General features: G+C 39.2%; 44 protein-coding genes and 5 pseudogenes (2 of these 49 only partly in view). 30 read left to right on the top strand and 19 right to left on the bottom strand.

Annotated elements, in window-relative coordinates:
• From P6280_RS05040 to xerH, 6 genes and pseudogenes are all read left to right on the top strand, one after another.
• Window positions 1-1,795: pseudogene (locus tag P6280_RS05040) on the top strand (type ISP restriction/modification enzyme); it begins 2,929 nt to the left of the window's first position.
• Window positions 1,792-3,144: pseudogene (locus P6280_RS05035) on the top strand (HEPN domain-containing protein). The pseudogenes P6280_RS05040 and P6280_RS05035 overlap by 4 nt, the downstream one beginning before the upstream one ends.
• Before the next feature lie 121 nt (window positions 3,145-3,265).
• On the top strand, window positions 3,266-4,078 hold the full coding sequence (locus tag P6280_RS05030; RefSeq protein ID WP_000715014.1) for an outer membrane protein: 813 nt from the start codon (window positions 3,266-3,268) through the stop codon (window positions 4,076-4,078).
• A gap of 158 nt (window positions 4,079-4,236) precedes the next feature.
• On the top strand, window positions 4,237-5,409 hold the full coding sequence (locus P6280_RS05025; RefSeq protein WP_096524604.1) for a pyridoxal phosphate-dependent aminotransferase: 1,173 nt from the start codon (window positions 4,237-4,239) through the stop codon (window positions 5,407-5,409).
• Between the two features lie 155 nt (window positions 5,410-5,564).
• Window positions 5,565-6,791 (top strand): annotated as a pseudogene (locus P6280_RS05020) (hypothetical protein); the annotation flags it as partial.
• A 313-nt stretch (window positions 6,792-7,104) separates the two neighbouring features.
• Window positions 7,105-8,172, top strand: a complete 1,068-nt coding sequence (gene xerH, locus P6280_RS05015; RefSeq protein ID WP_283237164.1) for a tyrosine recombinase XerH — start codon at window positions 7,105-7,107, stop codon at window positions 8,170-8,172.
• 60 nt (window positions 8,173-8,232) lie between these two features.
• On the opposite strand, the gene P6280_RS05010 is transcribed toward xerH, so the two are convergent.
• From P6280_RS05010 to glmU, 9 genes are all read right to left on the bottom strand, one after another.
• On the bottom strand, window positions 8,233-8,739 hold the full coding sequence (locus P6280_RS05010) for a methylated-DNA--[protein]-cysteine S-methyltransferase (protein WP_283237163.1): 507 nt from the start codon (window positions 8,737-8,739) through the stop codon (window positions 8,233-8,235).
• 3 nt (window positions 8,740-8,742) lie between these two features.
• Window positions 8,743-9,510, bottom strand: a complete 768-nt coding sequence (locus tag P6280_RS05005) for a sulfite exporter TauE/SafE family protein (RefSeq protein WP_283237162.1) — start codon at window positions 9,508-9,510, stop codon at window positions 8,743-8,745.
• 114 nt (window positions 9,511-9,624) lie between these two features.
• A complete protein-coding gene (locus P6280_RS05000) occupies window positions 9,625-10,572 on the bottom strand; it encodes a Gfo/Idh/MocA family protein (RefSeq protein ID WP_283237161.1) in 948 nt (315 codons plus the stop codon).
• Between the two features lie 61 nt (window positions 10,573-10,633).
• Window positions 10,634-13,000: a ribonucleoside-diphosphate reductase subunit alpha gene (locus P6280_RS04995; protein WP_283237160.1), complete on the bottom strand. Its 2,367-nt coding sequence runs from the start codon at window positions 12,998-13,000 to the stop codon at window positions 10,634-10,636.
• A gap of 165 nt (window positions 13,001-13,165) precedes the next feature.
• Complete coding sequence (locus tag P6280_RS04990) at window positions 13,166-13,672, bottom strand: hypothetical protein (protein ID WP_283237159.1); 507 nt, start codon at window positions 13,670-13,672, stop codon at window positions 13,166-13,168.
• A gap of 39 nt (window positions 13,673-13,711) precedes the next feature.
• Window positions 13,712-14,032 carry a pantothenate kinase gene (locus P6280_RS04985; protein ID WP_283237158.1) on the bottom strand — a complete coding sequence of 107 codons (321 nt, stop codon included), beginning with the start codon at window positions 14,030-14,032 and terminating at the stop codon, window positions 13,712-13,714.
• Between the two features lie 307 nt (window positions 14,033-14,339).
• Complete coding sequence (locus tag P6280_RS04980) at window positions 14,340-14,810, bottom strand: hypothetical protein (RefSeq protein WP_283237157.1); 471 nt, start codon at window positions 14,808-14,810, stop codon at window positions 14,340-14,342.
• A gap of 23 nt (window positions 14,811-14,833) precedes the next feature.
• Window positions 14,834-15,184: a glycine zipper domain-containing protein gene (locus P6280_RS04975; protein WP_154422705.1), complete on the bottom strand. Its 351-nt coding sequence runs from the start codon at window positions 15,182-15,184 to the stop codon at window positions 14,834-14,836.
• Window positions 15,185-15,431: 247 nt separating this feature from the next.
• Entirely contained in the window at window positions 15,432-16,733 is a 1,302-nt protein-coding gene (gene glmU, locus P6280_RS04970) for a bifunctional UDP-N-acetylglucosamine diphosphorylase/glucosamine-1-phosphate N-acetyltransferase GlmU (RefSeq protein ID WP_283237156.1), read from the bottom strand.
• 81 nt (window positions 16,734-16,814) lie between these two features.
• On the opposite strand from glmU, the gene fliP reads away from it, so the two are divergent.
• Entirely contained in the window at window positions 16,815-17,561 is a 747-nt protein-coding gene (gene fliP, locus P6280_RS04965) for a flagellar type III secretion system pore protein FliP (protein WP_001210273.1), read from the top strand.
• A gap of 38 nt (window positions 17,562-17,599) precedes the next feature.
• Here the strand turns inward: fliP and P6280_RS04960 are convergent, their stop codons facing one another.
• Complete coding sequence (locus tag P6280_RS04960; RefSeq protein WP_283237155.1) at window positions 17,600-19,903, bottom strand: TonB-dependent receptor family protein; 2,304 nt, start codon at window positions 19,901-19,903, stop codon at window positions 17,600-17,602.
• 241 nt (window positions 19,904-20,144) lie between these two features.
• A complete protein-coding gene (feoB, locus tag P6280_RS04955) occupies window positions 20,145-22,073 on the bottom strand; it encodes a ferrous iron transport protein B (RefSeq protein ID WP_283237154.1) in 1,929 nt (642 codons plus the stop codon).
• A gap of 143 nt (window positions 22,074-22,216) precedes the next feature.
• On the opposite strand from feoB, the gene P6280_RS04950 reads away from it, so the two are divergent.
• From P6280_RS04950 to flgR, 14 genes and pseudogenes are all read left to right on the top strand, one after another.
• Entirely contained in the window at window positions 22,217-23,029 is an 813-nt protein-coding gene (locus tag P6280_RS04950) for a 3'-5' exonuclease (RefSeq protein ID WP_283237153.1), read from the top strand.
• A gap of 278 nt (window positions 23,030-23,307) precedes the next feature.
• Entirely contained in the window at window positions 23,308-24,483 is a 1,176-nt protein-coding gene (locus P6280_RS04945) for an acetyl-CoA C-acetyltransferase (protein WP_283237152.1), read from the top strand.
• A 10-nt stretch (window positions 24,484-24,493) separates the two neighbouring features.
• A complete protein-coding gene (locus P6280_RS04940; RefSeq protein ID WP_283237151.1) occupies window positions 24,494-25,192 on the top strand; it encodes a CoA transferase subunit A in 699 nt (232 codons plus the stop codon).
• Window positions 25,189-25,812: a 3-oxoacid CoA-transferase subunit B gene (locus P6280_RS04935; RefSeq protein WP_001206236.1), complete on the top strand. Its 624-nt coding sequence runs from the start codon at window positions 25,189-25,191 to the stop codon at window positions 25,810-25,812. The genes P6280_RS04940 and P6280_RS04935 overlap by 4 nt, the downstream gene beginning before the upstream one ends.
• A gap of 18 nt (window positions 25,813-25,830) precedes the next feature.
• Window positions 25,831-27,195 (top strand): TIGR00366 family protein, encoded by a 1,365-nt coding sequence (locus P6280_RS04930; RefSeq protein WP_283237150.1) that lies wholly within the window; start codon window positions 25,831-25,833, stop codon window positions 27,193-27,195.
• 123 nt (window positions 27,196-27,318) lie between these two features.
• Window positions 27,319-28,320 carry a lipid A deacylase LpxR family protein gene (locus P6280_RS04925; RefSeq protein ID WP_283237149.1) on the top strand — a complete coding sequence of 334 codons (1,002 nt, stop codon included), beginning with the start codon at window positions 27,319-27,321 and terminating at the stop codon, window positions 28,318-28,320.
• A gap of 212 nt (window positions 28,321-28,532) precedes the next feature.
• Complete coding sequence (locus P6280_RS04920) at window positions 28,533-30,674, top strand: hydantoinase/oxoprolinase family protein (protein WP_283237148.1); 2,142 nt, start codon at window positions 28,533-28,535, stop codon at window positions 30,672-30,674.
• An 11-nt stretch (window positions 30,675-30,685) separates the two neighbouring features.
• Window positions 30,686-32,983, top strand: a pseudogene (locus tag P6280_RS04915) (hydantoinase B/oxoprolinase family protein).
• Window positions 32,984-32,999: 16 nt separating this feature from the next.
• Window positions 33,000-33,500 (top strand): acetone carboxylase subunit gamma, encoded by a 501-nt coding sequence (locus P6280_RS04910; RefSeq protein ID WP_187938760.1) that lies wholly within the window; start codon window positions 33,000-33,002, stop codon window positions 33,498-33,500.
• Between the two features lie 313 nt (window positions 33,501-33,813).
• On the top strand, window positions 33,814-34,842 hold the full coding sequence (locus P6280_RS04905; RefSeq protein ID WP_283237147.1) for a hypothetical protein: 1,029 nt from the start codon (window positions 33,814-33,816) through the stop codon (window positions 34,840-34,842).
• Window positions 34,835-35,221, top strand: a complete 387-nt coding sequence (locus P6280_RS04900) for a diacylglycerol kinase (RefSeq protein WP_283237146.1) — start codon at window positions 34,835-34,837, stop codon at window positions 35,219-35,221. The genes P6280_RS04905 and P6280_RS04900 overlap by 8 nt, the downstream gene beginning before the upstream one ends.
• 19 nt (window positions 35,222-35,240) lie before the next feature.
• Window positions 35,241-37,727, top strand: a complete 2,487-nt coding sequence (gyrA, locus tag P6280_RS04895) for a DNA topoisomerase (ATP-hydrolyzing) subunit A (RefSeq protein ID WP_283237145.1) — start codon at window positions 35,241-35,243, stop codon at window positions 37,725-37,727.
• Complete coding sequence (locus P6280_RS04890) at window positions 37,727-38,200, top strand: hypothetical protein (RefSeq protein WP_220908933.1); 474 nt, start codon at window positions 37,727-37,729, stop codon at window positions 38,198-38,200. The genes gyrA and P6280_RS04890 overlap by 1 nt, the downstream gene beginning before the upstream one ends.
• Complete coding sequence (gene flgR, locus P6280_RS04885) at window positions 38,197-39,342, top strand: sigma-54-dependent transcriptional regulator (RefSeq protein ID WP_212790470.1); 1,146 nt, start codon at window positions 38,197-38,199, stop codon at window positions 39,340-39,342. The genes P6280_RS04890 and flgR overlap by 4 nt, the downstream gene beginning before the upstream one ends.
• 292 nt (window positions 39,343-39,634) lie before the next feature.
• On the opposite strand, the gene uvrA is transcribed toward flgR, so the two are convergent.
• Entirely contained in the window at window positions 39,635-42,460 is a 2,826-nt protein-coding gene (gene uvrA, locus P6280_RS04880) for an excinuclease ABC subunit UvrA (RefSeq protein WP_283237144.1), read from the bottom strand.
• A gap of 174 nt (window positions 42,461-42,634) precedes the next feature.
• Here uvrA and hopE point away from each other — a divergent pair, with 174 nt between their 5' ends.
• The 6 genes and pseudogenes from hopE (at window position 42,635) to P6280_RS04850 (ending at window position 47,778) form a co-directional block, all read left to right on the top strand.
• Entirely contained in the window at window positions 42,635-43,456 is an 822-nt protein-coding gene (gene hopE / locus P6280_RS04875) for a Hop family outer membrane protein HopE (protein ID WP_153227324.1), read from the top strand.
• A gap of 179 nt (window positions 43,457-43,635) precedes the next feature.
• Entirely contained in the window at window positions 43,636-44,562 is a 927-nt protein-coding gene (gene rsmH, locus P6280_RS04870) for a 16S rRNA (cytosine(1402)-N(4))-methyltransferase RsmH (RefSeq protein ID WP_283237143.1), read from the top strand.
• A 19-nt stretch (window positions 44,563-44,581) separates the two neighbouring features.
• Window positions 44,582-44,926, top strand: coding sequence for a hypothetical protein (locus P6280_RS04865; protein ID WP_283237142.1), 345 nt, complete (start codon window positions 44,582-44,584; stop codon window positions 44,924-44,926).
• A 244-nt stretch (window positions 44,927-45,170) separates the two neighbouring features.
• The gene (locus tag P6280_RS04860; RefSeq protein WP_283237141.1) at window positions 45,171-46,073 is read left to right on the top strand and encodes an SAM hydrolase/SAM-dependent halogenase family protein; all 903 of its coding nucleotides are present in this window, start codon (window positions 45,171-45,173) and stop codon (window positions 46,071-46,073) included.
• Between the two features lie 64 nt (window positions 46,074-46,137).
• A pseudogene (locus tag P6280_RS04855) lies at window positions 46,138-46,368 on the top strand (hypothetical protein); the annotation flags it as partial.
• A gap of 189 nt (window positions 46,369-46,557) precedes the next feature.
• Window positions 46,558-47,778 carry an HD domain-containing protein gene (locus P6280_RS04850; protein WP_089482611.1) on the top strand — a complete coding sequence of 407 codons (1,221 nt, stop codon included), beginning with the start codon at window positions 46,558-46,560 and terminating at the stop codon, window positions 47,776-47,778.
• Between the two features lie 94 nt (window positions 47,779-47,872).
• Here the strand turns inward: P6280_RS04850 and oipA are convergent, their stop codons facing one another.
• On the bottom strand, window positions 47,873-48,793 hold the full coding sequence (gene oipA, locus P6280_RS04845; protein WP_283237140.1) for an outer inflammatory protein OipA: 921 nt from the start codon (window positions 48,791-48,793) through the stop codon (window positions 47,873-47,875).
• A 175-nt stretch (window positions 48,794-48,968) separates the two neighbouring features.
• Between oipA and P6280_RS04840 the strand changes: the two genes are divergently transcribed.
• A complete protein-coding gene (locus tag P6280_RS04840) occupies window positions 48,969-49,421 on the top strand; it encodes a hypothetical protein (RefSeq protein WP_283237139.1) in 453 nt (150 codons plus the stop codon).
• Between the two features lie 91 nt (window positions 49,422-49,512).
• Window positions 49,513-49,959 carry a hypothetical protein gene (locus P6280_RS04835; RefSeq protein ID WP_283237138.1) on the top strand — a complete coding sequence of 149 codons (447 nt, stop codon included), beginning with the start codon at window positions 49,513-49,515 and terminating at the stop codon, window positions 49,957-49,959.
• A 4-nt stretch (window positions 49,960-49,963) separates the two neighbouring features.
• Here the strand turns inward: P6280_RS04835 and hydE are convergent, their stop codons facing one another.
• The 5 genes from hydE to P6280_RS04810 are packed head-to-tail and all read right to left on the bottom strand — an operon-like array spanning window position 49,964 to window position 55,622.
• Window positions 49,964-51,502: a hydrogenase biosynthesis protein HydE gene (gene hydE, locus P6280_RS04830; RefSeq protein ID WP_283237137.1), complete on the bottom strand. Its 1,539-nt coding sequence runs from the start codon at window positions 51,500-51,502 to the stop codon at window positions 49,964-49,966.
• Entirely contained in the window at window positions 51,503-52,039 is a 537-nt protein-coding gene (gene hydD, locus P6280_RS04825; RefSeq protein WP_000078648.1) for a hydrogenase biosynthesis protein HydD, read from the bottom strand. It lies immediately after the preceding gene.
• Entirely contained in the window at window positions 52,036-52,710 is a 675-nt protein-coding gene (gene cybH, locus P6280_RS04820; RefSeq protein WP_283237136.1) for a Ni/Fe-hydrogenase, b-type cytochrome subunit, read from the bottom strand. Before cybH ends, hydD begins: the two co-directional genes overlap by 4 nt.
• A gap of 11 nt (window positions 52,711-52,721) precedes the next feature.
• Window positions 52,722-54,458, bottom strand: a complete 1,737-nt coding sequence (locus P6280_RS04815) for a nickel-dependent hydrogenase large subunit (RefSeq protein ID WP_283237135.1) — start codon at window positions 54,456-54,458, stop codon at window positions 52,722-52,724.
• Between the two features lie 9 nt (window positions 54,459-54,467).
• Window positions 54,468-55,622: a hydrogenase 1 small subunit gene (locus tag P6280_RS04810; protein ID WP_283237134.1), complete on the bottom strand. Its 1,155-nt coding sequence runs from the start codon at window positions 55,620-55,622 to the stop codon at window positions 54,468-54,470.
• 146 nt (window positions 55,623-55,768) lie between these two features.
• Between P6280_RS04810 and mdaB the strand changes: the two genes are divergently transcribed.
• Window positions 55,769-56,353, top strand: coding sequence for an NADPH:quinone oxidoreductase MdaB (mdaB, locus tag P6280_RS04805; RefSeq protein ID WP_283237133.1), 585 nt, complete (start codon window positions 55,769-55,771; stop codon window positions 56,351-56,353).
• 49 nt (window positions 56,354-56,402) lie between these two features.
• Here the strand turns inward: mdaB and P6280_RS04800 are convergent, their stop codons facing one another.
• Window positions 56,403-57,671, bottom strand: partial view of a DUF262 domain-containing protein gene (locus tag P6280_RS04800; RefSeq protein WP_283237132.1) — the 3' portion only. It continues 780 nt past the right edge of the window; 1,269 of the gene's 2,049 nt are visible here — the last part of the coding sequence; its start codon lies off the right edge, out of view — the gene reads right to left on this strand; its stop codon occupies window positions 56,403-56,405.

Here is a 57,671-nt window from a genome sequence, read left to right as displayed (position 1 = left end):
AGAAATCAAATCCACCATAGAAAAACAAAACATTAGAGTCATCATAGGCAACCCGCCTTATTCAGCCAGTCAAAAATCTCAAAACGATAACAACCAAAACCTCTCACACCCTAATCTTGAAAAAAGGGTTTATGAAAAATACGGCAAAAATTCCACCGCCAAAGTGGGGGCAACCACACGAGACACGCTCATTCAAAGCATCTACATGGCAAGCGAACTTCTTAAAGATAGGGGGGTGCTAGGCTTTGTGGTGAACGGGGGTTTTATTGACTCTAAAAGCGGCGATGGGTTCAGAAAATGCGTGGCGCAAGATTTTGCACATCTTTATGTGCTGAATTTGAGGGGGAATGCTAGGACTTCAGGGGAGGTGCAACAAAAAGAAGGCGATGGAATTTTTGATAGCGGATCGAGGGCGACGATAGCGATTATCTTTTTTGTCAAAGACACAAGCGTGAAAAACAGCATAATCCATTACTACGATATTGGGGATTACTTGAAAAGAGAGGACAAACTCAATCGGCTCGCTAACTTCACAAACCTAGACGCCATCCCTTTTGAAACATCACCCCGAATAACAAAGGCGATTGGATCAACCAAAGAGATGACGATTTTGAAAAACTCATCCCTTTAAAAAGAGACAAAAACTCCAAAAGCGTTTTTGACATCAATTCTGGCGGCGTGGCAAGTGGGCGTGATCCTTGGGTGTATAACTTTTCTCCAAAAATTTTAACCCAATCGGTGCAAAAATGCATTGACACTTATAACGCTGATTTGAAGCGCTTTAATACGCATTTTAGGGAAGCTTTCAAACAACGAACTAAAAGCGTCAAATCAGCCGAACTTCACAAACACCTTAATGATAGAGAAATCACCACCGATAAAACGAAAATTTCTTGGACTCGTAGTTTAAAAAAAGAATTTATCAAAAACAAAAATCTGCAAGAAAGCCGTGAGAAGCGCATAAGATTAGCCATGTATCACCCTTTTAACAAACGATGGCTTTATTGGGATAAGGATTGGATACACAGGCAATACCAATTGCCAAAAATTTTCCCGGATAAAGACGCTCAGAATGTGGTGATCAATACTGGTGTGGGTAATGGCAAGAATTTTAGCGCTCTTGTAAGCGATTGTATTTCTGATTATAATTTGATCTCACCCAATCAAGCTTACCCTTTGTATCATTACGATGATTGGGGGAGGCGCCATTATGCGATCAGCGGCTATGCGCTCAACCTCTTTAGGAAGCATTATGAAGATAACTCTATCGCTGAAGAAGAGATTTTTTATTACATTTATGCGATTCTCCACCATAAAGGCTATTTAGAAAAATACAAAAATTCTCTCACCAAAGAAGATCCGCGCATCGCTTTGAGTGAGGATTTTAAAGAACTCTCTATTCTTGGCAAAGAATTAGCGAAGTTGCACCTTAACTATGAGAGCGAGGAATTGCATACAAGCGTTGAATACAACCTACTAGAGAGCGCCGAAATAGAGGGCTATTATGATGTGGAAACAATGACCAAAAAAGGGGATCGCATCCATTATAACAACCATATCGCTATCACTAAAATCCCCAAAAAAGCCTTTGAATATGTGGTGAATGGCAAAAAGCGCGATTGACTGGGTGATTGAGCGCTATAAAAAGACTAGGGATAAAGACAGCTTGATTGAAAACAACCCGAACGATTACAAAGGTGGCAAATATGTTTTTGAGCTCCTTTGTAGGGTCATCAAACTCTCTGAAAAAAGCGTGGATTTGATAGAAAAAATCAGCAAAAAGAGGTTTGAGTGATCGCATCGCTTGGGGGTGTGGAATATTTTGAAGGGCAATGTCTTGCTTTTTTAAAAAATCCACAAACCAATCCACAAAATGAGTAATACATTCCAGGAGTGTTTTCGTATCAAGAAAACAAAATTTCTTTTTCTTTTATGGTTTTAGGAGAAATTAAAGAGATCCACTCTTTGCAATACCAAACGCTCTATATTGTGGATAACAAAAAAAGATACACTCTTTACAAGCCTTATAATCGCATTATTTTAGGTCATGTTTTAGGGCATCCTACACCAATTACATTTTATTATGAATGGCTGTTTGATGATCACATTGATCCAAACAAAATTAAGGGCGAATGTTTTGTTTGCAGGACAAATTATTTAGAAAGCTTTTTTACGACCAAGAAGCATTTGCTACCTGATGCATCATTTAAAGCAGATGAAAGTGGGTGTGAAAGTTATCATGGGGATAATGATAATAATTTTATCTTACAATCATTTTATATTCAAAATGATTTTTTGTCCCAAAAATATGAAAAAGACAAGATAAAAGCAAGATCTAATTCATTTTTTTCTGAAAGACAGAATCGTTTATTAACTTATCAATGTGATTTGTTTTTGGAATGCAATATGATTTTTGAATCCCTTGAAAAATTAGAGCTTATTGCTGAAGCGATTAAAAACTTTTTTATTTTGATTTATGCTCATTCTAATTTTGACATCCAAATCGACTATATTCAATTCAAGCTTTCTAATAAAGACATTACGGCAATAAGAAACACTTACAAAAAAGATAAAAAGTCCATGGAGATAAATCCTTATGGGATTGCTATAGATTTCCAACGGATAGATAATTTTCTGTAATACTTGAAAAATGGATTGATTTTTGTATTAAAAATGATAGAGGTTTCCAACTTGAAAGTATTTTAGACATTATCAATAAAAAAGATCCAATTATTCACTTGTATTCAGACATGTTTGCATTGATTAGCATGATTGAAAGTTTTTTAAAGAAACCACAACAAACAAAACTCCATGAAAAACTCTCTGAATTTTTTAAAATTTCATTATCTAGGACAAAATGCGATCAAACGAAAAATTATTTTAATGATAAATGTCAAGAAGATCTAATCAAACAGATTGTTGATTGCCGTAACTCTCTAGCGCACGGAAGAGGTTTAAAGCTTGATACAAACAAAAGCTACAGACATTAGCCATGCTTTTATAGATTTCAAGCAAATTGTCATTGAATATTTCTTTAGTGAGATAGGATTAAGTGGTTTTATTATAAACAATGATGGTTTTCTTAACAAAGTTAAATTAAGAAACCCCCCAAAAACAGAAAAATCACCCGAGCAAAACCACTAAAACCCCTTAGAAAATTTAAAATTTTAAGTTTTAGGGGTGTTTTTCTTAAGAATTTAGGTTTTTTATAGATTATTATGTTATTATTATACGAAATGTAGACTTTTAGAAGGAAAAATGTTGTATGAAAAAGTTTGTAGTGTTTAAAACGCTCTGTTTATCGGTAGTGTTAGGTAATAGTCTTTTGGCAGCAGAAGGCAGCACAGAAGTGCAAAAACAATTGGAAAAGCCAAAAGAATATAAAGTAGTGAAAGGCGAGAAAAACGCTTGGTATTTGGGGATTAGCTATCAAGTCGGTCAGGCTTCGCAAAGCGTTAAAAACCCCCCCAAAAGCAGTGAATTTAACTATCCTAAGTTCCCTGTGGGTAAAACCGACTATCTAGCCGTTATGCAAGGCTTAGGGCTTACTGTGGGTTATAAGCAGTTTTTCGGGCAAAAGAGATGGTTTGGTGCACGCTATTACGGCTTTATGGATTATGGGCATGCCGTGTTTGGAGCGAACGCTTTGACATCAGATAATGGTGGGGCATGCAAGCTCAATGAACCATGCGCGACCAAAGTAGGGACAATGGGCAATCTGTCTGACATGTTCACTTATGGTGTGGGTATTGACACTTTATACAATGTCATCAATAAAGAGGATGCGAGTTTTGGATTCTTTTTGGGGGTTCAAATTGCGGGTAACTCTTGGGGTAATACGACAGGGGCTTTTTTGGAAACCAAAAGCCCTTATAAGCACACCTCCTATAGCCTTGATCCGGCGATTTTCCAATTCCTTTTTAATTTAGGGATTCGCACCCATATTGGCCAGCATCAAGAATTTGACTTTGGCGTGAAGATTCCTACTATCAATGTTTATTATTTTAACCATGGGAATTTGAGCTTCACTTACCGCCGTCAATACAGCCTTTATGTGGGGTATCGTTACAATTTCTGATTTAAAACGCTTGTTTTTCTCTAATTGAATTTTCAATTAGAGTTTTCTCACACAATCTCTTGCTTTCTTTTGAAACATTTTTGGAAGTTTTTTGAAAATTAGAATTAAAATCTTTTTGATCATGTTATGATAGTTCAAAAAATTAACAAGGATTAAGCATGTTATATTCCTCTAAAATCCAATCCCTTTCAGAATCCGCAACGATCGCTATCAGCACACTCGCTAAAGAATTGAAATCGCAAGGAAAAGACATTTTAAGTTTTTCAGCAGGCGAGCCTGATTTTGACACCCCGCAAGCGATTAAAGATGCGGCCATAAAAGCCCTAAATGATGGCTTTACCAAATACACTCCAGTGGCTGGGATTCCTGAATTATTAAAAGCGATCGCTCATAAATTGAAAAAAGAAAACAACTTGGATTATGAACCGAGTGAAATTCTAGTGAGCAATGGTGCTAAGCAAAGCCTGTTCAATGCGATTCAAGCCTTAATAGGGGAGGGCGATGAAGCGATTATCCCTGTGCCTTTTTGGGTAACTTACCCTGAGCTTGTGAAATACAGCGGTGGGGTGAGCAAATTCATTCAAACCGATGAAAAAAGCCGCTTTAAAATCACCCCCAAGCAGCTTAAAGACGCCTTAACCCCCAAAACAAAAATGCTCATTCTCACCACCCCATCAAACCCTACCGGCATGCTTTATAGTAAGGCGGAATTAGAGGCTTTAAGCGAAGTTTTAAAAGACACTCCAATTTGGGTGCTTAGCGATGAAATTTATGAAAAGCTTGTTTATAAGGGGGAGTTTGTTTCTTGCGCGGCGGTGAGTGAAGAGATGAAAAAACGCACCATTACCATTAATGGCTTGAGCAAGTCAGTAGCGATGACAGGCTGGCGTATGGGCTATGCGGCGAGCAAGGATAAAAAATTAGTCAAATTGATGAATAACTTGCAAAGCCAATGCACTTCCAATATCAATTCTATCACGCAAATGGCTTCAATTGTGGCGCTTGAGGGGTTGGTGGATAAGGAAATTGAAGCGATGCGTCAGGCTTTTGAGAAGCGCTGTCATTTAGCCCACGCAAAAATCAATGCGATTGAGGGGCTGAACGCTTTAAAACCTGATGGGGCGTTTTATCTTTTTATCAACATTGGCGGTCTTTGTGGGGGGGATTCGATGCGATTTTGCCATGAATTATTGGAAAAAGAAGGCGTGGCGTTAGTGTCTGGAAAGGCTTTTGGATTGGAAGGCTATGTCCGTTTGTCTTTTGCATGCTCAGAAGAACAGATTGAAAAGGGGATGGAACGCATCGCTCGCTTTGTCAAATCAAAAGGATAAAAGAATCTCATTTTAAAAGGGGGGGATTTTATATTGTAGTTAGTGGTATAGCGTGGTATAATGGTTAGATTTAAAAGTTTGAAAAGTGCAGTTTTCATAACTAAATGAATTTTAAGGAAAAATATGGCAGCAAGATTAGAGTTAGATGATATAACATGGTAGGACTAGTGAAATTACTGCTTTTATGGTATTTACAAACGAATCAGAATTTAAAAAACTACTTGCTAGTGTTAGCCAAATATCTCAATAATAAATATCTCAATAATAGAGATATTTGGTATTGTGAAAACGCTATTTGCGATAAAAAAGGCACTTATAATATAGAAATAGAATTTGGAGAAGTGTTAGACGCAGTCAAAGATACTTTCGGTAATTTACTGCAACTTCTTACAAATTTAAAGAACAAGGAAATTGAATTTGATTTTCACAAGAAAATTAATTACGGATTGCCTTTTGGGATTATCTTTATTACTAGCAACTCTGACAACCTTATTGATATTGACAATAAAACTAAAAAATTAGAATCATGTTTTCGTGATGCGATTAAGCATCCTTTTTATTGCCCATTTACAATTGGAAACTATTTAATTTTAGATAATCTAAAAAGCTGTTTTATATTCCAAAACGATAGTTCATTCAATTTAAAGCAATACTTGTTAGGATTGAAAGAAAAGTTAGGGTTTGAGCTAACGGGTATTTTCTATTGTGAAAACTCAAACACACACAAAATTGAATTGATTGGTAATGATTCTGATTTCAGAGAGGTATTGCTTGAATTTTCAGAGAATATACCAAAAGCCCCTAATGAAATACCACAATTTCTTACAAACTTTAAAAATTCAAAAATCCCCAATGGAAAAATTTCATTTTCGCCACCAAAAGATTATCCATCATTATATAAAGTATATGGATATTTTAAAAGAGAAGTAAGAGATACCTTTGATCGCTATTTGTGGCATGGTTATTCTAAAATTCCACAGGAGAAAAGGATAGCCAAAATAAAAGAGCAAGTGAATGAAGAAATTAAAATAAATCCTTCTTTTTGTAATTATAGAGTAGACTCTGAACAAAACCTCAAGATCAACGAAATTGTTGAAGGTTTAAAAAGTGGTAAGATCATTGGTAAAAAGATTATCTCTAATGCGTTCGATCTAAGTGTTAGCTATTGTTTTATCACTCTTGATGGCTTAAAGAATTTAAAGGAACGATTATTTATAGATATTATCAATGTTATCAACCAAAAAAAGAGAGTCGCGCTCAATCATGCTCAAATAGATGACATCCAGTATAATGTGCTTGATAGTGCGTTTTATTTTATCTTTGATGTTGGTAATCCTTCTCACTTAGCTATTAAAGCGCCTAGAAAATCTTTAGAAAATGATGAGTTACCTAACACTAAAAAAAACATATTCAATGGATTAATAAAAACTATCTATGGGTGTATTGATGATGAAAATGCATTTTTAGAATTAGAAAACGATAAAACTATCAATGATTTAAATCTTCAGGATTTATTGGGGCAATTAAAAACTCAAGCATTTCCATTATCAGACATTATTACTAACGCTATCAATCAAAAAGAGGGAGTGGCTCTTGATTACGCTCTAATAAACGATATTAAGTATAATTTGCTTGATAAACACATTCCATTTTATCTTTGATATTGATCTGCACTTAATAGATGACTAACCCCCAATGAAGCACCCCTTAGAAGAATTAAAAGACCCTATAGAAAATCTTTTGCTATGGATTGGGCGTTTTTTGCGTTACAAATGCACAAGCCTGTCTAATTCCCAAGTGAAAGACCAAAACAAGGTTTTTGAATGTTTGAACGAACTAAATCAAGTGTGCAGTGCAAGCCACTTGGAAAAAGTTTGTAAAAAAGCCCGTAACGCCGGATTGCTTGGGATCAACACCTACGCACTGCCCCTACTCAAATTCCACGAATACACCAAAAAGATTTCTTTAAAATCGCTCAAAAGCATTGATGAAGTGCTGCTCGCTGAATTTTTGAGCGTTTATACCGGGGGTTTGAGTTTAGCCACTAAGAAAAATTACAGGATCGCCCTGCTCGGGCTTTTTAGATACATAGACAAGCAAAATCAAGATGAAAATGAAAAATCTTATATTTATAATATCACGCTTAAAAATATCAGCGGAGTCAATCAAAGCACGGGCAACAAGCTCCCTACTCACCTAAATAATGAAGAATTAGAAAAATTTTTAGAGGGCATTGATAAAATAGAAATGTCTGCTAAAGTGCGCGCCAGAAACCGCCTGCTCATTAAAATCATCGTTTTTACGGGCATGCGATCTAATGAAGCCTTACAGCTTAAAATAAAGGATTTTACTTTAGAAAATGGCTGTTATACGATTTTGATTAAAGGTAAGGGCGACAAATACAGAGCGGTGATGCTCAAAGCTTTCCACATTGAGAGCCTTTTAAAAGAATGGCTTATAGAAAGGGAATTGTATCCTGTTAAAAATGATTTATTGTTTTGCAATCAAAAAGGCAGCGCTTTAACGCAAGCGTATTTGTATAAGCAAGTGGAACGCATCATCAATTTTGCGGGTCTGAGAAGGGAAAAAAACGGGGCGCACATGTTAAGGCATTCTTTTGCGACCTTGCTCTATCAAAAACGCCATGATTTGATTTTGGTTCAAGAAGCTCTAGGGCATGCGAGCTTGAATACCAGTAGGATTTACACGCATTTTGACAAGCAGCGTTTAGAAGAAGCGGCGAGCATTTGGGAAGAAAATTAAAAACACCCCCTACTCCCTTAAAAAAATGATTTTTACCATAAATAACCAAAGCCCCATTTTTTAAGAAATTAAAGAGTTTTTAGCTTGCTGGTTTAAAATTTTGCTTTCAAATTCTAACAGCCACTTTTTGACTTCTATGCCCCCATTATACCCCCCTAAAGCGCCATTTTTACGCACCACTCTATGACAAGGCACGATCAAAGAAATAGGGTTATTATAATTAGCGTTGCCAATAGCTCTGCAAGATCTAGGGTTATTAATGAGCTTTGCGATTTCATCGTAACTTTTTGTCTTGCCATAGGGGATAGTCATTAATGCAGACCAAACTTGTTTTTGAAAAAAAGTCCCTATCAAATCTAAAGGCGCATTAAATTCAAAAAGTTGCCCCAAGAAATAACGCTCCAAGGCTTGAATACTGAGTTTTAACGGGGTATTCATAGGGGCGTTATGAGAAAAATTGGTCGCATCAAAATCCAATCTTAACAAATGGCTCTCATTAGCGCACAAATGCAAATACTCTAAAGGGAAACTCTTAGGAGTCTTAAAATAGTAGTGGTATAAAACCATCAATTAAAAAAAGAGTTTGTATAAAATGATCAATAGCGACAAACCATACACCCCCAAAATCAAAGCTTTATGCATTTTTTCATTCAAAAGCCCCATGATCCATTTAATCCCAATGCTCACGCCCATAACAGAGCCTAATCCCACAATCGCCCCTGCTAAAAGCACTTCTTTATTGATGATGTGATGATAGATTAAAGAAAAAGCCCCTGAAATAGAAGAAAACAAGATGAAAAATAACCCTAGCGCCACGCATTTTTTAGAATCATACCCTAAAAAATAATGCATCAAAGGCACCATGAGCATCCCCCCACCAATCCCTAAAGTGATAGCAAAAAACCCGGTGAGCGTGCCAATTAAGAATAATTTTAAACCTTGCAAATGGTAGCGTTTAGTATCCGCTATAAAATCTTTTTTTTTGGGTTTTAAAACAAATTGGATCATAGAATACACGACTAAAAGCGCGAAAATAACCATTAAAATCTTACTGGAAACGATTTTTAAAATGAATCCGCTAAAACTCGCCCCTATCAGCCCCCCTGCCCCTATCAACAAGCCTAAAGAAAAATCAAGCGATTTTTTTTTGAAATTCAAAACAGAGCCAACGAACGATGAAAGCGCCATTTGCAAAATGGAAATCCCAATGGATTCTTCAAAAGAATGCCCGGTTGCGAGCATGATAGGGACAATGATCATCCCCCCACCAATGCCAAAAATCCCTGATAGAATGCCAGTAAAAAGCCCTATCGCTATGTATAACGCATAAATACCCATACAGAAACCCTTAAAAAAGTAAAATCCCTCTTAAAAGAAAATTAAAAACAACCCTATTCTAATCAAACACCAATAACCAAAACCCCCTAAACAACGCTTTCAAAAATTATGTTTTTATTGGTTTGTTTTGTTTTTGCAACACAAAGTATGCGAATCTTCATTGGGTTCGCTGACTGGGAGGTTTCTTAATTCATAAGCCAGTTTAATAGACGCCATAGCGTCATCTAAACCAAACCCCCCTTGAGCTAAAATCTGTTTGTAGCTTTCTATATACAGATTATCAAAGCCCTGCGTGAGATTGACTTCTTCGCCCTCTAGGATCATTTTATGATAAACTTTCTCTTTAGCCACTCCCATGTGTTCTGGATTGATGGAAAAAAACCACCTTATTTTGGCATGCTCTAAAAAGAGTATCCCCCCTACGCAATCAGGCTCTTCTTTATTGATAACCTTGTCTTTAACGCTTCCAAACAAATACAATAAAGTGTCAAAAATATTCATTCCCATTTGAGTGGCTAACCCTCCGCTCTTATTCACATCCGCTCGCCATGAAGAAAAATACCATTTCCCTTGGACGCTGATATAAGTGAGCGTGATGTCAAACACCTTGCTAGGGTTTTTGTCTAATTCGCTTTTAATTTTTTCTTTTAAGGCCAGCGTGTCGCAATGCAAGCGCAAGGGCAAAAGACTAAACACCCTTTTTTGGTATTTCACCTCTAAATCTTTCAATTCTTGTATTTCGCCAGGGTCTAAAACTAAGGGTTTTTCACAAATCACATGCATGCCGTTTCTTAACCCGAAACGGATATGATCAAAATGCGTGTGCGTGGGCGTGCAAACACTCAAATAGTTGATTTCTTTACCCATAGCCCTAGATTGCTCTAAATGCTTTTCAAAATCTTCAATATTTGTAAAAAACTCTGATTGCGCGAAATACTCATCTAAAACCCCCACGCTATCATGAATATCAAAAGAGCAATCCAAAAAATGCCCTGTATCTCTAATCGCTTGCAAGTGTTTGGGAGCGATAAACCCCCCTGAACCAATCATAGCAAAAAGCATTCATCTTCCTTAAATAATTTTGAATCTCATTTTAGCAAAGATTAGCTTATTTAAGCTTATATTATTGGCAATTGAAACACTCCACCGATCGATCCAACACGCTTTTTTCATCTATGCTAGGGCTTTCGCTGCGCAAATAGTAAGTGGATTTTAACCCTAATTTCCAAGCGAGCGTGTAGATTTCATGCAAGGTTTTACCGCTGGCGTTTTCTATGCGTAAAAACACATTAATGCTTTGGCCTTGATCGATCCATTTTTGGCGCACGGCCGCTGCTTTAATCAAATCTTTAGCGTCAATATCATAGGCTGATGTGTAAAAATTCCAGGTTTCTGCGCTCAAATTAGGCACTACGACAGGAATAAGCCCGCTCAAATTTTCTTCAAACCATTTTTTCTTATAAATGGGTTCAATCGTTTGGGTTGTGCCCACTAAAATAGAAATGGAGCTTGTGGGAGCGATCGCCATTAAATAGCCATTACGCATGCCATTGGCTTTGACTTTTTCCCTCAAACCTTGCCAATCGCAAGCGTGGTTAAAAAGCCCTTTTTCGGTGAGCTTTAAGGCTTCATTATTGGCTTTATCAATGGGGAAAACCCCCTTACTCCATTCTGAATTTTCAAAATCCTTATAAACCCCTTTTTCTTTCGCTAAATTCGCGCTCGTGTCAATCGCATGGTAGCTGATTTGCTCCATTAAAGCGTCAATTTTTTCCAAATGCTCTTTAGACCCCCAAGCGATTTGATGTTCTGCGAGCATTTGCGCTTCACCCATAACCCCTAACCCTATGGCTCTATTTTGTAAATTGGTGGCTTTGACTTTGCGGTTTGGGTAGAAATTCAAATCAATCACATTGTCTAAAAGCCTAACTATGATCGGCACAACCCTTTTAATGTCTTCTTCAGTGTTGATCTTGCTTAAATTAATGCTCGCCAGATTACACACCGCCGTTTGCCCGTCTTTAGCGACTTTAGTAGCGATATAGATTTGCTTGCCCTTAAGAATATCGGTGCTAGTGAGCTTGTTGGCGCATTTAGTGATATTATTATCTGTCGTTACCAACTGCTTTTCTTCAAAAAACTCTATGGCGCCATCGGTGTATTCTATTTGCATGTAATAGTGGTTAGGCACGGTATTTTGAAAAATCTCCGTGCACAGATTGCTAGATCGAATAATGCCTGCATGAGCGTTTGGATTGCACCGATTGGCGTTATCTTTAAAGGCTAAGAAAGGCAAGCCGGCTTCAAAATAATTCATTAAGATTTTTTTCCATAAATCTTTAGCGTTAATGTATTCTTTAATGATTTTAGGATCTTTTTCATACTCTAAATAGCGTTTTTCAAAATCCTGCCCATAAAGCTCAGTCAAATCCTTACACTCATAAGGGTCAAACAAAGTCCACATCGCATCTTCTAAAACCCTTTTCATAAACAAATCGCACACCCAAAGAGCCGGGAATAAATCATGCGCTCTTCGCCTTTCATCGCCGCTATTTTTCCTTAAATCAATGAACTCCATCACATCAATGTGCCAAATTTCCAAATACACCGCAATCGCACCCTTTCGTGTGCCTAATTGATCCACCGCAATCGCCACATCGTTAGCGATTTTTAAAAAAGGGATCGTGCCAGCGCTCGCATTTTTATGCCCATCAATATAACTCCCAATAGAGCGCACCAAAGAAAAATCCCAACCAATCCCTCCGCCGTATTTAGACAACAGCGCCATTTCCTTATAGCTGTCAAAAATCCCCTCAATATTATCCGGCGTGCTGCCAATATAGCATGAGCTTAGCTGGTGCTTGGTGGTGCGAGCGTTCGCTAGAGTGGGGGTCGCGCACATCGCTTCAAATTTGCTTAAAACTTCATAAAATTCTAAAGCGATTTTATTGGGTTCTTGTTCGTTTTGCGCTAAAAACATCGCAATGCTCATAAACATGTGTTGGGGCAATTCAATAGGGTTGTTGTTAGCGTCTTTTAACAAATAGCGATCATACAAGGTTTTAATCCCTAAATAATTGAACTGGAAATCCCTTTCAGGCTTGATCTGGCTATTCAAAAACTCTAAATCAAATTTTTCCTTAAAGCCCTTAAGGATGCGGCCCTTTTCTTCAGCGTTTTCAAAATACTCTTTCAAATGCCTATACCCTGTAAAACCACTTACTTTATGGTATAAATCATACAAAAAAAGCCTTGAAGCGACAAAGCTCCAATTAGGCGTGTCAATATCTATCTTATCCACAGCGGTTTTAATCAAAGTTTGTTGGATTTCTTCAGTAGTGATCTTGTCCCTGAATTGCAACCTCGCATCCACTTCTAGCTCACTTTGGCTCACGCCCTCTAAATTGTCCGTGGCGTCCTTAGTGTATTTTTGGATTTTTGTAATGTCCAAAGGCTCAATGCGCCCGTTTCGTTTAACCACCGTAATCAAAATTTTTCCTTTGAATTAAATCGTTTGTTTTTTAAATTTGGAATTGTATCAATAAAAAACTTAAGAAAAAGAAAAGTTCAAGTTGGATCTGTTATATTAATGAGAATGAGTTTTAAAGTTTTTTAATTTTTTATTCCCCCTCCATTTTAATGGCACTAGGTTAAATCACCACCCTAATTTAGCGCAAAGCTTAAGAAGATATTGAAGCCCCAAAAAAACCAAACACTCTACAAGAAAGTTGCTAGGATGCCCAAAATACGCTGAAATTTCATGCATAGCGACAACAAAGGGCATTATTGAAAGCATCAAATAAAAGTCTCTTAGTCTTGCCCCTAACACAGCGTCATAAAACGCGCCAAAAAACCTAGCCTTAAAAATGGCTTTAAAAAACTTGGGGAACCCTTGCCAAGTTTCAATCATTAAATAACCTGCCGACCTGCCTTTTGGGTTGAACAAGAGGTTAGACAACAAAGCCGCTATTAGAGCCACTAGACACACATAATAACTATATTTAGGGTTAAAGATCGGATCGCTAGCTGAACCATTTGTTTCATAAAAAATCCTAGTGGCTATGGAGATACATATCGCATAGACCAAACCTATTGCTTTTGAATATTCTGATCCACTCAGACGATCTTTTGAGCCATTCAAGTTCTCTTTTGTAGTATCCATATCATTTCCTTTCCCCCCATCACCTTGGCTCATTTAAGATCACCAAGCATGCCCAAAACTATAGCCGTAATCATAAAAATCACGGATAGGTTCTCTTGGGGCTTGTGGCTCTTTAGTTTGAGGCTCTCTGTCTATGAAATCACGGATAAAATCTTCTACCCTATCGCCTATTTCCCGACCAAGCTGACCCCCAATCGCAGCTCCTAACGGCCCTCTGACAGCTCCCATTGTTGAACCAATATCTCCTCCAATATCTCTACCAAACTGACCCCTTGCCTCTATTCTAGGACCAGCTATAGCCATATTAGCCATTGCACCGCATAAAATCACTACACAACTAAATGTTTTCAATCCACTCATAACAAATCCTTTCATAAAATTGAGATTCAAGGCATTTTTGGCACACCTTGATAAGAATATTTATACCACAATCCTATTAGAATCATTGTTACAGATCATAAAAATATCACAAAAATCTCAATAAGTGTTTTGTTTCTTCACAAATTACAGGATTAAAGTAAATGGTTATAATATTTTAGGATTTTTCATTATTGAAGCAAATTAAGGTTTCTTAAAAAACTTAAAATACCCGTTTTCAATAATAAAAATGGGTTTTAAAGTTTTTTAATTTTTTATACCCCCTCCATTTAATGATATTTGGGTTAAATCACCACCCTAATTTAGCGCAAAGCCTAATACAAAGCCCAAAAACACACACAAAGCTAAGAAGGATCAAACCCTCTACAAGTAAGTTGCTAGGATGCCCGCAATACGCTGAAATTTCATGGATAGCGGCAACAAAGGGCATCGTTAAAAGTGCCATATAAAAATCCCTCAGTCTTGCTCCTAACACAGCGTCATAAAACGCACCAAAAAACCTAGCCTTAAAAATGGCTTTAAAAAACTTGGGGTATCTTACTTGGAAAGATTTATAACAATCCCTACCTCGTGGGTCAAATAAAAGGTTAGACAACAAAGCCGCTATTAAGAGTGTTAGCCATGCATAATAACTATCTTTAGGGCTAAAAAGTGGATCGACAGCGCCTTGGCTACAACGAAATGTGGATATACATCCCGCATAGACTATGGCCACTGCCCATCGATATTCGGAGATGCTCAAACGCTCTTTGATATTCATGCTTACTCCTTCCTCACCCAAAACTACCTATCATACACAAAATGACGATCATAGGTGGGTTCTCTTGGGGTTTGTGGCTCTCTATCAACGCCACGGATAAAATCTTCTACCCTATCGCCTATTTCAGCTCCAGAATATGCCCCTATTCCACCACCAATGCCTGCACCAAACACAGTACTCCACGGACCTACAAGAGACCCAATCATTCCACCCATTGCACCACCCATTCCAGCTCCAACAGCTTCCCCCCAAAATCTGCCTAATTCACCCCTTGCCTCTATTCTAGGACCAGCTATAGCCGTATTAGCCATTGCACCGCATAAAACCACTACACAACTAAATGTTTTCAATCCACTCATAACAAATCCTTTCATAAAATTGAGATTCAAGACATGTTTGGCACACCTTGATAAGAATATTTATACCACAATCCTATTGGAAGCATTGTTATAAATCATAAAAATATCACAAAAATCTCAATAAGTGTTTTGTTTCTTCACAAATTACAGGATTAAGGTAAATAATTAAGAATAAAAAGAGGACTTTTTAATCCATTAAAATACGCTTAATAAAGTTTTAAAACATTGCAATTTTTTCTGTAAAAGCGATTTTTCAAACTCTTTAAGATTTCTTAAAAAACTTAAAATACCCATTTTCAATGTTAGTTTGAGGGGCGCGTGAAAGGCTCAACGAACCGCTAGGAATGTCTTTAGTGATGGTGGTGCCGCTGCCGATTAAGACATTAGAGCCGATATTTATGGGGGCGACTAGCTGGCTATCGCTCCCTATAAAGACATTTTCACCGATGATCGTTTGGTGTTTCTTTTTACCATCGTAATTGCAAGTGATCACGCCAGCCCCCACATTTGTGTTTTTCCCTATCTCACAATCCCCTAAATAGCTCAAATGCCCTGCTTTAGCGCCTTGAAGTTTGGCGTTTTTAGTTTCTACAAAATTCCCCACATGGCTATTACAAATCACGCTTTTAGGGCGCGCATGGGCAAACGGCCCCACGCTACTATTAATGATTTGACTCTCTTCTATCACGCTATAAGCCTTAATGCGCGCGTTTTCTATCAAACAATTCCCACTCAAACGCACCCCTTGCTCTAAAACGCACTCCCCCTTAAAACTCACGCCTTTTTCTAAATAAATGCTATTAGGCAATTGCATCACTACCCCCAAGTCCATGGCGTTTTTCCGCAGTCTTTCTAGCATGATTTCTTCAGCTTTCGCCCTTTCTGTTTGGCTATTCACCCCTAAAAAACACTCTTCTTCTAAGAAAATAGCGTCAATTGTTTCGTTTTCATTGATTCCTAGAGCGATTAAATCCGTGAGATAGTATTCTTTTTGGGCGTTTTGGTCATGGAGCTTGGGCAAGTATTTTTCTAAAAACCCCCTTTCAAACCCATACACGCCAGCATTCACGCTTTGAATGGTTTTTTCTTTGGTATTAGCGTCCTTTTCTTCTACAATCTTTTTAACCTGATAATCTTCTAAAACAACGCGCCCATAACCTTTAGGGTCAGCTAAATGGAGTATGCCTATAGCGTTATTCTGGCTTTCTAATAAGGGGGCGAGAGCGTCTTTAGTGATTAAGGGCATGTCCGCATTCAAAATCAAAACCCGCTCATGTTGAGTGAAAATAGGCGTTTTATCTTCTTGCATGATAGCCCCACCTGTCCCTGAATATTTTTCCACGATTTGAGTGTGGAAGATTACGCCCTTAAAACGCTCCAACACCGCTTCTTTAATGCGTTCTTGTTGGTGGTATAAGACAAGATGCACATCATCGCTGATTGAAAAAGCCGTTTCTAAAATGTAAAACAACATAGGCTCCCCGCAAATCGTGTGTAAAGTTTTAGGCAAGCTAGAATGCATGCGAGTGCCTTTACCAGCGGCCAGTATGATGACAGAAAGCATTAAAATCCTTTTTTTAGGGAATTTTAACATGCCTTATCTTATAATTTGGCTTCGTTTCATCAAAGATTTAAGGCTAGAATTTTGCGTTTTTTCATTTTTTTCATTCTCATTTGCCCTTTAATATGCCCTTTAATGAGCGCTGATAGCGCTTTGCCTAGCGTCAATCTCTCTTTAAACGCTCCTAATGATCCCAAACAGCTTGTAACCACCCTTAATGTCATCGCCCTACTCACGCTTTTAGTTTTAGCCCCGTCATTGATTTTAGTGATGACAAGTTTCACCCGTTTGATCGTGGTGTTTTCTTTTTTAAGGACCGCTTTAGGCACGCAACAAACCCCACCCACTCAAATTTTAGTCTCGCTCTCTTTGATATTGACTTTTTTCATCATGGAACCTAGTTTGAAAAAGGCTTATGACACAGGGATTAAGCCTTATATGGATAAAAAAATTTCTTACACCGAAGCGTTTGAAAAAAGCGCTCTGCCTTTCAAGGAATTCATGCTTAAAAACACACGAGAAAAGGATCTAGCCCTTTTTTTTAGGATCAGAAACCTCCCTAACCCTAAAACCCCTGATGAGGTGAGTTTGAGCGTTTTGATCCCAGCATTTATGATAAGCGAGTTGAAAACAGCGTTTCAAATCGGCTTTTTACTTTACTTGCCTTTTTTGGTGATTGATATGGTGATCAGCTCTATTTTAATGGCGATGGGCATGATGATGCTCCCGCCTGTAATGATTTCTCTGCCTTTTAAAATTTTAGTGTTTATTTTAGTAGATGGGTTTAATTTATTGACCGAAAATTTAGTGGCGAGTTTTAAAATGGTTTGATATTAAAAACATTCAAGCTATAAAAGCTTGAAACCAGTTTAAAACTCATAATTCAAATACGCTGTAATGGATCGCCCTGGCGCGGGTTCTCTCCCTGTAGGGCTTGTGCCAATCCCCCTAAAATAATACTTCATGTTGAAAAGGTTATTGATTTGCAAACTCCCTGTGATTTTATGCCTACCGCTTTGCCATAAAACTGAGCTTACTTGAACATTCAACACAAAATACAAGGGCAATAACCCCACTGAATTACAACCATACTCTAGCCCTCCTGTGTATTTTGGGTTTAAGGGCAGGCACACGGTTTGGCTTTTGGCTTGATTGAGCATGGAACTATAAGCACGACTATAAAAATAGCTACTAATACCAAAAGTCGTGTGCTTATAAGTATACATCATGTCAAATATGAATTGGTTAGGACTCACATAAGGCAAACGTTTCCCTTTAATGTCAAAGGGTTTATTGACAATGCCTGTAAAATAATAAGCAATATCATCAGCGTTAGAAGTGATGCGTGCATCAATGTAAGTGTAAGCCACATGAAATTGCAAACCTCTAATCGGCGCGTAATACAATTCCAATTCCACCCCTTGACTCCTAGCGTTAATAGGCTGCGGACTATAGCCTCCTGCATAGTAACGATTGGCAAAAATCACAAAATAATTGGTATTAAAGCTCAATAGATTTTTATAACTATAGCGTTGCCCTACTTCAATTTCATTAAAAATTTGGTTGTAATTGGTCCTACTAATGCCTAGCATTGTGTGTTGTGGAGGGATAAAACTGCGGCGGTAGTTCGCATACCATATCCAATTTTCCATAGGTTTATAGCCAATGTTAAGGCCGGGACTCCATTCGTTTTGACGCTTTTTGGTAGTATTCCATACAGAAAAATCATGCTTTTCTGGCTCTTTGTTGGTATAGTTCAAAAAAGTGTATCTAATCCCTGGAGTTATCACCAATTTAGAATCAAAAAGCTCTATTTTATCGCTCAACCATACCGCTGTATAGTTGTTAAACAAGTTTTGATTGTTGCTGGGTGTTTTAGAAAGAACAAAAGGAGGCATGCGGCACACCCCATTAAAAATATCGGTTTTTTCGCATGTGCTTTGATCCAATCTAAAATACATATCTATTGTTATAAAACGCATGCCCACATTAAAAGTTTGCTTAACTTTACTGGTATTGACGACTAAGTTCAAATTAGGCTCAAATGCGTTCATTATATAACGCCTTAAATGATCAAAGATAAAAAATCCTGCATAATTTTGATCGGTATAAACAGGGCCTAATTTAGGATTGGTATTGACATTCAAAAAATTAGAATCAAATTGGAAATCCCTTGACATGTCATGCCCATAGTAGCTAAAAGTGAAATCCCCACCTATTTTATCCGTATCCCCAAAAAAGTTTTGATACACAGCTCCCCATCGTTTCGCTCTCCCGCTTTTATTGTTATTAGGGCGGTTGTTTTGAAAACGATTTTGATTATAAGCGGCTATACCTAAAGTTCCGGGGTCTGCCATAAAATAATTATAGTATTGGAAAAAAGCAGTGATCTTATTATTATCATTGATTTGATACAAGGAATCTAGCATGTAGTTTTGAATGTTCGTAGGGCTGTTGTATCTAAACCCTTGCCCTTTAAGCCAGTTGACTTGAGCTTGGATTCCAAAATGCTTATTCATCATGCCCCCTGTTCTTAAGTAAGTGTCAAAAAGCATGTTATTGGCTAAGCTCTTGTCAAGGTTTTTAGAATTTTGATTGAAAAAGCCCCCATTTTCAGATTTGCCCCAAAAAGTGGCCCTCTCGCTCACCTGACTCTCCCACTTGGTAGGAATGCCCTTAGTGATCACATTAATCACACCGCCAAAAACATTAGGGCCATAACGCACGCTCTCCCCGCCCTTGGTTACGCTGATTCTATCTACAGATTGAAAGGTTACAGGAAAAATAGGAATGCTAATATCAACATAGGGCGCAACATAAATAGGGATCCCATTGACTAAAACCATAGCCGTATTGGAATGCCCTGAACTCCCCCCACCAAACCCCCTAACAGAAAAGCTAGGAACAGCTCCAATACCCGTAGCGTTTCTAATATGCACGCCTGGCACATTTTGCAAAGCTTCTTCAATGCTCTGATTGGCGCTTTTAGTGAGTTGCTTGTTAGAAATCACCGTGCGAGAACCCATATAGTTTCTCACTTCCTTACTCCTCCAGCTTAAAGGCGCTTCCTTATCGTTAGCCACCCCTGAAGCTTCTACCCTTTCCAAATTATGAGTTTTCATGCCGTGCGCGCTATGACTCAAAACAACCAAAGAGACTAAAATTCTTTTCATTTACCACCTTTTATGAAAAATGTTCTTTTTTACAACAAGGTGTAATTTATAATAACCATTATTAGTTTTAGCTTAAATTTTGAGACAATTATTATTTAAATTAAATTAATAGCTTTTTTTTATCAAAAATGCCGATTGATGCGAATGTTTATAGAAAAGATTGGGAGAAAAATAAAAATTTTTTAATATTTCTAATGGGGGAATTTTAAACGAATAAAGGGTTTTAAACTATGGCTAGCCCTTAAACCAAAATTTGAGTTGCATAAAAAGCTATCAAGGAAAATGCATACGCTACAACGGTTGTGAAGATGAATAAATACGCTACAAACTTGATCCCCCCAGCTTCCCTACCAAAAGTAATGGTCGCTGCAAAACAAGGGATGTAAAACATCACAAACACGATAAAAGCGATCCCGCTAGGCACGCTGACTTCTTTTCTTAAAATCTCTCTAAAAGCGTCAGATTTTTCATTTTGATCCTCTAAAGAAAACAACACCCCCAAAGTAGAAACCACCACCTCTTTAGCCATAAATCCGGTTACAAGCGAGACGCTCAAACGCCAATCAAAATCCATAGGACTAAAGACTTTTTCCAAATACGCCCCGCCTCTTCCTACAACGCTATTTTTTAAATTCGTTTGATCCAATTTGGCTTTTAATTCTTTTAATTTTTCTTCTTTAGCTTCGCTTGAAAGAGTGGTGTCTTTATCCACTAACAAGCTTTCTTGTTTATAAGCTTTCATAGCCGCATCGCTTTTAGGGTATTGAGACATAAACCAGATTAAAATCGCTCCCACTAAAATATAAGTCCCGGCCTTTTTAAGGTAAGAAAGCGATTTGGTATAGATACTGAAATAAATCATTCTAGAACTTGGCAAGCGGTATTTGGGCATTTCCATGATAAAGGATTCAGTCTGTCCTTTAAACACGCTCAATTTGAGTAATTTGGCCATCACTAACGCCACAACCGCCCCCAAAATATAAATGCAAAACAGCACAAACCCCGCGCTTGAAGAAGGGAAAAACGAGCCTACAAACAGCACATAAATAGGGAGTCTTGCCGAGCAGCTCATAAACCCGATCACAAAAAGCGTGATCAATCGTTCGTTATAGTTTTGTAAGGTTCTTGTCGCCATGTAAGCGGGCACAGAGCAACCAAAACCGGTGATTAAAGGGATAAAACTCTTCCCATGCAAGCCAAATTTATGCAAGATCCCATCTAATAAAAACGCTACCCTACTCATATAGCCTGTCGTTTCTAGTAAAGAAATCCCAAAATACAACACCACAATTAAAGGCAAGAATGAAACCGTCGCTCCCACTCCCCCAATAATGCCATCGCCCACCAAAGACGCTAAATCTTCATTAGCCACATTTTCTTTAACGCTATCGCTCAAAAATTTAAACCCTGCTTCAAGCGCTTTTTGCGCTCCGCCCCCTATTAAAAAGCTCAAGGAAAAAATGATAAACATAAACCCTAAAAAAATGAAAATCCCATAACGCTTGTGCATTAAAATCTTATCAATCTTATAAGTGTGTTCAAAGCTCGCATTTTGTTTGTTTTCACTGATCACTAATTGAGCGATTCTTTGAGCGCTCTGGCTGTATTTTAAAGACTCCTTAAAACTTTGAGACGGGACTTTTATGCTTTCATTGTTTGTGGTGTTTTGAGAATAAAGCCTGACAATTTCATCTAATAAAAGCTCTGTATTCAAGCGATCTTCTTTGGATCTTGCACTTGTAGGCACGCACACAACCCCTAATTCTTTAGAAAGCTTTTCTGTATTGATTTTAATACCTTCTTTTTGCGCCTCATCCCACATGTTGAGCGCAAGAAGCATTTTTTTATTCGTGTCTAATAACTGCACGCTTAAGGCTAAATTACGCTCTAAATTGGTGGAATCCACCACATTAAGAATGAGATCGTATTGCCCTTTTTCTAAAAAATCTTTAGTAACCTTTTCTTCAGTGGTGAAGTCATTGAGTGCGTAAGTGCCAGGTAAATCAATGATAGTGATTTGATGCTCTTTGTGTATCAAACCCACTTCCATTTTATCCACGGTAACCCCGGCAAAATTCCCCACTTTCAAATGGGCGTTGCTCAAAGCGTTGATGAGGGAGGATTTCCCTACATTAGGTTGGCCCACAAGAGCGACAATGATTTCTTTCATTTGGTTTGAATGCTCCACATTAAAGTTTTTTTAATTTTTGGTTATATAGTTTTGATATTAAAATTTAGCACTATAGCGCTATAAGACTAATTGTTATATAATAAAAGCAAAACAAGAAGGTTAAAATGCGAAAGGAGCGTGTAATGTTGTGCGTGTTTGATATAGAAACCATTCCTAGCGTGAGCCTGTGTAAAGAGCATTTTCAATTAGAAGAAAATGATGCACTAAAAATCTGTGAACGGAGTTTTGAAAAGCAAAAAGAAAAAAGCGGGAGCGAGTTTTTGCCTCTTTATTTGCATGAAATTATCTCTATTGCAGCAGTCATTGGAGATGATTACGGGAAGTTTATCAAAGTGGGGAATTTTGGTCAAAAACACGAGAATAAAGAGAATTTTACGAGCGAAAAAGAGCTTTTAGAGGACTTTTTCAAATACTTTAACGAAAAGCAACCGCGCTTGATAAGCTTCAATGGCAGAGGTTTTGACATGCCCCTACTCACGCTCAAAGCCCTTAAATACAATTTAACTTTAGACGCTTTTTACAACCAAGAAAACAAATGGGAAAATTACCGCGCGCGCTATAGCGAGCAGTTTCATTTGGATTTAATGGATAGCTTGAGCCATTATGGATCTGTTAGGGGGTTGAATCTAAATGGCATTTGCTCCATGACGAATATTCCTGGTAAATTTGATGTGAGCGGGGATTTAGTGCATGCGATTTATTTCAACCCACATTTAAGCCAAAAGGAGAAAAAAGGCATTATTGATGGCTATTGCCAAAGCGATGTGCTTAACACTTACTGGCTTTTTTTAAAATACGAAGTGTTAAAAGGGGCTTTAAATAAGGAGCAATACCTTGGACTATTGAGCGATTTTTTAGAAAAATTCCCTAAAGAAAAATCCTATTCAAGCGTTTTTATTAACGCTTTAGAGAAAGAAATCAGGGAGTTTGCTTAAAACCCTATAACCCCCTATTAAACTCCCATTGAAACCTTATTGGATAATCAAAACCAAAATATAGGTATTTATACCAACTTATAAGATAGGCTATAGCTTAAAAGCTAATAATGATAGTTTTAAACCAATTTGTGTTGAATGTAAATAATATTTTTGTGAAAAAAATAAACGGATCGCCCTCAACCTAAAACAAAACCTAAAACAAAATCAAACCTGTTAGGGTGTCAATCACCTAAAAGTGATACTATGGATTGATAAATCAACTTAAAGGTAAAGACATGAATGAAGTGGTTGTAGTGGCGGCAAAACGAAGTGCTGTGGGGAGTTTTTTAGGCTCTCTAAAGAGCGTGGGCGCTAGAGAAATGGGTGTTAGCGTGCTTAAAGACGCTCTGAAAGCGAGCACTCTTAAGCCTAGCGATGTGGATTCTGTCATTTTAGGCAATGTTTTATCCGCTGGTTTGGGTCAAAATATCGCCAGGCAGATCCAATTAGACGCTGGCATCCCGAATGACAGGAACGCTTTTAGCGTCAATATGGTTTGTGGATCGTCTATGAAAGCCATTCAATTAGCGCATGATGCCATCATGCTTGGGCGCGATGAGGTGGTGGTGTGCGGTGGCGTGGAAAACATGAGCAAAGCACCCTATTTGTCGTTTGACATGCGAGACGGGAAGAGAATGGGGAATGCGAACATGATAGACTCCATGATCCATGACGGATTATGGGATGCGTTCAATGATTACCACATGGGGATCACCGCTGATAATGTCGCTCAAGCATACCACATCAGCCGAGAAGAGCAAGATGCTTTCGCGCTCCAATCGCAACTCAAAGCAAGAGCCGCCATTAATGCAGGGAAATTCCAAGAAGAAATCACGCCTATTGAAATAGCGAATAAAAAAGGCGTGGTTGTTTTTAAAGAAGACGAATACCCTAGAGACACAACTCTAGAATCCCTTGCAAAGCTCAAACCCGCTTTCAAAAAAGACGGATCGGTAACGGCAGGAAATTCATCAGGGATCAATGATGGCACGAGTATTATCATTTTATGCAGCGCTCAAAAAGCACAAAAATTGGGGTTAAAAACAATGGCGGTTATTAAGGGGTTTGGTTTGGGTGGTTGCAGTCCGGATATAATGGGGATATGCCCTAGCATCGCTATTAAAAACAATCTTAAAAATGTCAAAATGAATCTCAATGACATCAATCTTTTTGAACTCAATGAAGCCTTTGCTGCGCAAAGCATAGCCGTGTTAAAAGAGCTTGAATTAAACCCTAATATTGTGAATGTGAATGGAGGCGCAATAGCCATTGGCCACCCTATTGGCGCAAGCGGCGCTAGAATTTTGGTAACTTTATTGCATGAAATGAAAAGAAGCGCTCATAGCGTGGGTTGCGCATCATTGTGTGTGGGTGGCGGACAAGGGCTATCAGTAATAGTGGAACAAAAATAAGGAGAATGAGATGAACAAGGTTATAACTGATTTAGACAAAGCATTGAGTGGGTTAAAAGACGGGGATACTATTTTAGTGGGTGGTTTTGGGCTGTGCGGGATACCCGAATACGCCATTGATTACATTTATAAAAAAGGCATCAAGGATTTGATTGTTGTGAGCAATAATTGCGGCGTTGATGACTTTGGGCTTGGCATTCTGTTAGAAAAAAAGCAGATTAAAAAGATTATCGCTTCCTATGTGGGGGAGAATAAGATTTTTGAATCGCAAATGCTGAACGGAGAAATTGAAGTCGTTTTGACACCGCAAGGCACGCTGGCTGAAAACTTGCGCGCTGGTGGGGCTGGGATACCCGCTTACTACACCCCAACCGGTGTTGGGACTTTAATCGCTCAAGGCAAGGAATCAAGGGAATTTAACGGCAAGGAGTATATTTTAGAAAGAGCGATCACAGGCGATTACGGGTTTATCAAAGCCTATAAAAGCGACACTCTTGGGAATTTGGTGTTTAGAAAAACGGCTAGAAACTTCAATCCCTTGTGCGCGATGGCGGCAAAAATATGCGTCACTGAAGTGGAAGAAATTGTCCCGGCTGGGGAATTGGACCCAGATGAAATACACTTGCCAGGAATCTATGTGCAACACATCTATAAGGGCGAGAAATTTGAAAAACGGATAGAAAAAATCACGACAAGGAGCGCAAAATGAGAGAGGCTATCATTAAAAGAGCGGCAAAGGAATTAAAAGAGGGCATGTATGTGAATCTAGGGATAGGCTTGCCCACGCTTGTGGCTAATGAAGTGAGCGGGATGAATATCGTTTTCCAAAGCGAGAACGGGCTATTAGGGATTGGCGCTTACCCTTTAGAGGGGGGCGTTGATGCGGATCTCATTAATGCAGGCAAGGAAACCATAACCGTGGTGCCGGGCGCTTCGTTTTTCAACAGCGCGGATTCGTTTGCGATGATTCGTGGGGGGCATATTGATTTAGCGATTTTAGGAGGGATGGAAGTCTCACAAAATGGGGATTTGGCTAATTGGATGATTCCTAAAAAGCTCATAAAAGGCATGGGAGGGGCTATGGATCTGGTGCATGGCGCTAAAAAAGTGATTGTCATCATGGAGCATTGCAACAAATACGGGGAGTCTAAAGTGAAAAAAGAATGCTCATTGCCCTTAACAGGAAAAGGCGTGGTGCATCAATTGATAACGGATTTAGCGGTGTTTGAGTTTTCCAATAACGCCATGAAATTAGTGGAATTGCAAGAGGGTGTCAGCCTTGATCAAGTGAAAGAAAAAACAGAAGCTGAATTTGAAGTGCGCTTATAGCTTATAAAAGGGGTGTTGATGTTTTTATTAAGGCATTTGACTTCAGCGTGCGTGTTTTTGGCGTCTAAATGTTTGCCGGACTCCTTTGTTTTGGTCGCTCTTTTATCGTTTATCGTGTTTGTTCTTGTTTATGGTTTGACAGGGCAAGACGCTTCTTCTGTCATTTCTAGTTGGGGGAATGGCGCTTGGACGCTTTTAGGTTTTTCTATGCAAATGGCTCTTATTTTGGTGTTGGGTCAGGCTCTAGCTAGCGCTAAATTAGTCCAAAAACTTTTAAAATATCTAGCGTCTTTACCTAAAGGGTATTATACGGCTTTATGGTTGGTTACTTTTCTGTCATTAATCGCTAATTGGATCAACTGGGGTTTTGGCTTAGTGATTAGTGCGATTTTTGCAAAAGAGATCGCCAAAAATGTTAAAGGGGTGGATTACAGGCTGCTTATTGCGAGCGCTTATTCGGGTTTTGTCATCTGGCATGGGGGTTTATCAGGCTCTATCCCTTTAAGCGTTGCCACCCAAAATGAAGATCTATCCAAAATAAGCGCTGGGGTGATTGAAAAAGCTATTCCTATCAGTCAGACGATTTTTTCTGCCTATAATTTAATCATTATAGGGATCATTCTTGTAGGGTTACCCTTTTTAATGGCAGTAATCCACCCTAAAAAAGAAGAAATCATTGAGATTGACGCCAAGCTTTTAAAAGACGAATACAAGGAAACAGAACTCATTGATCACCAACAAGACAAAACGATCGTGCATTTTTTAGAAAACAGCACTCTGCTTTCTTATCTTTTGGTTTTTTTGGGTTTTGGGTATCTTGGCATTTATTTTTTTAAAGGAGGAGGGCTTGGTTTAAACATTGTCAATACGATTTTCCTTTTTTTAGGGATTTTGCTCCATAGAACCCCTTTAGCTTATGTGAAAGCGATCAATCATTCCGCTAGGAGCGTGGCTGGGATTTTATTGCAATTCCCTTTTTATGCCGGGATTATGGGGATGATGGCAAGCCATAGCGTGGGGGGTCATTCTTTAGCGCAAATGCTTTCTTTAGCCTTCACGCACATCGCTAATGAAAAAACTTTCGCGCTCATGACTTTTTTGAGCGCAGGGATTGTCAATATTTTCATCCCCTCTGGCGGAGGGCAATGGGCGATTCAGGCTCCTATCATGCTCCCTGCAGGGCAAAGCTTGGGGGTGGATCCGGGCGTGGTTTCTATGGCTATCGCTTGGGGAGATGCTTGGACGAATATGATACAGCCTTTTTGGGCTTTGCCCGCTTTAGCCATTGCGGGTTTGGGCGCTAAAGATATTATGGGCTATTGCGTTTTAACTTTAATTTTTGTAGGCTTAGTCGTGTGTGGGGTGTTTTATTTTTTAGTGTGAGTTTTATGCCTAAAACCACGCTCTTTTCAATGGGGTAGAATTTTCTCTTTTACCCCTTAAACGCTCTTGCAATTAAGCCTTATTTCGTTACAATAACCCCATAATAACCTAAGAGGAAGTGTTTTGTTTTTCAAATTCATTTTATGTTTATTATTAGGAATGTTTGCATGGGCAAAAGAGGATATTCTTACCCCATTAACGCCCTCTAAACGCTATTCTATCAATTTGATGACTGAAAATGATGGTTATATCAACCCTTACATTGATGAGTATTATACCGCAGGCAACCAAATAGGCTTTTCTACTAAAGAGTTTGATTTTTCTAAAAATAAAGCGATGAAATGGACTTCGTATTTAGGGTTTTTCAATAAAAGCCCTAGGGTTACTCGTTTTGGCATTTCTCTCGCCCAAGACATGTATACCCCTTCACTTGAAAACAGAAAACTGGTGCATTTGCATGACAACCACCCTTATGGGGGGTATTTGAGGGTGAATTTGAATGTGTATAACCGCCATCAAACTTTCATGGAGTTATTCACGATTTCTTTAGGAACGACAGGGCAAGATTCTTTGGCCGCTCAAACGCAGCGTCTCATTCATAAATGGGGCCATGACCCCCAATTTTATGGCTGGAACACGCAGCTCAAAAACGAATTTATCTTTGAATTGCACTACCAATTGCTCAAAAAAGTCCCTCTTTTAAAGACTCGTTTTTTTTCTATGGAGTTAATGCCTGGGTTTAATGTGGAATTGGGTAATGCGAGGGATTATTTCCAACTCGGCTCGCTCTTTAGGGCTGGGTATAACTTGGACGCTGATTATGGGATCAATAAGGTCAATACCGCTTTTGATGGAGGCATGCCTTATAGCGATAAATTTTCCATCTATTTTTTTGTAGGGGCTTTTGGGCGCTTCCAACCCCTTAACATCTTCATTCAAGGCAATAGCCCTGAAACTAGGGGCATCGCTAATTTGGAATACTTTGTTTATGCCAGTGAAATAGGAGCGGCTATGATGTGGCGCAGCTTTAGGGTGGCTTTTACGATCACTGATATTAGTAAAACCTTTCAATCCCAGCCTAAACACCACCAAATCGGCACTTTAGAATTGAATTTCGCCTTTTGATTTATATATAGGTTTAATATTTTTTATCCCTATATGATATTTTTTTGAATGAACTTATTACTATTATTCACTTCACACACTAAATTTTCACTGATTGGCTTTAAAAAAAAAAAAAAAAAAACGATTTCCATTTTAAAATCTGTCCTATAATTCAAACAGGTTACCTTGATAGGTTACCTTGAGCAACACTTTAATACTAAGGAGTCTAAAAAATGAAAGACGCAAGAGTTCAGGTGATGGGTATTGATGCCGGCGGCACCATGACGGACACATTTTTTGTGAAAGAAAATGGCAGTTTCGTAGTTGGTAAAGCCCAAAGCAACCCAGAAGATGAGAGCTTAGCTATTTACAATAGCTCACAAGATGCTTTATCGCACTGGAAATCAGATGTGAATAAGGTTTATCCAGAGTTGGTCACTTGCGTGTACTCAGGCACGGCGATGCTCAATCGGGTCGTCCAAAGGCGTGGGATGGAAGTGGGCCTGATTTGCAATAAGGGTTTTGAGCAAATGCATTCTATGGGCAGGGCGTTGCAATCCTACTTGGGGTATGCGCTAGAAGAAAGATTGCACATCAACACGCACAAGTATGATGATCCGCTGATTCCTTTAAAAAGGATTAGAGGCGTTACAGAAAGAACCGATGTCAAGGGGCAAGTGGTTATCCCGGTGCGTCAAGAAGAGGTTAAAGTTGCTGTTAAGGAGCTTTTAGAAGCAGGTGCAAAGGCCATTGTGATTTGCTTGTTGCAATCTCATAAAAACGCTGAAAGCGAACGGATCGTTAGAGATATAGCACTAGAAGAGATTGAAAAATTGGGTAAAAATGTTCCTGTATTCGCTTCGGTGGATTACTACCCTCAGAGAAAAGAAAGCCACAGAATGAACACCACTATCTTAGAAGCTTATGCGGCTGAGCCAAGCAGGCAAACTCTCTCTAAAGTCAGCAACCGCTTCAAAGAGCATGGTGCTAAATTTGATCTTCGTGTGATGGCAACGCATGGAGGCACTATCAGTTGGAAAGCTAAAGAGCTTGCCAGAACGATCGTGAGCGGTCCTATTGGAGGCGTGATTGGGTCTAAATTGCTAGGCGAAACGCTTGGTTATGACAATATTGCGTGCAGCGATATTGGTGGCACGAGCTTTGATATGGCGCTTATCGTTAAGAGCAATTTCAACATCGCTTCTGACCCTGATATGGCACGCCTTGTTTTATCTCTACCGCTTGTGGCTATGGATTCCGTTGGTGCAGGTGCGGGGAGTTTTGTGCGCATTGATCCGCACAGCCGATCTGTCAAACTAGGGCCTGACAGCGCGGGGTATAGAGTTGGCACTTGTTGGAAAGACAGCGGATTAGACACGGTTTCAGTAACCGATTGCCATATTGTTTTAGGCTATTTGAATCCGGATAATTTCTTAGGCGGTTTGATTAAATTAGATGTGGATAGGGCTAAAAAACACATTAAAGAACAAATCGCTGATCCGCTAGGCATTAGCATAGAAGATGCGGCTGCGGGCGTGATTGAGCTACTTGATTTGGAGCTTAAAGAATACTTGCGATCCAACATTAGCGCCAAAGGGTATAGTCCGTCTGATTTTGTGTGCTTTTCGTATGGTGGCGCGGGGCCTGTGCATACCTATGGCTATACAGAAGGCTTAGGGTTTAAGGATGTGGTAGTGCCTGCGTGGGCGGCTGGATTTAGCGCTTTTGGTTGCGCTTGTGCTGATTTTGAATACAGATACGATAAGAGCGTGGATATTGCCATTCCGCAGTATTCTTCAGACAAGTCAAAAGTAGAAGCATGCAAGATTATTCAAGACGCATGGGATGAATTGACTCTCAAAGTGATTGAAGAGTTCAAGATCAACGGATTTTCTCAAAAAGATGTGATCTTAAGACCTGGATACAGGATGCAGTATATGGGGCAATTGAATGATTTAGAGATCACTTCTCCTGTGTCAAAAGCTACAAGCGTGGCTGATTGGGAAGAGATTGTCAAAGAATATGAAAAAACCTACGCTCGTGTTTATTCTGAATCAGCGTGTTCTCCAGAGCTTGGTTTTAGCGTGACCGGCGTGATCATGCGTGGTGTTGTGGCTACGCAAAAACCTGTGATTCCGGTTGAAAAAGAGCATGGCGCTACGCCCCCAAAAGAAGCCAAAATAGGCGTTAGAAAATTCTATCGGCATAAAAAATGGGTGGATGCAGATGTGTGGCAAATGGAAAAATTATTGCCTGGAAATGAAGTCATAGGGCCTGCGATCGTAGAATCAGATGCGACCACTTTCGTGATACCCAAAGGCTTTGCGACAAAACTAGACAAACACCGATTGTTCCACTTGAAAGAAATTAAATAAAGGAGTTCAAAATGGCAAATTTATTGAAAAACGGCAAAACTTTAAAACAAGCTAGAGATGAAATCCTAGCTAGGACAGAAAAAACAGGGCATTATAATGGTCTCAAAAAACTAGAGTTTAAAGAAAGAGATCCGATCGGTTATGAGAAGATGTTCTCTAAACTAAGGGGCGGTATCGTGCATGCCAGAGAAACAGCTAAAAGGATTGCGGCTAGCCCTATTGTTGAGCAAGAGGGTGAATTGTGCTTCACGCTTTATAACGCTGTGGGCGATAGCGTGCTGACTTCTACGGGCATCATTATCCATGTAGGCACTATGGGATCAGCTATCAAATACATGGTAGAGAATAATTGGGAAGATAACCCAGGCATCAATGACAAGGATATTTTCACCAATAACGACTGCGCGATTGGGAATGTGCACCCATGCGATATTATGACTCTTGTGCCTATTTTTCACGATGAAAAATTGATTGGGTGGGTAGGCGGCGTTACGCATGTGATTGATACCGGTTCGGTTACTCCAGGATCAATGAGCACTGGACAGGTTCAAAGATTTGGGGATGGATACATGATCACTTGCCGTAAGACAGGAGCGAACGATGAAAGCTTTAAAGATTGGTTGCATGAATCTCAAAGATCGGTTCGCACGCCTAAATATTGGATTCTAGATGAAAGGACTAGGATTGCAGGATGCCACATGATTAGGGATTTAGTGATGGAAGTCATTAAGGAAGATGGCATTGATTCTTACATGCGATTTATTGATGAGGTGATTGAAGAAGGCAGAAGAGGTCTTATCTCTAGGATCAAATCCATGACCATACCGGGCAAATATAGAAAGGTAGCGTTTGTGGATGTGCCTTATGCGCATAAAGATATTGGCGTGTGCTCTGAATTTGCTAAACTAGACACGATCATGCACTCTCCTGTGGAAATCACTATCAATAAAGACGCTACATGGAAATTAGATTTTGAAGGCGCGTAAAGGTGGGGATGGCACTCTTTTAATTGCAACCAAGTGTCTTTCACTAGCGGTATTTGGGTGATGATGACTCAAACGCTGATACCCACTTCTCGCATCAATGATGGCGCTTATTTCGCTACGCAGTTCAAGCTCAAAAAAGGGACTTGGATGAATCCAGATGACAGGCGCACCGGGCATGCTTATGCGTGGCATTTCTTGGTATCAGGCTGGAGCGCTTTGTGGAGAGGCTTGTCTCAAGCGTATTACAGCCGAGGGTATTTAGAAGAGGTCAATTCCGGGAACGCTAACACTTCCAATTGGCTGCAAGGTGGTGGTATCAACCAGGATGGAGAAATCCATGCGGTGAATAGCTTTGAGACGAGTTCTTGTGGGACTGGAGCTTGTGCGATAAAAGACGGCTTGAATCACGCAGCGGCTATTTGGAATCCAGAAGGCGATATGGGCGATGTTGAAATTTGGGAAATGGCAGAGCCTCTTCTTTATCTAGGCAGGAATGTCAAAGCCAATACCGGTGGGTATGGGAAATATCGAGGCGGTAACGGGTTTGAAACCTTAAGAATGGTGTGGGGCGCGCATGATTGGACCATGTTCTTTATGGGTAATGGCTATATGAACAGCGATTGGGGCATGATGGGGGGCTATCCAGCGGCCAGTGGTTATAGGTTTGAAGCGCACAACACCGATTTAAAAAACAGGATTAAAAATAACGCCAGCTTGCCTTTGGGGGGCGATTTTAACCCGACTGATCGAGATTATGAAAAGCACATTTCTCATGCGTCTCAAGTTAAAAGGGATAAGCAATGCATCACCACCGAGAACTGCTTTGACAATTACGACTTGTATTTGAATTACATCAAAGGCGGTCCTGGATTTGGCGATCCGATTGAAAGGGATTTGAATGCGATTTTAGAAGATCTCAACAGCAAACAGCTATTGCCAGAATACGCTTACAAGGTTTATGGTGCGGTGGTGAGTCAAAATAAAGACGGCATTTGGGTAGGAGATGAAGCCAAAACGAAGGCTAGAAGAAAAGAAATTCTTGAAAACAGAAAGGCTAGATCCATACCGGTAAAACAATGGATGGAGCAAGAAAGAAACGCTATCCTTGAAAAAGAGGCTTCCAAACAGGTTAAGCACATGTATGCGACTAGCTTTGATCTCTCGCCTAAGTTTTTAAGCGATTTTAAAACATTCTGGAACTTGCCAAAAAACTGGACCATGAAAGAAGATGAGCTTGGCGTATTCACCTATGGTTCTAAATACAGGATGGATTTGAGCAAATTGCCTGATGTGCGCACGGTTGTGTTGGTTGATGAGAAATAAAGAAAGGAGAATGGTTATGTCAAAATACACACAAGAACAAATTAAAAACTTGGTAGAGGGGAACTTGGATTGGAACACTGTCTTAAAAATGCTTAGCATGCCTAAAGATCATGAAAGGTTCCAAATGTATTTGAAGGTGTTGCAAGATAAGGTAGGTTTTGATGACAAAATCGTTTTACCCTTGGGGCCGCATTTGTTTGTGGTGCAAGATGCTCAAAAGAAGTGGGTGATCAAGTGTTCATGCGGTCATGCGTTTTGCGCTCCAGAGGAGAACTGGAAATTGCATGCAAACATCTATGTGCGCGATACAGCAGAAAAAATGGAAGAGGTGTATCCTAAACTCTTGGCCAGTGATACTAACTGGCAAGTGTATCGGGAGTATATTTGCCCGGATTGCGGCATCCTTTTAGATGTTGAAGCCCCAACTCCTTGGTATCCTGTGATCCATGATTTTGAACCTGATATAGAGGCGTTTTATAAAGATTGGCTAGGCATACAGCCCCCAGAAAGACGCTAAGATCGCTCAATCCTTTTTATGAAGAGGCTTTATGTCTCTTGGCACTACAAGCTTGGGTTAATTTAACTCAAGCAAATTTTCTTCAATCCTAACAAATTTAGCTACAAATTAAAAAATTTAAGCTTTTTTCTTTTTTTTTGATTTAATACTCGGTATAATTTTAATCCACCTAAAAGGAAAAGCTATGAAAGTAACACAAGGCATCACTAACGATTTTTTTGCCCTAACAAACACGATATTTTCTATTCTAAAAATAAGAAAATGTATTTTATGAGTTCTATCATTATGCTTTCAATAAAATAAAGGGTTTTTTTTGACTAAAAAATTCATGTCTTGGGTGGTGATTATCGGGGCTTTAATTTGCGCGCTTTTAGGGGTTTTTATCTTCTTTACTAGCATGTCGGTTAAAAAATCTTTAAGCGCTTATCTTAACGCTTATTTAGATCAACGCCCCCAGATTAAGGGCGTGGGGATTGTAGGTGCTCCTTTTGAATGCGAAGGGTTTTTTAAAATTGCATGCACTTCTAAAGAGCTCAGTTTTTTAGATTCTCAAAACTCCCCTATTGTGGATTTTAAAGATTTGAGTATTAAGCTCAATTCTTTAGATAAGAGTTCTCTTGTCCTTTCTGTCCATTCTCAAATCAAATCCCCTATTTTAGAGCAATCCATTCAGCAAAAAATCCATCAAATCCCCCTAAAAGACTTGAATGCCTTATTGGAAAAAATTAAACCCACGCGCTTGAATTGCTCTTTAAAATTCAACGCTTTAGATGAAAAAACCTTAAACGACCATTTAAAATGCGATTTGACTAATGCAGAGAACATCCTTGCTTACACTTTTTTTCAAGAGGGTTTAATGGAGGCGCAAGAAAATCTCTCCCTTAAAAATATTTTTAAAACCTTGAGTTCCAAAGACGCTAAAGCCATAGAAGAGTTGCAAGACAAACTGCGTTTTTTAGCACCAAAGTTGGGCGTTTCTATCCAAGCACGCCATCTTAAAAACCTTTTAGAAGCCTTTTATTACCAAAATAAAGAGAGTTTGGGCTTTTTTTCCCCTTATTTTAGCTTGCGTTCTCAAACCCCTAGCGTCTCTTATGAAAGCGCGTTAGCTTCTTTAGAAAACTATTTTATGGCCTTGTTCCAATCCCATTTTAAAGACGATGCAAAGCTCCAACAAAATTTTAAAGGATTGTTGCAAGCCTTTGTTTCTATGGCTAAAGACAAACGATCCCAAATCGCTCTTAACGCCCAAGCTAAAGACAACACCAAGCTTACTTTTAACGCCTTGTTAGAAAGCCTTAGCGTGAATTTCTTTCAATCTTACAAAATAAGCCATGAGTGATTTGAAAGTCCCCCCCAAAGCTAAAGGGTTTAAACGCCTTTTTAAAGCCCTTTTTTATTCTAAAGATGGGCTTAAATGCGCATGGGTTGAAGAGAGCGCGTTCAGGCAAATTATCATCTTGGCTCTTTTTTGTATCGTTCTAGCGAGCTATCTGACCAAAGATTTTTTAGAATGGGGGCTATTGATCTTGCCTTGTTTTTTATCGGTGGTCATTGAATTAATCAACAGCTCTATTGAAAAGGCTGTGGATTTTACCAGCAAAGAGTTCCACCCTTTAGCCAAAAAGGCTAAAGACATGGCCAGTTCAGCCCAACTGATAGGGCTTATTTTTTGGGCTTTTATTTGGGGGCGTTATCTTTTAGCGCTTTATTTGAAGTAATTAAATTTTAGGGAGACACATGCAAGATAATTTAATCAATGAAACAAAAAACATTGTAGAAGTGGGGATTGATTCTTCTATTGAAGAGAGCTATTTAGCTTATTCAATGAGCGTGATCATAGGGCGCGCTTTACCGGACGCTAGAGATGGTTTAAAGCCTGTGCATAGGCGTATTTTGTATGCGATGCATGAATTAGGCCTCACTTCCAAAGTCGCTTATAAAAAAAGCGCTAGGATCGTGGGTGATGTGATTGGTAAATACCACCCCCATGGCGATAACGCGGTTTATGATGCACTAGTGAGAATGGCGCAAGATTTTTCTATGCGTTTGGAATTGGTGGATGGGCAAGGCAACTTTGGCTCTATTGATGGCGACAACGCTGCAGCGATGCGTTACACTGAAGCCAGAATGACCAAGGCGAGTGAAGAAATTTTAAGGGATATTGATAAAGACACCATTGATTTTGTGCCTAATTATGATGACACCTTAAAAGAGCCAGATATTTTACCAAGCCGTCTGCCTAACCTTTTAGTCAATGGGGCTAATGGGATCGCTGTAGGGATGGCGACTTCTATCCCCCCTCACAGGATTGATGAAATCATAGACGCTTTAGTGCATGTCTTAGAAAACCCTAACGCTGGATTAGATGAAATTTTAGAATTTGTCAAAGGGCCTGATTTCCCCACTGGTGGGATCATTTATGGCAAGGCGGGTATTATTGAAGCCTATCAAACGGGGCGAGGGCGCGTGAAAGTGCGTGCCAAAGTGCATGTGGAAAAGACGAAAAATAAAGAAATCATCGTTTTAGATGAAATGCCTTTTCAAACCAATAAAGCCAAATTAGTGGAACAAATCAGCGATTTAGCGCGAGAAAAACAAATTGAAGGCATTAGCGAAGTGCGTGATGAGAGCGATAGAGAGGGCATTAGAGTGGTGATTGAATTAAAAAGAGATGTGATGAGTGAAATTGTCTTAAACCACCTTTACAAACTCACCACCATGGAGACCACTTTTAGCATCATTTTACTCGCTATTTATAATAAAGAACCTAAGATTTTCACGCTTTTAGAGTTGTTGCGCCTTTTCTTAAACCACAGAAAAACCATTATTATAAGACGCACTATTTTTGAATTAGAAAAGGCTAAGGCTAGAGCGCATATTTTAGAGGGCTATTTGATCGCATTAGACAATATTGATGAAATCGTGCGACTCATTAAAACAAGCCAAAGCCCAGAAGCGGCTAAAAACGCCTTAATGGAGCGTTTTACTTTGAGCGAAATCCAGAGCAAAGCCATTTTAGAAATGCGTTTGCAGCGCTTAACAGGCCTTGAAAGAGATAAAATCAAAGAAGAATACCAAAACTTGCTAGAGCTTATTAGTGATCTCAATGGTATTTTAAAGAGCGAAGATCGCTTGAATGAAGTCGTCAAAACAGAGCTTTTAGAAGTCAAAGAGCAATTTTCTTCTCAAAGGTGCACTGAAATTCAAGAAGCTTATGAAAATATTGACATAGAAGATTTGATCGCTAATGAGCCTATGGTGGTGAGCATGAGCTATAAAGGCTATGTGAAAAGAGTGGATTTGAAAGCTTATGAAAGGCAAAATCGTGGCGGTAAGGGCAAGCTTTCAGGCAACACTTATGAAGACGATTTCATTGAAAACTTTTTTGTGGCTAACACGCATGATATTTTGCTCTTTATCACCAATAAAGGGCAATTGTATCATTTGAAAGTCTATAAGATCCCAGAAGCGAGCCGGATCGCTATGGGTAAAGCTATCGTGAATTTAATCTCGCTCGCTCCTGATGAAAAGATCATGGCGACTCTAAGCACCAAAGACTTTAGCGATGAACGCTCTTTAGCTTTCTTCACCAAAAATGGCGTGGTGAAGCGCACCAATTTGAGCGAATTTGGCAGCAATAGGAGTTATAGCGGTATCAGAGCGATTGTTTTAGATGAAGGCGATGAATTAGTGAGCGCAAAAATTGTGGATAAAAACGCCAAGCATTTGCTCATCGCATCTTATTTGGGCATTTTCATTAAATTCCCTTTAGAAGATGTGCGCGAGATCGGAAGAACTACTCGTGGGGTTATAGGGATTAGACTGAATGAAAATGATTTTGTTGTCGGTGCGGTCGTTATTAGCGATGATGGCAACAAGCTTTTGAGCGTGAGTGAAAACGGGCTTGGCAAGCAAACTTTAGCCGAAGCGTATAGAGAGCAATCTCGTGGAGGTAAGGGGATCATTGGCATGAAGCTCACTCAAAAAACCGGCAATCTAGTGAGCGTTATCAGCGTGGATGATGAAAACCTGGATTTGATGATCCTTACTGCAAGCGCGAAAATGATCAGAGTTTCTATTAAAGATATTAAAGAAACCATCGGAAGAAATACTAGTGGGGTAAAACTCATAGACACCGCCGATAAAGTCGTGTATGCCAATTCTTGCCCTAAAGAAGAAGAGTCAGAAAATTTAGAAAATTCTCCTACACCATTATTTGAGTGATGCGTTTTTTTTTATTCTTGTATTTTTTATTGTGTTTTTTAGGGGTTTCTTTGCATGCTCTAAACCCCCTAGAAGATCAAGAATTTTTAATTTCGTATCGCTTGAAAATCGTTGATTCTAGAGTGATGGGCGAAGAGTATTCTGTCTCTAAACCTATCGTTAGCCGCATCAAAACAGCCCCCTATGTTTTAGACTATCATTGCTCCATCATCACTCACAACTTACCCGATTTGAAAAACCCCTTGCTCCCAATAAAGTTAGAACGCTTCCTTTTAGAAATAGCGTTAAAAAAAGAAAAAGAGCGAGTCATAGACTGCATTTTAAAAAGCCAAGTCGCTATCACGCATTATGATCACAGCTATAAAAACGGCACCACTACCACAAGCATTCTCAACCTCAAAGCCTTAAGCGTTAGAGCGAGTTTGGTGGGAGATGCGCTGTTTTTAGATATTTTTAGAAAGGAAGAAGAATGAAAATCGCCATTGTAGAAGATGATATTAACATGCGTAAAAGCCTGGAGCTTTTTTTTGAGCTTCAAGACGATTTAGAGATTGTGAGTTTTAAAAACCCTAAAGACGCTTTAGCCAAGTTAGATGAAAGCTTTGATTTAGTCATCACGGATATTAACATGCCCCATATGGACGGCTTGGAATTTTTACGCCTTTTAGAAGGCAAATACGAATCCATTGTGATTACCGGTAATGCGACCTTGAATAAAGCCATTGATTCCATTCGTTTAGGCGTGAAAGACTTTTTCCAAAAGCCTTTTAAACCAGAATTGCTTTTAGAGTCCATCTATCGCACCAAAAAAGTTTTAGAATTTCAAAAAAAACACCCTTTAGAGAAACCTTTAAAAAAACCACACAAACACAGCTTTTTAGCCGCTTCAAAAGCGTTAGAAGAGAGCAAACGGCAGGCCTTAAAAGTCGCAAGCACGGACGCTAATGTCATGCTATTGGGCGAAAGCGGGGTGGGTAAGGAGGTTTTTGCTCATTTCATCCACGAGCATTCGCAGCGCTCCAAACACCCTTTTATAGCGATCAACATGTCCGCTATCCCAGAGCATTTATTAGAAAGCGAGCTTTTTGGGTATCAAAAAGGGGCGTTCACGGACGCCACAGCCCCTAAAATGGGGCTTTTTGAGAGCGCTAATAAAGGCACGATCTTTTTAGATGAAATCGCTGAAATGCCCTTTCAATTGCAAAGCAAACTTTTAAGAGTGGTTCAAGAAAAAGAAATCACGCGCCTTGGGGATAATAAGAGCGTTAAAATTGATGTTCGTTTCATTTCCGCTACCAACGCTAACATGAAAGAAAAAATCGCTGCGAAAGAATTCAGAGAAGATTTGTTTTTCCGCTTGCAAATTGTGCCTATAACTATCGCGCCCTTGAGGGAGAGAGTTGAAGAGATCTTACCCATTGCTGAAATCAAGCTTAAAGAAGTGTGCGATGCGTATCATTTGGGGCCAAAATCTTTTTCAAAAAACGCCGCGAAACGCCTTTTAGAATACTCTTGGCATGGGAATGTGCGAGAGCTTTTAGGCGTCGTGGAGAGAGCGGCGATTTTAAGCGAAAGCACAGAAATCCAAGAAAAAGATTTGTTTTTGGAAAGGTAGTTTGTAAAACTTCTTTACAATTCATCTGCAACCAGGTAAGTTTAATAAGTTTTAGTGATCACGCTATAATTTCACGGAGTTACTAAAAGTCATTTTTTAACCCCTAAGACCGCACTACAAAAATTATTGCGCTATTAAAATCAAGCTTTTTACTATTGATTATAAAAAATGCTTTTTAGTATTTTTTATAATTTATGATTAACCCTTAATGGGGTTTGCAAACCCACCTCTTGTGATTGAGTGATAAGGAGACTCGGTAGTTCATTTCTTTCACAAACAAACCCCATGCAAGCTATTTCAATTCTAAAGCTAAAAATTTTCCCGTATAGCTTTGGGTTTTTTCGCAATTTTGTGCCACCTCTAAAGGCGTGCCACTCGCAATGATTTTCCCGCCCTTATCCCCCCCATCAGGCCCCATGTCTATAATGTAGTCAGCGTTTTTGATAATGTCTAAATTATGCTCAATCACTATCATGGAATTGCCTAACACCACTAAAGAATGCAAGACTTGTAAAAGGTGATTCACGTCTTCAAAATGCAAACCGGTGGTAGGCTCATCTAAAATATAAAGGGTTTTGCCTGTGTCTTTTTTACTCAATTCTTTAGCTAATTTGATCCTTTGAGCCTCCCCCCCACTTAAAGTCGTAGCGTTTTGCCCTAAAGTGATATAGCCCAAGCCCACATCTATAAGCGTTTTCAACTTCACAGCGATTTTAGGGAATTTAGCAAAAAATTCATAAGCTTCTTCTACGCTCATGTTCAACACATCGGCAATGGATTTGCCTTTCACCTTGATTTCTAAAGTTTGGGGGTTGTATTTAGCGCCCTTACAGCTATCGCATTGGACTAACACATCAGGTAAAAAGTGCATTTCTATTTTAATATCCCCATCGCCTTGGCATTTCTCGCACCGCCCCCCTTTAACATTAAAGCTAAAACGACTCGCGCTATAGCCTAAAATTTTAGATTCTTTTTGCTCGGCAAATAAAATCCTGATTTCATCCATCACTCCTGTATAAGTGGCAGGGTTGCTTCGTGGGGTTTTTCCTATGGGGGCTTGGTCTAAATAAATCACTTTATCCAAATGCTCCAACCCTACAATCTCCACCCCGTTCAAGCTTTGAATTTTTTTAGCATGGTTTAAAAGGGTTTGAGCGGTGGGTAAAAGGGTTTGTAAAATCAGCGAACTCTTACCGCTCCCGCTCACCCCAGTAATGCACACCAATTGTTTTAAAGGGATTTGAACGCTCAAATTCTTAATGTTATTGATATTGACATTTTTAATTTCTAAAAAATGCTTTTCTTTAGGGAGTTCAAATTTAGGGCGCTCAATCTTTTTAGTGCCGTTGAGATACAAGGCGGTAGAATGGTTGTTTTGCAATAAATCTTTTACGCTCCCACTAAAAACCACTTCACCCCCATGCCTTCCAGCCTTTGGCCCAATATCCACAACAAAATCCGCATGCTTAATCGTCTCTTTATCATGCTCTACAACAATGAGCGTGTTCCCCTTTTTTTGCAAATTCCTAAGGGTGTTGATGAGTTTGAGCGTGTCTTTTTCATGCAAACCAATGCTAGGCTCGTCCAAAACATACAAAACCCCCGTCAAACCGCTCCCGATTTGACTAGCGATTCGTATCCTTTGGCTCTCCCCTCCGCTAATCGTTCGCGCATCCCGCCCTAAAGTCAAATACCCTAGTCCCACATCGTATAAAAAAAACACCCTTTCTAAAATCTCTTTTAAAATGGGTTCAGCGATCTTTTTTTCTTGCTCGTTAAGATAGCTAAAGTGCGTGGGATCATTAAAAAAGTGATAGACCTCTTCAATAGGCTTAGTTAAAAAATCCGCCATTTTCAAGCCAGCAACTTGAACGCTCAAACTTGAGGCTTTCAAACGATGCCCCTCGCACGAAGAACAGGTTTTTTCGCTCATGTAATCGCTCAAATCCTTCTGCTCTTTAAACATGTCATAAGCGATTTGGATAATGCCTTTCCAAGGGCGTTTTAAAGGGCTGTTTTTGAAATGAAAGCTGATTTCAGTGCCATTCCCATACAAAAGAGCGTCCTGTTGCTCTTTATTCAATTCGTTAAAACAAAGCGCAGTGTCAATGCCATTGTATTCGCAAAAGCCCTCAAACATTTGAGCGTAATAACTGCGGTTATACCCAAAAATCACTTTAATCGCCCCTTGATTTAAAGGCGTGTTAGGATCTAAAATTTTGCTAATATCTAAGCTGAATTTTGTCCCCAAACCCAAACAGCTCTCGCACGCCCCTTTAGGCGAATTGAATGAAAAACTCAAAGGCTCTAATTCTTCAAAACTCATCTTGCATTTAAAGCATGCCTTATGCTCGCTGTAATGCTTCCTGATGCTTGGTGCGTTGTCTTGCAAAATTTCCACTTCTAATTCCCCATAGCTTTCTTTAAGGGATTTTTCTATTGCACTAGCGATCCGTGAAGAATTTTCGCTATTAATAACTACTCTATCCACCACCGCTTCAATGGTGTGTTTTTTGGTTTTGTGCAAATGGATTTCTTCATCTAAACGCACCATCACCCCATCAACAAAAGCCCTCACATACCCCTTTAAACGCAAGCTCTCTAATTTATCGTTAAACGAACCTTTTTTATCTTTAATAATGGGAGCTAAAATAATGATTTTAGAATTTTCTTCTAAATGACAGATTTGAGAAATAATATCGCTCGCGCTCATAGAACTGATGGGCTCTAAACATGTGGGGCAAAATTGCTCCCCAATCCTTGCAAACAACAACCTTAAATAATCATAAATCTCAGTGATCGTCCCCACAGTGGATCTAGGGTTTTTGGAAGTGGTTTTTTGATCAATAGCAATCGCAGGGGTTAGGCCTTCAATTTTATCCACATTAGGTTTACCCACTTTGTCTAAAAATTGCCTCGCATAGCTGGACAAACTCTCTAAATAGCGCCTTTGGCCTTCAGCGTATAAAGTGTCAAACGCCAGAGTGGATTTACCCGAACCGCTTAATCCGGTAAAAACAACAAATTGGTTTTTAGGGATTTCTAAAAAAATATTTTTGAGATTATTTTCCCTAGCCCCTTGAATAATGATCTTATCCATAATGGTTTTATGTTGCAAGAGTTTCCTTAAAATTCCTTAAAATAAGAAAGTGGATTAAAAGGAGCTATTATACTTCAAAAAAGAATGGTTTTATTATCATTTCTTGTTCATAAGAGTTAAAAATATTTGCTTGATTAAGGATAAACATGCTATTATTTTATGAGACAATTTTAAAGATAGGAATGTAAAGGAATGGAATTTATGAAAAAGTTTGTAGCTTTAGGGCTTCTATCCGCAGTTTTAAGCTCTTCATTGTTGGCCGAAGGTGATGGTGTTTATATAGGGACTAATTATCAGCTTGGGCAAGCCCGTTTGAATAGTAATATTTATAATACAGGGGATTGCACAGGGAGTGTTGTAGGTTGCCCCCCAGGTCTTACCGCTAATAAGCATAATCCAGGAGGCACCAATATCAATTGGCACTCCAAATACGCTAATGGGGCTTTGAATGGTTTTGGGTTGAATGTGGGTTATAAGAAGTTCTTCCAGTTCAAGTCATTGGATATGACAAGCAAGTGGTTTGGTTTCAGAGTGTATGGGCTTTTTGATTATGGGCATGCCGATTTAGGTAAGCAAGTTTATGCACCTAATAAAATCCAGTTGGATATGGTTTCTTGGGGTGTGGGGAGCGATTTGTTAGCTGATATTATTGATAAAGACAACGCTTCTTTTGGTGTTTTTGGTGGGGTCGCTATCGGCGGTAACACTTGGAAAAGCTCAGCGGCAAACTATTGGAAAGAGCAAATCATTCAAGCTAAAGGTCCTGATGTTTGCACCCCTACTTATTGTAACCCTAACGCTCCTTATAGCACCCAAACTTCAACCGTCGCTTTTCAGGTATGGTTGAATTTTGGGGTGAGAGCCAATATTTACAAGCATAATGGCGTAGAGTTTGGCGTGAGAGTGCCGCTACTCATCAACAAGTTTTTGAGTGCGGGTCCTAACGCTACTAATCTTTATTACCATTTGAAACGGGATTATTCGCTTTATTTAGGGTATAACTACACTTTTTAAACCCTTTAAAAGGGTATCTTTAAGCCCTTTTTAGTCTTTATAAAAAGGATTTTAATTTGGGTTTTCGCATCTTAAAAAGCTGAGGTTGATTATAAAGAAACTTTTAAGCGTAACCAACAAAACCAATACCATTGAGTAGGCATTTGGAAAATTCATCTAATGGTTTTAAGGGGGTTTGTTTGCAAGAAATAGAGAATTTGCACCAAAGCGTTTTGTTGCAAGAAGTTTTGCAAGCGTTCGCACCTTTAGAAGAAGGGGTTTTGATAGATTGCACTTTAGGGTTAGGAGGGCATTCTAAAGCGATTCTATCCCAAAAACCGCACCTGAAACTCATTGGCATTGATAAAGATAAGTTCGCTCAAGAAATCGCCAAAGAACGATTGAAAGCCTTTGAAGGGCGTTATAATCTCTTAAGTGGGGGGTTTGCCAAACGCTTTAAAGAAGCCCTAGAAACGTATAACAAGGAGATTAAGGGGGTTTTAGTGGATTTAGGGGTGAGCTCTTTGCAACTTGATGATGATAACAGAGGGTTTAATTTCCACTCGCACGCTCTGGATATGCGCATGGATTTAGAGGGCGATTTGAACGCTCAAAAAGTCATCAACTCTTATCCTGTAGTAGCGTTAGAAAAAATCTTTAGAGACTATGGCGAAATCAAAGAATACAAAAAAATCGCCCACAAAATTGCAGAAAGGCGCACTAAAAAACCCTTTAAAGACGCTAAAGATTTAAGCGATTTTTTAAGCTCCCTTTCTAAAAATAAAAAAATCCATCCAGCGACTTTGGTGTTTCAAGCCGTTCGCATAGAAGTCAATAGAGAATTAGAAGAATTAAAAGAGTTTTTACAATGTGCTAGAAACCTTAAAGGAGCGATTTTGTGCGTGATTTCTTTTCATTCTTTAGAAGACTCGTTAGTGAAAAACGCTTTTAAAGATTACGCTAAAAATTGCATTTGCGATCCTTTAAGTTTCAAATGCACTTGCTCTAACAATCACGCTTTAGGAGAAATTCTAACCAAAAAGCCAATCACTCCAAGCCCAGAAGAAATTAAAAACAACAGGCGTTCACGAAGCGCTAAAATGAGGGTTTTTAAATTCAAACCATGAACAAGTCAATGAGTAAGCCATGAGCATAAAAAACCATTCTTCAAATGAAAAAGAACGCTTTGTGCACGTAGAAGAGGACGAAAAGAAAGAATTATTTGCTGGAACTGCAAATGAAAATTCGCATGGTCTTTCTTTAATGGCTTTAATAGGGGTGTTGGTTTTTGGGGGCACGTTTTTAGCTCTGTTTGCGCCTAAAATCTATTTGAGCAATAATATCTATTATATTAGCCGTAAAATCAACACCCTAGAAGATCAAAAACGCTTGCTTTTAGAAGAACAACAAATCCTAAAAAACGAATTAGAAAAAGAGCGTTTTAAATACTATATAGAGAATAGTGAAAATATTGGCGATATTGCGTTTTAAGTGAAAAACCCCCTATCCTTAAGAGAACCTAATTAATAATAAATCATTTTGAATTATTTTAATATAAAGGACTTATTTTAAAATTTTGTTTCAATACGAAATTTTAATCCCTTGTAAAAGCTTTAAATTTCAAAAAACAAACAAACAATCCCTTTAAATTGTATAATAAAAACACTTTAAGCCAACAAAGGATAACCATGAGAAAACGATTCATTCCACTTTTGTTATTCAGGAAATAATATAGATGAAAAAAACGATTTCAGCGTTGTTTTTATCAGCGTGTATAGGGTTATCGTCTATTTATGCAGATAACGCTTTGATTTTACAAACCGATTTTAGCCTAAAAGATGGGGCCGTCTCGGCGATGAAAGGTGTCGCTTTCAGCGTTGATTCTAATCTTAAAATCTTTGATTTAACGCACGAAATCCCTCCGTATAACATCTGGGAAGGCGCTTACCGCTTGTATCAGAGTGCTAGTTATTGGCCAAAAGGTTCGGTATTTGTGAGCGTAGTGGATCCGGGCGTAGGCACTAAGCGTAAATCGGTGGTTCTAAAAACTAAAAACGGCCAGTATTTCGTCTCGCCGGATAACGGCACGCTGACTTTGGTGGCGCAAACTTTGGGGATTGATAGCGTGCGTGAAATTGATGAAAAAGCTAACCGCTTGAAAGGTTCTGAAAAATCCTATACTTTCCATGGTCGTGATGTGTATGCTTACACTGGGGCACGCTTGGCTTCTGGGGCGATCACATTCGAGCAGGTCGGGCCAGAGCTTCCCGCAAAAGTTGTTGAAATTCCTTACCAAAAAGCGAAAGCAACAAAAGGGGAGGTAAAAGGTAATATCCCGATTCTTGATATTCAATACGGCAATGTTTGGAGCAATATCAGCGATAGATTGCTCAATCAAGCAGGGATCAAACGCAACGATATATTGTGTGTAACTATTTCTAAAGGTTCCAAGAAAAAATACGAAGGGAAAATGCCGTATGTTGCAAGCTTTGGCGATGTTTTAAAAGGCCAGCCGTTGGTCTATCTAAACAGCTTGTTGAATGTTTCTGTAGCGCTAAATATGGATAATTTCGCACAAAAACATCAAATTAAATCCGGTGCTGACTGGAATATTGATATAAAGAAGTGCGCTAAGTAAAGCGCTTTTTAGAAAAATTAAGGGGGAGTTAAAGATTTCAACTATCAAACTTTTATTTAAATGGTATAACAGCTATTATGCGCTCAATAAAGTCAAAGGAAGTGGCAATTTAGATGTGGCTACTGGGTTGAACTACCACTATAAGCATTCTGAATATTCTGTAAGCATTAGCATTACTTTAATCCAAAGAAAAGCCAGCATTGTTTCTAGCGGTGGCGATTATACGAACTCTTTTGTTTTCAATGAAGGGGCTAGCCATTTTAAGGTGTTTTTCAATTACGGGTGGGTGTTTTGAGCATGAAATGTATTGATAGAAATAATATTTTTTTAAATAAAAGCCTTATTTTTGTCTTTTTTTCGTATAATAAGATTTAGGTTAGTAGTGATAGTGGTGCGTTAAGGTTTTTCAATCTTGCGTGATCCAATCAGTATTTCTTAATGAGATCATAGCTTTAATATTCAAAATAGTATAAAAAGGAAAGTTATGTATGCGGCTCATCCTATTAAACCCCTAAAAGCCCCTAAACTCAAAACTAAATTTTTAAGGCGTGTGTTTGTGGGGGCGTCTATTAGGCGTTGGAATGACCAAGCATGCCCTTTGGAATTTGTGGAATTAGACAAGCAAGCCCATAAAGCGATGATTGCGTATTTGCTCGCTAAAGATTTAAAAGACAGGGGCAAAGACTTGGATTTGGATCTTTTAATCAAATATTTTTGCTTTGAATTTTTGGAGCGCTTGGTTTTAACCGATATTAAACCCCCTATTTTTTACGCCCTCCAACAAACGCACAGCCAAGAATTAGCCTCCTATGTCGCGCAAAGTTTGCAAGATGAAATCAGCATGTATTTTTCTTTAGAGGAACTCAAAGAGTATTTAAGCCACAGGCCCCAAATTTTAGAAACTCAAATTTTAGAGAGCGCGCATTTTTATGCGTCTAAGTGGGAGTTTGATATTATTTATCATTTTAACCCTAACATGTATGGCGTGAAAGAAATTAAAGATAAAATTGACAAGCAACTCCACAATAACGAGCATTTGTTTGAAGGGCTTTTTGGGGAAAAAGAAGATTTGAAAAAATTGGTGAGCATGTTTGGGCAGTTGCGTTTCCAAAAGCGTTGGAGCCAGACCCCAAGAGTGCCGCAAACCAGTGTCTTAGGGCATACCTTATGCGTGGCGATTATGGGGTATTTGTTGAGCTTTGATTTAAAAGCTTGTAAAAGCATGCGGATCAATCATTTTTTGGGCGGGCTTTTCCATGATTTACCCGAGATTTTAACCCGAGATATTATCACGCCCATCAAACAAAGCGTTGCAGGGCTTGATAACTGCATTAAAGAAATTGAAAAAAAAGAAATGCAAAACAAAGTCTATTCTTTTGTTTCTTTGGGCGTTCAAGAAGATTTGAAATATTTCACCGAAAACGAGTTTAAAAACCGCTGCAAAGACAAGTCTCACAAAATCATTTTCACTAAAGACGCTGAAGAATTATTCACGCTTTATAACAGCGATGAATATCTTGGGGTTTGTGGGGAGCTTTTGAAGGTGTGCGATCATTTGAGCGCGTTTTTAGAAGCTCAAATCTCTCTTTCTCATGGCATTTCCAGCAACGATTTGATTAAAGGAGCTCAAAACCTTTTAGAATTGCGATCCCAAACAGAACTGCTTGATTTGGATTTAGGGAAATTGTTTAGGGATTTTAAGTGATTTATAGTTCTATTTAATAGCGTATTGGTTATAAAATCTAAAAAACGCTCACTAAAGAGCCTTAAAAAGCGTGTTTTAATGTTTGTTTTTAAAGTTATTTAAAGTTATATGTATAGTTAAGATAAACGCTCACCACTCTTTTATAATCCAATTTATCCCCATAATTATCGCTATAGTAATTGACCTTAAAAGCTGGCACTTTAACCCCTAATTCAACACTAGAACCCCCAAGATATATTTCATCGCCATAGCGATCAATATCGTATTCATCGCTATTATAACGAACGCCAAATTTTCCTTGTAACTGAAAAATCGTGTGGCTCTTGACTTGATTGAAAGGGGTGAGATTGTTACTTGCAAACCAAGTGCTAGCCCCTATATCCATGCCAATCACAAGCCCTGAAGATTTTCTAAATATGTGCCTTGATACCTTTTTTAATGTATTAGCGTCTAGCGTTCTGCCGGTCATATCTTTGTAAAATATAGAGAGCCCTTTTACCCTTCGTTCAACATATTCTTGGGACGCTCGCTTATCGTTAGTCCAATTAATGAGTAAATCCGTATTGAAACCATAGGGTAAAAAAACGATTAAACCGCTGCCAGGAACAGAACCAACGCCACCAAGTTGGTAACCGAAAAAAAGAGAGTGCCTAAACCCTATAATCCTTTTTTTACCCAAAAAATATTTATACCCAAAGCTGAGTTCATTGAAAAGACCGCCCGATCCACCATTTCCTGCGAATCGGTTAGCGATTTTTGTTGAATCTTTCACTTTGTTTAAGGCGTTTTGTGCATCTCTTATGGCTTTTGTGTTTTGTTCGGGGAATAATGAATTTTTTGCGTTATTGATCGCTTGATTTAAGGCGTTTTCTGCTGAAGCTTTTTCGCCGATGCTGCCTTGTCCTTTAATATAGCTTCCTTCTGCAAAATTTAAACCTAAATAAAATCCATTCCTTTCAGCGTGGAGCCAAAACGAGAGAGGGAGAGAGAGAGTTAGTAAGAGAGCTTTTTTCATGGTTTTTCTTTGGTTTAAGATTTGATATTATGATTAGGTAGTTTATCATAAAATAAGGTTTTAGTGGTTGGGTTTTAACGAAAAACAAAATTAAAATGAAATAGCCACAAAAGCTTAATGAATATTAAATTAAAAACATGTTAATCTTTAGTTATTTTTAAATTTAGGAAATCTTATGCATCAAAACGATAAAACTTTTTTACCCACCCCATCCGCTCACCTCTCTAAAATCATTCTTTTTTTAAACACCGGCTTTTTAGCCTATCTGTTAAGTGCTTGTGGGGCGAATGTGCCTATAGAAGAAGTGCTAGTTAAAGATCCTAAAGAGACTAAAGCCCAAGAAGTCGCCAGAGAAGAAAGCGCTATCCAGCAAGAAAACGCCATCATTGATGCGCGCACCACGCCTTTAATCAATCGTTTCACTAATTATAGCGCTTATGGCTCTTTAAACGGCTTTTACAATTCAGTGGATAATCTCAATTCGCCCATGCAAAACGGGATGTATGGAGGCTATTACATGCCTTATTATTACATGCCCTATGGTTTCATGCCTTATGGGTCAGGTCTTATGCCTTATGGGCCTTATGGGTATGGAGCGCCTGGATACTTCCCTTATGTTTTTTATTGATTGAGTGGCTTTAGCGAGCGTGGTGGTGTTGGTGTTTTCACTCAAACGCACTTGTGTTTTCTAGTGGTTGTTTCTAACATGCTAGGGTGGTGTGGTAGAAAAAGACTATATAAGAGGAGATCTTATGCGTATAGTTAAAAATTTATTTCTTGTATCGTTTGTGGCTTATAGTAGCGCGTTCGCAGTGGATTTAGAAATCGAGGCTAAAAGCGGAAAAAAAAGCGATAAAAAGCTTTACGAACTCCATAAAAACCATGGGTTAGAAACCGAGGCTAAAAACGACAAAAAGCTTTATGATTTCACTAAAAATAGCGCTTTAGAAGGCATCAATTTAGAAAAAAGCCCTACCCTTAAAAGCCATAAAAAAAGCGATAAAAAGTTTTACAAACAACTCGCTAAAAACAATATCGCTGAAGGGGTGAGCATGCCGGTTGTTAATTTCAATAAAGCTCTGTCTTTTGGGCCTTATTTTGAAAGGACTAAAAGCAAAAAAACCCAATACATGGACGGCGGGTTGATGATGCATATCCGCTTTTAAGCCCTTATTCATAATCCAAAAACGCATGCGTTTTAAGGGTTAGGGTTTTGGGGAAATATTGCACAAACAAATCCAAAAACACTTTTTCGCCAAAGAAATCCCCAGCGATCGTTACTTCTTGGACGCTAAAATTCTGCGCGTTATCCCAAATGAAATTCCCTAAAAACTCCGCTAAAGAATCCAAAATCCCCAAACTTAGGATCTCATTTTCCACGCCTGCGAGCCTGAAACTCATTGCGCTGTGCATGACTTTTGAAAAGTTTAAAGCCATTTTAAAAGAATCGTCTTTAAGGATTTTATAATCAATCCTAGGGCCTTTAGGGCGTAAGCATTCTTTAGCCAAAGAAATAACGCTTTGTGTGCAAAAATCCTCGCTATAACCCAAAACAAACCCCAAAATTTGAAAAAAATCCAATAAATTCGCGCCCCCTAGATTGTAGTTAGAAAGCTCTAAAATGCGCGCATAAAAATTAGGGAATTTAGTCTCGTAGTTTTTTAGCATTCTAGAGGCTTTTTCATCTTGTTTGAGGAGGTTAAACGATTGGTTGAAATCAAAACTAACGCTTAAAAGCGTTTTTAAAGAACCATTAGCATGCAATAACAACCTTGTAGGGTGCTTGAAACTGAGATACAAAACGATAGAATGCGGGGTTTCTTTTAAAAACTCTAGCTCATCTTTAAAAGCAAGGGTAGAAAGATTGTTTTCTAACACGAATTTTTTAGTGGGCGTGATCAAGCGCTTAGGGGTTTTAAAAAGCGTTTCATAATGCAAAAGCGCTTCTTGTGAATTATTTGCATGGGTAAAAACAAATTCTATACCCTCATCTTGTAAAATACGGCACAATAAATTCAATATGGGGTCAAAGGGTAGTTGGGCTATGATTTCATCGTTTTTAAAAGTGTCCTTAAAGACGCTTTTTAAAGAGGCTTTGACACATGGTTTTTCCAAACTCGCCAAATATTTAGCGTCTTCTAAAGGCAATTTAGTGCAACTCAAAACGCTAGAAAGATCGCTAAAAATAACGCTTGGAGAGGGATTTTTTAAAGAAAGCGATAACGCCCCCCTAGAAGTGTGGATAGGGATAAAATCTTGTGTTTTGAGCGCCTCTTTTAATTGGGTTAAACAATCTATAAGCTCTTTAGGGCTATGGATTATAGCCCCCTTAAAAGCGGTGTTTTTGACAAAACCCAACGCGTTGGCATATAAAGATGAATTTTTGTCTAAAAAATCTTGATGCTCTTTAGCGTTCATAAAAAGGGGCTTTGAAAGGCTTATTGTTTGGAAAAGATTTTCATCTAAAGGCTCTGTAATTTCCTTTAAAGACAAAAAGCTAAAATCTAAAGAAAAGGGCAAGATCTCGCTTAATTTTTGCGCGAACTCTAAAGTGGTTTCAGCGCTCGCTTGGAGGTAGAAAGAAGCCATATTATCCTTATAAACGCTATAAAAACGCGCTTGCAAATGGCATGCCATTTGCTCTAAAAGGGGCGTAAAATTCAGGCTTGTTTCTTCATTAGCGCATTTAAAAAGAAAAACAAACGCCAATCAAAAACCCTTATAAGAGAGTTCAGCGATACAATCTAAGGCGATATGATCGGTGCGTTGCATTTGAACTCCCCATGCGTTGAGTTGGGTTTCTATGGCTTTTAAGGCTGTTTCTAAAGCGTTTAAAATTTCGCTTGAAAGCTTGAAAGTGGTCTCGTTCCCTATCACAAAAGGCACAAGCCCCACGATAAAAGTTTTAGGCAAATCCCCTAAAAACTCCGTGAGCCTTAAAGTGTGCAGCATTTCCACTTCATGAGCGCTCCCAGCCCATGTGATTTCTTTAGGGGCATCCTTAAAATCAAAAGCATAGACTGATCCTATCTCAACGCCTTTAGCGCTCACGCAGTCTAAAATCAAAACCTTTTCATACGAAGTGATTAAAGGAATGAGCTGTTGCGCCATAGTCCCCCCATCTACAATATCCACGCTAGGGAAAAAAGAAAAATTTCTTTTGAGGTAGTGGGCTAGATGCACCCCAATGCCTTCATCGCCAAAAAGGATATTGCCAATGCCTAGAATTAGGATTTTTTGACTCATTCTTTGGTATAACCATAGCCATTAATCATAGAATCCGCCCCCGAACTTTCATACCTGATAGAATGGAAAAACACCATATAAACATGCACAGGGACAAACAAAATAAACCCCCAAGTCGCCAAGTGGTGGATAAAACGAACATTCGCTAACCCCCCACAAAGCGTTTCAAACCACTTAAAAGCGCTCGCTAAAAACGCTCCAAGCCCCGCATGATAGACATTATAATAAAGCACCACCCCGCTCAAACTCATCAACACTATCAAAACAACCAAGGTGGAATAAGCCACGAGTTGGATAGGGTTATATAACCCTTTAGTGTGGGGCTTTCCGCTGATAAGAAAATACGCTTTCATCTGATCAATCCAGGCTTTTGGGCTTAAAAGTTGGCCAAAACTCCTGCGTTCCATCAAGCTTTCTTTAGTGAAAAAAAGATAGGTTCTAAAGATTAATGCGCTAATGAGCAAAAACCCAAACATGACATGAAAAGAGCGCACATAAGCTTGTAAAAGATACACCCCTTTATAAAAGCTGGAATTAGGCTGCAAAAAAGGGTAAGCGATGTAAAACCCTGTAGCGATTAAAGCAAAAATACTCAAAGCCCTAACCCAATGGAAAAAGCGCACAAAACCTGAATATTCTTTGTGTAAAACGACCTTATTCATTTTATCCATGCGTAACCCTTTTAGAATTTAGCGAAATTAGGCTCTACTTTAAACTCGTTTAAAGACTGCCCCTTAAAATCCATCACATGCACCGAGCATGCGATGCATGGATCAAAGGAATGGATAGTCCTAATGATTTCTAAAGGCTGGGTTAAATCAGCGATTTTAGTGCCAATCAAGCTCATTTCATAAGCCCCCCTTTGATTTTTAGAATCTCTAGGCCCTGCATTCCAAGTAGAAGGCACCACCGCTTGATAATTTTCCACCACGCCGTTTTTAATACGCACCCAATGGCTTAGCATGCCCCTTGGCACTTGACCAATGTAGCGCCCTTTATATTCTTGATTTTTATCAATGCGATAAGGAGTGCAAGTGCTTTGATCGCTTTTTAGGTTTTCCACTAACGCATCAAACGCCAAAAGGCCGTTATCAGCAATTGTCTTAGCTTCAATACACCTTGCAGCCGTGCGCCCAAGCGTTGAAAACAACGCTTCTAAAGGCAGTTTAGTGTCTTTTAAAAACTTAGTAGCCACTTCAGTAACATAAGGGTTTTTCGCCGCTAAACCTACCACTACGGAACTTAAAGGGCCTACTTCCATGGGCTTACTATCGTATCTGGGCGATTTTATCCAAGAATATTTATTTTGAGTGTCAAGCACTTTAGCAGGAATGATCTTATTTTCAATCCCCACGCTTTCGCCGTCTTTTAAACCGGTATAATGCGGGTTAGTTTGCCCATCATAAGGGTGGAGTTGCGCTTCTTTAGTGTTTTCATATTGATACCAAGAATGCGTAACTTCTTCTTTAATCAAACTTTCATCAATGGGGTGTAGTTTAGAAATATCCCCATCAAGCACCACCCCACTACTCAAAAGGTATTTATCCCTCCCAAGCAACACTTCTTCATAAGCGATAAAATTCCTTAAGCCACAGCCTTTAATAACGGACGGCTCATTAGCGAACATTTCGCCCGCCATCACTAAATCTGGGTAGTAAGCATGGTTGATAAAATGAGCCACCACTTCAAACTTGCTCTTCCATTCAGCCAATCTCGTCGGATCCAATATATCCATAACGCTCGTAACACCCCCCACCGTTAGGCTTTGTGGGTGAGGCTGTTTGGCCCCAAAAATAGCGGTCATTTTCGCCGCTTCCCTTTGGATTTCTAAAAGCTTGAGATAGTGGCTTAAGACGATTAAATTTTGTTCTGGGCTTAAACGATAGGTTTTATGCCCGTAATAGCCGTTATTAAAAGGCCCTAACGATCCACTTTTAGCGAAATCGCTCAAGCGTTTTTGAACCGCTTTTAATTCACCGGCACCGGTATTGATAGGATAAGGGCTGTATTTGAAAGAAAGTTTTGCCGCTTGAGCGGGATCGGCTTTTAAAGCGCTCATAATATCGCACCAATCAAGCCCATGCAAAGTATAAAAATGCACCACATGATCGTGAAAAAGCAACGCCATGTTCATCAAAGATCGCACCAATTGCGCGTTTAATGGGGGGGTGATGCCTAGAGCGTTTTCTACCGCCGTGATACCGGCCTTATAATGCGAATAAGTGCATACCCCACAAATCCTTTGAGCGATGAATCCTGCATCTCGTGGATCTCTGCCTTTAATGATCGTTTCTAGCCCCCTAAAAAGCGTAGAAGAAGAAAACGCATCAGTGATCACATTATCATCATCTACGATCACTTCAATCCTTAAATGCCCCTCAATCCTAGTGATAGGATCGACTACTATTTTTTTTGACATGTTAATCCCTTACTCTTTGTTTTTGATCGCTTTAGAAAGGAGCGCATGCGCGACAATGCCAATAGCGGTTGCACTGAGTAGAGTTGTGCCTACTTTATCCGCTACTTTATCAGCCCCTAATCCGTCAAAGGCGGTTTTAATGGAACGATTCGCTAAAGGCTCTTCAAAAGGACTCATCGTATCCCAAAAATTAGGCTCAGAACACCCTATGCACCCATGCCCTGCGCCTATGGGCCAAGAAGTGTGTGAATTGAAGCGGAGTTTGGAGCAATTATTGAAAGTGTAAGGCCCTTTACAGCCCATTTTATACAAGCAAAAGCCCCTTTTAGCGTTTTCATCGCCAAAATGCTCCACAAATTCGCCCGCATCAAAATGCCCTCTCCTTTCGCACAAATCATGGATTCTGTTCCCATAAGCCCAAGAGGGGCGGTTATAGGCATCAAGTTTAGGGAGAGCCCCAAACATCAAGTAATAAAGCACATTGCCCACGATATTTTTTTCACTAGGCGGGCAACCGGGAACATTGATCACGGGTTTATCAATGATTTTGTGTAAGGGTTGCGCGTTAGAGGGGTTAGGGTAAGCCGCTTGCACGCCCCCAAAACTTGAGCATGTGCCTATGGCAAAAATAGCGGCTGCGTGTTGGGCGGCTTTCCTGCATTCTTCAGCCCCCGTTTCAGCGTTTGAGCCTTGAGTGAGAAAGTATTCGGTGCCTTGGGGGATACCCCCTTCTACCATTAAAATGTAATTGTTTTTATGCTTTTCTATGGCGTCATGCAAGCTTTTTTCGGCTTGAAAACCGCTCGCTACCATAATGGTTTCGTGGTATTCTAGGTTGATGTAATCAAAGATAATGCTATCAATGGTGGGGTCTGCACTCCTTAACAAGCTCTCGCTGCAACCGGTGCATTCTGCCATGTGCAACCAGATCACAGGCAATCTGTTAGCCACTTCTAGCGCTTTCAAAGTCAAGGGAGCAAAACTAGCCGGCAAGGCTAACGCTGCGCTCATCATGCCCGCCCACTTCAATAAATCACGCCTAGAAATGCCCGCCCCTTTAAACTCGTCTTGCAAGTTTTTATGCTCGTTATGAGCGTTAAACGAACTGATTATACCAAGGCGTTCTTCAATCTTTTGATAGGTCTTTTTTTCATCGTAGAACATCGCCACTCCTTCATGGGAATTTTCATTATCTTAACATAATAAAAGTAATACAATCGCAATTTAATCGCTTTTTAAAAAATACTCTTTTGAGGTATAATCGCAATTTATAATTATCTTATCTATCATCTATCAAAAAAAGGAACAAAATGAAAAAAATACTCATCATTAATGGGGCCAAAGCGTTCGGGAGTTCTGGGGGGAAACTCAATGAAACCTTGAGCGATCATGCAAAAAAGACTCTAGAATCTTTGGGGCTAGAAGTGGATACTACGATCGTGGATAAGGGCTATAATCATAGCCAAGAAGTGGAAAAGATTATTAGCGCAGATGCGACGATTTGGCAAATGCCTGGTTGGTGGATGGGAGAGCCTTGGATTGTGAAAAAATACATTGATGAAGTCTTTAGTGCAGGGCATGGGAAGCTTTATGCTAGCGATGGCAGAAGTTCGCAAAACCCCACTAAAAACTACGGGAAAGGGGGCTTGATGCAAGGTAAAAAATACATGTTGAGCTTGACTTGGAACGCTCCCATTGAAGCCTTTAATGATCCTAATGAATTTTTTGAAGGGGTGGGTGTGGATGTTGTGTATTTGCATTTGCATAAAGCGTTCCAATTTTTAGGGCTTTCAGCGTTGCCCACTTTTATTTGCAACGATGTGGTGAAAAACCCCCAAGTAGAGCAGTATCTTAACTCTCTCACCACGCATTTGCACCAAGCTTTTGGCAAGTGATTTTAAAATAAGGGTTTTTTAACCCCCCCCATTTCTTTGGGGGGCTTGTTTATTCTACAATAAAATCTCTAGGATTGAGACCACAGCCTTCTACGAGATCCCTAAGGTTATTGCCCACCGTTTGATAACTCGCGTTGCTGACAAAATAGAATCCGTATTTTTCAAAAGGTGCAACAAGAGTGCCATCTCTATCCCTTAATTGCGCTTTTGCTTTATCCCAACAAATGTATCTTTGAGCTTCATCCGTGTAGCTTTCAAAGGCTTCTTTGGCGTTTTCTAACAAGTAGTCTATGATAGCACTAGCCAATTCCTTAGCGTTTCTTGCTATTTTCCTTTGCTGATTGGGGAGCTTAACGCTTTGAAGATTATGGGAAGTTAAGTCATCATCAAGGGTTTTATTAATCTCTCTGGTGCGGTATTCTTTGGGTAAATCTTTAAACAATTCCACTTGACAAAATTGATCCGCTAAATATTCGCTCCTAGCCTTCACTTCCTCTATCCCCCAAGAATGGGTGTTATTGAGAAAATAGTCGTTTAGATGCAAGGAGCTGTATTGTTCCATAAGCTCTATTTTTGCCTCGTAAGGTTTGTTGCCAAGCTTTTGATTTTGCCCTGATAAGGTTAGATTCCCAAAATTATTGAGGTAGTCTTGCTCAAAAGTGAAATAGTCCCCTACCATGTCGCGCCATTCTTGTGTGGGGGTTTTGGGGTAGAAATGCTCCACTTCTAAATTCTCTTCTTTTGGCGGTTCGGCGTTACTTAATTTTTCAATCTCAAGCAAAATGAATTTGCACGCTTGATTTGCTGAATAAGCGTTACGCACAGCAAACGCCGCTTTAATTTTATCGTCATTGGGGAACGCCGCTTGACCAACGCTCTTGCCCAAATAGCGCTTGAGCGCATCGGCTGAAACATTTTCCTCTAGCTGTCTGTATAAAGAATAAAGAATTTTGTTAAGCGCAGCAGTAGGATCTCCGCACACGCTTCTGCGCACGAAGTAGCTGATAAGGATTTGCAAAATTTCGTAGAAATTTTCATAATCTAATTTGCCCTCTTCAAAGTCTCTGGCGCAACGCAAAACAAAGGGCTTTGCCACGCCAAATTTGATTTTTACGAGATCTTTAATGCGTAGGCGTAAATTCGCTAACTGCTGCGAGTCTCCACGCTCTAAAAAATAATGATCTCTGTCTAAAAAGATTTGATAGATTCTCCCATACTCACGCATATCGCTCATAAGACCTTGTATATCGTCAGGGAAATTGTCTCTGTGGTGGGCTTTTAGCGTGTAATACACTTCGCGCTCTCCCTCTTTTACCTT

The organism is Helicobacter sp. 219-2 (assembly GCF_030053225.1).
Classification (GTDB): domain Bacteria; phylum Campylobacterota; class Campylobacteria; order Campylobacterales; family Helicobacteraceae; genus Helicobacter; species Helicobacter pylori_C.
Note: the sequence above shows the minus strand (reverse complement) of the source record. Positions and strands in the feature narration are given on the sequence as shown.

Bases quoted from the DNA above. Each gene is read 5' to 3' on its own strand.
- P6280_RS05030 (WP_000715014.1), top strand. From the start codon at position 3,266: ATGAAAAAGTTTGTAGTGTTTAAAACGCTCTGTTTATCGGTAGTGTTA.
- P6280_RS05025 (WP_096524604.1), top strand. From the start codon at position 4,237: ATGTTATATTCCTCTAAAATCCAATCCCTTTCAGAATCCGCAACGATC.
- xerH (WP_283237164.1), top strand. From the start codon at position 7,105: ATGAAGCACCCCTTAGAAGAATTAAAAGACCCTATAGAAAATCTTTTG.
- P6280_RS05010 (WP_283237163.1), bottom strand. From the start codon at position 8,739: ATGGTTTTATACCACTACTATTTTAAGACTCCTAAGAGTTTCCCTTTA.
- P6280_RS05005 (WP_283237162.1), bottom strand. From the start codon at position 9,510: ATGGGTATTTATGCGTTATACATAGCGATAGGGCTTTTTACTGGCATT.
- P6280_RS05000 (WP_283237161.1), bottom strand. From the start codon at position 10,572: ATGCTTTTTGCTATGATTGGTTCAGGGGGGTTTATCGCTCCCAAACAC.
- P6280_RS04990 (WP_283237159.1), bottom strand. From the start codon at position 13,672: ATGGATACTACAAAAGAGAACTTGAATGGCTCAAAAGATCGTCTGAGT.
- P6280_RS04985 (WP_283237158.1), bottom strand. From the start codon at position 14,032: ATGAGTGGATTGAAAACATTTAGTTGTGTAGTGATTTTATGCGGTGCA.
- P6280_RS04980 (WP_283237157.1), bottom strand. From the start codon at position 14,810: ATGAATATCAAAGAGCGTTTGAGCATCTCCGAATATCGATGGGCAGTG.
- P6280_RS04975 (WP_154422705.1), bottom strand. From the start codon at position 15,184: ATGAAAGGATTTGTTATGAGTGGATTGAAAACATTTAGTTGTGTAGTG.
- glmU (WP_283237156.1), bottom strand. From the start codon at position 16,733: ATGCTTTCTGTCATCATACTGGCCGCTGGTAAAGGCACTCGCATGCAT.
- P6280_RS04960 (WP_283237155.1), bottom strand. From the start codon at position 19,903: ATGAAAAGAATTTTAGTCTCTTTGGTTGTTTTGAGTCATAGCGCGCAC.
- feoB (WP_283237154.1), bottom strand. From the start codon at position 22,073: ATGAAAGAAATCATTGTCGCTCTTGTGGGCCAACCTAATGTAGGGAAA.
- P6280_RS04950 (WP_283237153.1), top strand. From the start codon at position 22,217: ATGTTGTGCGTGTTTGATATAGAAACCATTCCTAGCGTGAGCCTGTGT.
- P6280_RS04945 (WP_283237152.1), top strand. From the start codon at position 23,308: ATGAATGAAGTGGTTGTAGTGGCGGCAAAACGAAGTGCTGTGGGGAGT.
- P6280_RS04940 (WP_283237151.1), top strand. From the start codon at position 24,494: ATGAACAAGGTTATAACTGATTTAGACAAAGCATTGAGTGGGTTAAAA.
- P6280_RS04935 (WP_001206236.1), top strand. From the start codon at position 25,189: ATGAGAGAGGCTATCATTAAAAGAGCGGCAAAGGAATTAAAAGAGGGC.
- P6280_RS04930 (WP_283237150.1), top strand. From the start codon at position 25,831: ATGTTTTTATTAAGGCATTTGACTTCAGCGTGCGTGTTTTTGGCGTCT.
- P6280_RS04920 (WP_283237148.1), top strand. From the start codon at position 28,533: ATGAAAGACGCAAGAGTTCAGGTGATGGGTATTGATGCCGGCGGCACC.
- P6280_RS04910 (WP_187938760.1), top strand. From the start codon at position 33,000: ATGTCAAAATACACACAAGAACAAATTAAAAACTTGGTAGAGGGGAAC.
- P6280_RS04900 (WP_283237146.1), top strand. From the start codon at position 34,835: ATGAGTGATTTGAAAGTCCCCCCCAAAGCTAAAGGGTTTAAACGCCTT.
- gyrA (WP_283237145.1), top strand. From the start codon at position 35,241: ATGCAAGATAATTTAATCAATGAAACAAAAAACATTGTAGAAGTGGGG.
- P6280_RS04890 (WP_220908933.1), top strand. From the start codon at position 37,727: ATGCGTTTTTTTTTATTCTTGTATTTTTTATTGTGTTTTTTAGGGGTT.
- flgR (WP_212790470.1), top strand. From the start codon at position 38,197: ATGAAAATCGCCATTGTAGAAGATGATATTAACATGCGTAAAAGCCTG.
- hopE (WP_153227324.1), top strand. From the start codon at position 42,635: ATGGAATTTATGAAAAAGTTTGTAGCTTTAGGGCTTCTATCCGCAGTT.
- P6280_RS04865 (WP_283237142.1), top strand. From the start codon at position 44,582: ATGAGCATAAAAAACCATTCTTCAAATGAAAAAGAACGCTTTGTGCAC.
- P6280_RS04860 (WP_283237141.1), top strand. From the start codon at position 45,171: ATGAAAAAAACGATTTCAGCGTTGTTTTTATCAGCGTGTATAGGGTTA.
- P6280_RS04850 (WP_089482611.1), top strand. From the start codon at position 46,558: ATGTATGCGGCTCATCCTATTAAACCCCTAAAAGCCCCTAAACTCAAA.
- oipA (WP_283237140.1), bottom strand. From the start codon at position 48,793: ATGAAAAAAGCTCTCTTACTAACTCTCTCTCTCCCTCTCTCGTTTTGG.
- P6280_RS04840 (WP_283237139.1), top strand. From the start codon at position 48,969: ATGCATCAAAACGATAAAACTTTTTTACCCACCCCATCCGCTCACCTC.
- hydD (WP_000078648.1), bottom strand. From the start codon at position 52,039: ATGAGTCAAAAAATCCTAATTCTAGGCATTGGCAATATCCTTTTTGGC.
- cybH (WP_283237136.1), bottom strand. From the start codon at position 52,710: ATGGATAAAATGAATAAGGTCGTTTTACACAAAGAATATTCAGGTTTT.
- P6280_RS04815 (WP_283237135.1), bottom strand. From the start codon at position 54,458: ATGTCAAAAAAAATAGTAGTCGATCCTATCACTAGGATTGAGGGGCAT.
- P6280_RS04810 (WP_283237134.1), bottom strand. From the start codon at position 55,622: ATGTTCTACGATGAAAAAAAGACCTATCAAAAGATTGAAGAACGCCTT.
- mdaB (WP_283237133.1), top strand. From the start codon at position 55,769: ATGAAAAAAATACTCATCATTAATGGGGCCAAAGCGTTCGGGAGTTCT.